Here is a 56,904-nt window from a genome sequence, read left to right as displayed (position 1 = left end):
CCGGGTGGCCTGCCCGTTCGGGTACGCCGACATGGACAGCGCGGTGCGCGGGCTGCTGTCGACCGGGCTCTTCGACGCGGCGGAGCGGGCCACGGACCCGACCCAGGTGCGCAAGGAGATCGCGGAAGCGCTCCATCCGTACCGGCGTGCGGACGGCACGGTGTGGATGGAGAACGTACTGCGCTATCTGATCGCGCGGGTGTGAGGGGCCCGCGGGCGTAACTCGTTCGCACGCGCGCTCGTTGATACCTGGGCCCGGTGGTCACATCGGGTTGCTCTCCGCCATCGCGGAGGTGATCCGGGCAATCAGCGATGCGGTAACCCGATGAAGCTGTTGCTCCCCGCCGCTTTGCGGGGTTTTCGGGGTGGGGTGCCCGCGGGCACCCCACCCCTGGCGTCACTTGGGGGGCAGGAAGTTCTTGAACTCCTGCGGCAGTTCGAAGTCCGCCGCGTCCTGACCGCCTCCGGGCAGCCCGAACGCGCCTCCTTGCTGGGCCGCCGCCCTGCGCTCAGCCGCCTGCTGCTCCTCCTGCGCCCGCTTGAGCGGGTTGCCGGAGCGCTGCCGCCCCTTGGCCTTCTTCTGCTGCTTGCCCTTGCGCTTGGCGGCGCCACCGCCCATGCCGGGCATCCCCGGCATGCCCGGCATGCCGCCCTGGGCCATCTTCGACATCATCTTGCGCGCGTCGAAGAACCGCTCCACCAGGTTCTTCACGGCGCTCACCTCGACCCCCGAGCCGCGGGCGATACGGGCGCGGCGCGAGCCGTTGATGATGGTCGGGTCCTGGCGCTCGGCCGGGGTCATCGACTTGATGATCGCGGCGGTGCGGTCCACGTCCCGCTCGTCGAGGTTGTTGATCTGCTCCTTGATCTGACCCATGCCCGGGAGCATGCCGAGCAGCTTGGAGATGGAGCCCATCTTGCGGACCTGCTCCATCTGGGCCAGGAAGTCGTCGAGCGTGAACTCCTTGGGGCCCTTCGCCAGCTTGGCCGCCATCTTCTCGGCCTCTTGCTGGCTGAAGGTCTGCTCGGCCTTCTCGATCAGGCTGAGCATGTCGCCCATGCCGAGGATGCGGGACGCCATGCGGTCCGGGTGGAACGCGTCGAAGTCGTCCAGCTTCTCGCCGTTGGAGGCGAACATGATCTGGCGGCCGGTGACATGCGCGATGGACAGCGCGGCACCGCCGCGCGCGTCGCCGTCGAGCTTGGAGAGCACCACGCCGTCGAAGCCCACGCCGTCGCGGAAGGCCTCGGCGGTGTTCACCGCGTCCTGGCCGATCATCGCGTCGACGACGAAGAGGACCTCGTCCGGGCTGACCGCGTCGCGGATGTCCGCGGCCTGCTGCATCAGCTCCTGGTCGATGCCCAGGCGGCCGGCGGTGTCGACGATCACGACGTCGTGCTGCTTGGTCCTGGCGAACTCGATCGAGTCCTGGGCCACCTTCACCGGGTCGCCCACGCCGTTGCCCGGCTCCGGGGCGAAGACCGCGACACCGGCCCGCTCGGCGACCACCGAGAGCTGGTTGACGGCGTTGGGGCGCTGCAGGTCACAGGCGACCAGCAGCGGCGCGTGGCCCTGTCCCTTGAGCCAGCGGCCGAGCTTTCCGGCGAGCGTCGTCTTACCGGCACCCTGCAGACCCGCGAGCATGATCACGGTCGGCGGCTGCTTGGCGAAGCGCAGGCGGCGGGTCTCGCCGCCGAGGATGCCGATCAGCTCCTCGTTGACGATCTTGATGACCTGCTGCGCGGGGTTCAGCGCCTGGGAGACCTCCGCCCCCATGGCCCGCTCTTTGACCTGCTTGATGAAGGACCGGACGACCGGAAGCGCGACGTCCGCTTCAAGCAGGGCGATCCGGATCTCACGCGCCGTGGCGTCGATGTCCGCCTCGGAGAGGCGGCCCTTGCCCCGGAGGTTCTTGAAGGTACTCGCCAAGCGGTCGGAAAGGGTATCGAACACGGCGGTCGTAAATCCTCGGGTCGGGGGCGGAGACAATCGCCCTCCAGAGTATCCGCCCGCGAGCCCAAGCGTCCCTGCCTGCCCCGATAGGGGCAAGCAGGGAGAGTCCCCGTATGCCGCGGGGAGCACATCGATGCCCTCTCGGACCGCCTCGCGGCGACCGGACCATCCCCGCTCGGGCGGGGCGAGTCAGGCAGGGCGGGAAGTACAACGTCCACGGTGAGCGCGGGTTACGCGACAGCAATGCTCACCTCAGCGCGCGCTCGACCTCCCGGGCCACCTCCGCCGCGCGGACGGGCCGCAGCGGGGCGCCGGAGGCGTCGGTGACGTAGAAGGCGTCCACCGCGTTGGCGCCGAGCGTGCTGACGTGGGCGCTGCGCACCGTCACCCCCGCGTCCTCCAGCGCGCGGCCGATGCGGTGCAGCAGTCCGGGGGCGTCCTGGGCGCGCACCTCGATCACCGTGGCGAGCCGGGAGCTGCCCGGCGCGACGGTGACCCGCGGGGGCGGGGCGTGGACGCCGCGGCGGCGGGGGTAGCCGCGGTAGGCGGCCTCGCGCTCGGCGAGCCGGGCGACGATGTCGAGCGACCCGTCCAGGGCCCGCAGCAGGTCCTTGCGCAGCCGCGCGGCCTGCGGCAGCGAGCCGTACTCGGCGGCCACCCGCCAGCTCAGCAGCAGCACGCCCGGGCCGGCCCCGGCCCCGGGCGCGGGGCGGGCGGGGTCCGGGGCCGCGGGGCCGGTCAGCTCCTCCGGCAGCCCGACGGCGCGCAGGTCCGCCGCCCGTACGGTCAGCCGGTGCAGTGCCAGCACGCCGGCCGCGGCGGGCAGCACGCCGGGCTGGTCGGGGACGGCGATCAGCAGCTCCACGCCGATGGACTCCGTGCCGGGCTCCGCGCCGGGCTCAGCGTGGGACCGGGTGCCGGGCTGCGCGCCGGTCCGCCTGTCCGGCGCGCCGGAGGCCGGGGCGCCAGAGGCCAGGGCGCCGGAGGCCGGGGCGCCCGCCCGGGCCTCGGCCGGCTCCCCGGAGGGCAGCGCCTCCGAGCGGGCGTGCAGGGCCAGCACGGGGCCGCCGGTGCGCCAGGCCTCGATCGCCAGCCGCTCCTGCTCGGCCGTGGTCTGCTGCGGCGCGGACGGGTCCGCGGCCGGCTCGCCGGCCAGGACCCCCGCGACCCGCTTGACCAGGTCGGCGACGAGCGAGCCGCGCCAGGCGCTCCAGGCGGCGGGACCGGTGGCGAGCGCGTCGGCCTCGGTGAGGGCGTGCAGCAGCTCCAGGGTGGTGGTGGAGCCGACGGCCTCGGCGGCCGAGGCCACGGTGGCGGGGTCGTCCAGGTCCCGGCGGGTGGCGGTCTCGATGAGCAGCAGGTGGTGGCGGACCAGCGTGGCCAGCACGGCGACGTCGGCTCGGTCGAAGCCGATCCGGGTCGCCACGTCCCGGGCGATGGTCTCGCCCGCCACCGAGTGGTCGCCGGGCCAGCCCTTGCCGATGTCGTGCAGCAGCGCGGCGATCAGCAGCAGGTCGGGGCGGCCCACGCGGCGGCTGAGCGCGCTGGCCCGTACGGCGGTCTCGACGAGGTGGCGGTCCACGGTCCAGCGGTGCACGGGGTTGCGCTGCGGGCGGCAGCGCACCCGCTCCCAGTCGGGCAGCAGCCGGGTGATCAGGCCCTCGGCCTCCAGCGCCTCCCAGACCCCCACGGTGGACTCGCCCGCGCCGAGCAGCGTCACCAGCTGCTCCCTGGCCTCGGGTGGCCACGGCACGGGCAGGGGGCGCGCGGCGGCGGCCAGGCGCCGTACGGCGTGCAGGGACAGCGGCAGCCCGGCCTGGGCCGCGGCGGCCGCGGCCCGCAGCGGAAGCACGGGGTCGCGCTCGGGGCGCGCGGCGCGCGCCAGCACCACCTCGCCGTCCTGCTCGACGACGCCCTCGGCGAGCGGGCTGCGCTCCGCCGCGCCCGCGCCGCCCGCCTGGGAGCCGCCGCGCCCGCGGCCGCCGAGGAGGCCGCGCAACCGCGGCCGGGCCGACCGGGCGCGCAGCACCCGCTCGACCTCGCGCCAGGTCACATCGCTCGCGTACGAGATCGTCCGGGCCGACTCGTAGACCTGGCGCAGCAGGGTGTCGGCGTCGAGCAGACCGAGGTCGGCCGCGACCTGGTCCTGCTCCTGCAGCGCGAGCCGGTCGGTGGCCCGTCCGGTGGTCAGGTGCAGCGCGTCGCGGGCGTCCAGCAGCCGACGGCGCGCCTCGGTGAGGCCCTCGCGGGGCGCGTCGGCGAGCCAGGAGGCGGCGACGGCCCGCAGCGCCGTCGCGTCGCGCAGCCCGCCGCGTGCCTCCTTGAGGTCCGGTTCCAGCAGGTACTGCAGCTCGCCGTGGCGCCGGGCGCGCTCCTGGCCCAGCTCCCGCAGTTCGGGCAGGCGCCTGGGCGCCTGGGCGCGCCAGTCGGCGAGGACGGCGGTGCGCAGCCCGGCGGTGAGCGCGGCGTCGCCCGCGATGTGCCGCGCGTCCAGCAGGCCGAGCTGTGCCTTCAGGTCCTCGCCCGCGGTCTTGCGGGCCTGGTCGGGGGTGCGTACGGAGTGGTCGAGGGCGAGGCCCAGGTCCCACACCGGGTACCAGACGTGGTCGGCGAGCGCGGCGATGGCCGGGGCGTCGGCGGAGCCGTCGTGGAGCAGCAGCACGTCCAGGTCGCTGCGGGGGGACAGCTCGCCGCGCCCGTAGCCGCCGACCGCGACGAGGGCGACGCCCTGCGCGTGGCCGTCCCGCTCGGCGATGCCCGCCTCCCGTGCGCCGCCGGTCAGCAGCGCGGCCAGCCACTGGTCGGTGAGCTCGGCGAGGGCGGTACGGCGCGGCGGCCCGGACCGCGACTCCTCCTGGAGGAGTCGCAGCCGGGCCGCCGCGTAGCCGCCGGGCACCGAGTCGGCCGCCGTCCCGGACGCCGTCCCGGACGCCGCCTCCGTCTTCGCCTCGACGCTTTCCGTCAACTCGGCTCCTCGGTCACAGTCCTCGGTCACAGGGAGGAACGTCCGGGTGGTGGGGTTTCTCAGAGCGCGTCCGGGCCGCGCTCGCCGGTGCGCACCCGTACCGCCGTCTCGACGGGGACGCTCCAGACCTTGCCGTCGCCGATCTTGCCGGTGCGGGCCGCCTTGACCACGACCTCGATCAGGTCGTCGGCGTCGTCGTCCTCGACCAGCACCTCGACGCGGACCTTGGGCACCAGGTCGACGGTGTACTCGGCGCCCCGGTAGACCTCGGTGTGGCCGCGCTGGCGGCCGTAGCCGCTGGCCTCGGTGACGGTCAGGCCGTGGACCCCGAAGGCCTGCAGGGCCTCCTTGATCTCGTCCAGCCGGTGAGGCTTGACGACCGCGGTGATGAGCTTCACGCGTCCACCTTCTTGTTCTGCGGCGCGCCCGCGCCGACCTGGTCCTGGATGGTGGCCACCGTACGGCGCGCCACGTGGGAGCTGCCGACGGCGCTGAAGTCGTAGGCCGTCTCGGCGTGGTAGGCCTGGTCGAGGCCGCCGACCTCCTCGTCCTCACTGGCCCGGAAGCCGATGGTGACGTCGATCGCCTTGGCGAGGATCCAGGAGACGGCGAACGAGTAGGCCAGGACCGTGAAGGCGCCGAGCGCCTGCTTGCCGAGCTGGTTCAGGCCGCCGACGCCGTCGGTGGCGAGCAGGCCGACCAGGAGGGTGCCCAGAATGCCGCCGACCAGGTGCACGCCGACCACGTCGAGCGAGTCGTCGAAGCCCAGCTTGTACTTGAGGCTGACCGCCCAGGAGCAGACGACGCCGGCGACGAGGCCGATGATGATCGCGCCCCAGGCGTTGACGGCCGCGCCGGAGGGGGTGATGGCGACGAGGCCCGCGACGGCGCCGGAGGCCGCGCCGAGGGTGGTGAAGGCGCCGTGCCGGACGCGCTCGTAGGCCAGCCAGCCGAGCATGGCCACGCCGGTGGCGATCTGGGTGTTGAACGCCATGTTGGCGGCGGTGCCGTTGGCGGCGAGCGCGGAGCCGGCGTTGAAGCCGAACCAGCCGAACCACAGCAGGCCGGAGCCCAGCATCACCAGGGGGAGGTTGTGCGGCCGCATCGGGTCCTTCTTGAAGCCGATGCGCTTGCCGAGGACCAGCGCGCAGGCGAGGCCGGCCGCGCCCGCGTTGATGTGGACCGCCGTGCCGCCCGCGAAGTCGATCACTTCCTTCTTGAACAGCCAGCCGTCCGCCTGCCAGACCCAGTGGGCGACCGGGAAGTAGACCACGCTGACCCACACGGTGATGAACAGCGTCCAGGCCCCGAACTTGACCCGGTCGGCGACCGCGCCGCTGATCAGGGCGGGGGTGATGACCGCGAACATCAGCTGGAAGAAGGCGAAGGCGAAGACCGGGATCGCGTCGGGCTTGGCGCCCCAGAGCGTGTCGGGGTGGATGCCCTGGAAGCCGATGTGGTCGAGGTTGCCGAGCAGCCCGCCGCCGATGTCGTCACCGAAGGTGAGGGAGTAGCCGAACAGCACCCACAGGAGGCTGACGATCCCCAGCGCGATGAAGGACATCATCAGCATGTTCAGGGCGCTCTTCACGCGGACCATGCCGCCGTAGAAGAAGGCCAGGCCGGGCGTCATCAGCATCACGAGCGCGGCGCTGATCAATACAAACGCGGTATTTGCGCCATTCAATGTGGACGTCTCCTCGAAATGACGGCCCGTGCGGGCAGGACTGGCGGTGGGCCGGTTTTCGCCACGAGGTTGACGCAGCGCCGTTTCAGTCGATGCCGCTCGATGTTTCACGGCAGTGACGAAGGGCGCGGGAGTGTTACGCACTGATGAACCGGCACTGGACGGCCGAAAGCCCCGTTACCGTGGCGCGACCACGGAACGGGGCCGGGACCCGGGGGTCAGACCGCCCGGACGGACTCCCCCGTGTCCGGGGAGTCGCGCAGGTGGTCGGCGGCCAGCTCGCCGAGCCGGATCACCTCGGGGACGGTCCCGTAGTCGCGGACCGCGGTGTCCACGGTCTTGCGCAGCCGGTTGCCGACCCGCTCGGAGCGCACCCGCCGGGCGAGCGGCAGCACCTTCTCGGCGACCGCCGCGCACTGCTCGGGCTCCTTCTGGAGGAGGTGGACGGTGGCCAGGCCGATCAGGTTGAGCGCATACGAACGCTGGTGCCCGCCCTCCTGGTCCGCCTCCTGGCCGAAGAGCTCGACGGCGCGGTGCATCACGGGGTCGGCCAGCTTGGCGTAGGTGGGGCTGCGGCCTGCCACATAGGCGAGGTCGCGGTACGAGTGCGCGTTCTCCGCGTTGAGCTCGGCCTCGGAGAAGAAGCGGATCCAGTCCGGGTCCCCGTCGCCCGGGGCGCACTCGGCGAAGGCGTCCTCGGCCATCTTCACGGCGCGGTGGCACTTGCTGGGCTGGCCCATGTTGGCGTACGCCCGGGCCTCCATCGCATACAGCATCGCCTGGGTCCTGGGCGTCGCGCTCTCCCGGCTGCCGTACTGGGCGAGGTGGATCAGCTCCAGCGCGTCCTCGGGCCGCCCGACATGGATCATCTGGCGGCTCATGCTGGAGAGGATGTACGAGCCCAGGGGCCGGTCGCCGGACTCCTTGGCCGCGTGCAGGGCGAGGACGAAGTACTTCTGCGCGGTGGGCTGGAGCCCGATGTCGTAGCTCATCCATCCGGCGAGCTCGGCCAGCTCGCCCGCGACCTTGAACAGCCGCCGGGAGACCGGTTCGGGATGCGACTCCTGGAGCAGGTCCGTCACCTCGTGGAGCTGGCCCACCACGGCCTTGCGGCGCAGCCCGCCGCCGCACTGGGCGTCCCACTTGCGGAACATCACGATGGTGGACTCCAGCAGCTCCAGCTCCGGCCCGGAGAGCCGGGAGACCCGCCGGGAGCGGCCCGCCTCCTGCTGGGTCCGGCCACCGGCCCGGCCGGAGGGCGAGGGCACCAGCCAGCGCTGCATCGGCTCGATGAGCGCCGGGCCCGCCGAGAGCGCCAGGGAGGTGCCGAGGAAGCCCCGCCGGGCGAGCATCAGGTCGCTGCGCGAGAACTCGCCGATCAGCGTGACCGTCTCCGGACCGGCCCAGGGCAGGTCCACTCCGGACACGGACGGTGACCGGTGGGCCGTGCGCAGCCCGAGGTCCTCGATGCCGACCACACAGCCGAAGCGCTCGGAGAACAGCTCGGAGAGGATCTGCGGGATCGGCTCGCGCGGCTGCTCGCCGTCGAGCCAGCGGCGCACCCGGGAGGTGTCGGTGCTGATGTGGTGGGCGCCCAACTGGCGTGCTCTGCGGTTCACTTGGCGCGCGAGCTCGCCCTTGGACCAGCCGCTGCGCACGAACCACGAACCCAACTGCGCGTTGGGACGCTTGTCAGCACCGCCGCCGTTGTCGCCCACTGGAACGCCCCCATCCCACGATTCCGCTCGCACCGCGACCAGAATGCCCTCTGTCACGGTCAGTTGTCCCCGCGATCCACCGCATCAATCGCGGGAGACGGGGGGTTCATGCACTGAAAGTAATCTTACGATCACGCCTCCGGCGAGGAAGTTCGCGAAAACGCCACCATTCGCCACCCCTTCGAATGAACGCCACTGGCGATTCACGCGATTCACTTGACACAGGACGACCGGAAAACAGGTGGAGGGGTGCGCCCAGGGGCGCATGCGTGACGGCTCACCACCCACCGCGCCACGCCACACCGCCGCACGCGCATCCCCCGGGCCACGCATGGCTACGGAGCGCCATGACACGGCTCCACGCCGTAGCCGGACGCGGGTTTCGGCGCGGTTCGGTTCGTAACCATCGGCAGGGCGACCCGTTGGAGGGGGCATGGGCTTCACGATCGGCGGCATCCGGGACATGCGGCCGGGCTCACGGCGCCGCGGCCGCACGTCCGAGTGCACGACGGTGGCGGAGTACACCGGCCTGTGGGGATGGGACGTGGTGCCGGGCGCCCGCGCGGCCCGCGGCTCCGGCGGCAGCAGAAACGAATGTTCATGCGGCGCGGCCGACTGCGCCGCCCCCGGCGCCCACCCCCTCCCCCACGCGACCGCCGTCCCCGCGGGCGCCACCCTCGACGACGCGGCGGCGGCCTGGGAGCAGGTCCCGGGCGCCGCGGTGTTACTGCCCGTGGGCGCCTCGTTCGACGTCCTGGAGGTCGCCGAGCAGGCGGGCCGCTGCGCCCTGGTCCGGCTGGAGCGGATGGGGCTGCCGCTGGGCCCAGTGATCGCCACCCCGCGCGGGCGCGCCCAGTTCTTCGTCGCCCCGGGCGCCGCCGCGCGGCTGCCGCAGCTGCTCTACCGCATGGGCTGGGACGACGCCGACCTGGATCTGCGCTGTCTGGGGCCCGGCGACCACCTCACCGCCCCGCCCAGCGACCTCGGCGGCCTCGGCCCGGTCCGCTGGCTGCGCCCGCCCACGCTGGACACGGCGGGTCACCCGCCGCACGCCCGGCTGCTGCTGGGCACGCTCGCGTACGCCGCCCATCGCGCGCGCGGCTGAGACCCCGCCGTAGCCGGAAGACGCCCGCAGACGCCCGAAACGCCTCGGGCGCCCGGGGGGTCCCGGGCGCCCGAGGCGGATCAGAAAGGCGGGGCAGTCGCGGTCGGCCGCGGTGCGTGCGGGTGCGTCGCGGTCAGTCGCCGATCAGCGCGTCGACGAAGGCCTCCGGCTCGAACGGCGCGAGGTCGTCCGCGCCCTCCCCCAGGCCCACCAGCTTCACCGGCACGCCCAGCTCCCGCTGCACCGCCACCACGATGCCGCCCTTGGCGGTGCCGTCCAGCTTGGTGAGCACGATGCCGGTGATGTCCACGACCTCCGCGAAGACCCGCGCCTGCACCAGGCCGTTCTGCCCCGTGGTGGCGTCGAGCACCAGCAGCACCTCGTCCACCGCGCCGTGCTTCTCCACGACCCGCTTGACCTTGCCCAGCTCGTCCATGAGACCGGTCTTGGTGTGCAGCCGTCCGGCCGTGTCGACGAGCACGACGTCCGCGCCCTCGGCGATGCCCTCCTTGACCGCGTCGAAGGCCACCGACGCCGGGTCGCCGCCCTCCGGTCCCCGGACGGTGCGGGCGCCGACCCGCTCGCCCCAGGTCTGGAGCTGGTCGGCGGCCGCGGCGCGGAAGGTGTCGGCCGCGCCGAGGACCACCGACTTGCCGTCGGCGACCAGCACCCGCGCGAGCTTGCCGGTGGTGGTGGTCTTGCCGGTGCCGTTGACCCCGACGACCATGACGACGCCCGGCTTCTCCTCGCCGTTCACGCCCACGCCGCTCTCGGTGTGGACGGTGCGGTCGGCCTCGGTGCCGATCAGCTGGAGCAGCTCCGCGCGCAGCAGGCCGCGCAGCTCCTCGGGGCTGCGGGTGCCGAGCACCCTGACCCGATCGCGCAGCCGCTCCACCAGCTCCTGCGTCGGCGCGACGCCGACGTCGGCGGTCAGCAGGGTGTCCTCGATCTCCTCCCAGGTCTCCTCGTCCAGATGCTCACGGGACAGCAGGGTCAGCAGCCCCTTGCCCAGCGTGGTCTGGGAGCGGGCCAGCCGGGCGCGCAGCCGCACCAGCCGGCCGGCGGTCGGCTCGGGCACCTCGATCGCGGGTGCCTCCGGCTGCGCGGGCACGGTGGGCGCGGGGGGCGCCTCGGTGACCGGCAGATCCACTTCCTCGATGGTTCTGCGCGGCTCTTCGAGCGTCGGTTCCGCCTCCTCGCCGACGTGGGGCTCGGCGGGCGGCGCGGTGACGGACGGGCTGCTCGGCGGGGCCGGGGGCAGCCGCTTCTTCTTACGGCTGCCGATCACGAGCCCGCTGACCGCGGCGAGCGCGATCACAGCGATGACTACGGCAAGGATGACTTGTTCCATAACGCCCCCAGTATCAGCCAACGCGGCGCGGGCAGTCATTCACCTCCGAGCCCGGCCTCACGGGCCCGGACGATCGCCTGGGCGCGGTCGCGGACCTGGAGCTTGGCGAAGATGGAGCCGACGTGGTTGCGCACGGTCTTGTCCGTGACCACCAGCCGCTGGGCGATCTGGCGGTAGCCGAGCCCGGCCGCGAGCAGCTCCAGGACCTCGCGCTCCCGGGCGGTGAGGGTGGGGAACGCCTCCTTGGCCGAGGCGGTGCCGAAGGAGCCGAGCAGGGCGCCGAGCCGCTCGGCCATGCGCGGGCTGAAGACCGCGCCGCCGCGGGCCACGGTGTGCAGGGCGCGCAGGATCTCGTCGCGGCCCGCGCCCTTGAGGAGGTAGCCGCGGGCGCCGGCGCGCATGGCCGCCAGCAGGCTGTCGTCGTCCTCGGACATCGTCATGACCACCACCCGCGCCTCGGGGCGGGCGCACAGGATGCGCCGGGTGGCCTCCGTGCCGGACCGGCCGGGCAGGCCGAGGTCCATCACCACCAGGTCGGGCTCGGTGCGCTCGGCCTCGGCGACCGCCTCCTCGGCGGAGGCGGCCTGGCCGACCACGGTGAAGGCGTCGTCCAGGTTGACGGCGGCCGCCAGGCCCTCGCGGAAGAGCGGGTGGTCGTCCACCAGCAGGACGCGCCACTGCGGTCCTCCCGCGGCCGCGGTCACCGGTCCAGCACCTCTTCCCCGTGCCCCTCCCGGTCCGCGCCGCCCTCCCGGTCCGCGAGGTCCGCGCGGTCCGCGGGGTCCGCGCGGTCCTCCTGGTCGTCAGCGGTGAGCGGCAGGACCGCGTGCACCACCGTGCCCGTCGCGGATCCCGTCACCGAGCAGGTGCCGCCGATCTCCTCCGCGCGCTCGGTCACCGAGGCCAGCCCCACCCCGGGCACGGCCCCGCGCCGCAGCCCGCTCCCGTCGTCGGTGACCGTGACCTGGAGCGTGTCGGGGCCCGCGGTGAGCTGGATCCGCACCTGCCGGGCCCGGGCGTGCCGCACCGCGTTGGTCAGCGACTCGGCCGCGATCCGGTACGCGGCCGTCTCCACACCGGGCGACAGCGGCGGCAGCACGCTGGGCCGGGTGGCCACGGTCACCCGGGGTCCGGCGCCGCCCAGCCGCCGCGCCAGGTCCCGTACGGCCTTGGCCAGGCCGCGCTCGGCCAGGGCGGCGGGGGCCAGGCCCGAGGTGATCCGGCGGACCTCGACCAGGGCCTCGGCGAGGGTTTCGGCGGCCTCGCGGAGCTGGTGGCGGGCGGGGTGGTCGGGCGGGCAGGTGGTCTGCGCGATGTCCAGGCGCAGCCGTACGGCGGCGAGCTGGGGGCCGAGGCCGTCGTGGATCTCGCGCCGCAGCCGGCGGCGCTCCTGCTCGCGGGCGAGCACCAGCCGCTCCCGGGCCGCCTGGGCCTCCTCGGCCAGGCGCAGGGCCGCGAGCGCCGGGGCGGCCTGGTCGGCGAGCAGCGACAGCAGGCCACTGTCCCGCTCGGCGGGGGTGCCGGAGCCATCGCGGGCCACTTCCAGGCGGCCGACCGTACGGCCGTGGTGGCGCAGTACGAACGTCTGGACCGGGCCGGTGAGCGGCGCCCCTGCGGCGGCCAGCCGGCGGGGCCCGGCGCGGGTGTCGACGCTGACGGCGGCGCCCGAGACGCCGAGGTCCTCGACGGCGCTGCGGCAGATCTGCTGGGGCACCTCGCCGGGGTGGGGCGCCTGCTGGAGGCGTACGGCCAGGGCGCCGGCGGCCTCGTGGGGGCGGGCGCGGGGGCCGTAGAAGGCGCGCTCGACGCGCAGGGTCAGCCAGCGGGCGGTGGGCCGCAGGGCCCAGCCGAGGAGCAGCGCGCAGCCGACGGCGGTGGTGATCGCGCCGCCGCGCAGGGAGGGCAGTCCGGCCTGGACGGCGACGGCGGCGCAGACGACCACGGCGGCCAGCGAGGTCAGGACGAAGGCGCGGGCGAGGCGGTGGCTGGTGACGCGGTCCAGCCGCCATATGCCGGTGCGGGCGACGCCCAGGCAGATGGCGGCGGCCCACACGGCGCTGCCGACGGTGCGCGCCACGAGGGTGGGCGTGCCCTCGGCCCACTCCGCGAGCAGCAGGAAGACGCAGGACGGGTAGGCGGCGGCCAGCAGCGCCCAGTTGCGCCGCTCGGCGCCGTGGGCGACGGCGGCGCGGCAGCACAGCGCGCCCGTCACGACGGCGGCGACGGCGCGCAGGACCCATGGCTCCGCCGCGGCGTAGGTCTCGAGGTGGTCGAAGGCCCACTGTCCCCAGGCGGTGGCGAAGAGGGGGTTGGGCGCGGGGCCGGCCATCGGCTCGCTGATGAGCCAGAGCGCGGCGTAGCCCAGCCAGTAGGCGGAGGCGCCGGCGCTCATGGCCCACCACTGGCGGCGCCGCTGCGAGCCGCGCGGGAACAGCCACAGCGGCAGCAGCAGGACGGTCAGCGGGCGGCAGGCGATCCCGGCGGCCGCGATCAGCAGTTGGACCATCGCGCCCGCCGGTCCGAGGTCGGCCAGGCCCAGCAGGTCGGCGGCGGCGGAGGGCAGCAGCCACAGCGCGCCGGCCACGAGGAGGACGCTGCCGTAGCGGCGGGCGGAGCGCTCGGCGAGCAGGAGCACCCCGACGCCGACGACGGGGAAGCCCACGGCCACGCGGGTCAGCACGGCGGTGCCGCGGGGCTGCGGGCAGGACAGGGCCGGCCAGGGGTCGTTGATCCGCAGCAGGCCGGCCAGCCAGCCCGCGAGGACCACCACGAACAGGGCCGACACCCCGCCCGCGGCCTGCACGGCGCGGTCCTTGGGCTGGGCCTCGCGCCTCATCCCGTCCCGGAGAGCCGGGCGAGCCGGGCGGGGGCGGCGGCCTGGGCGGGCGTGGTGGTGCGGGCGCTGCCCCGGCCCCTGACCCACAGCGTGATGTAGGTGCCGCTGTGACCCGGCCGGCACTTGTACTCGTTCCACTTGTGGGCGTCCACGCCCTCCCGGCCGGCCTTGCGGCAGGCGCCGGTGGTGTGGAAGTGGCCGGCCTGCCGCCAGGCCGCGCTCTGCGTGGCGGCGGCGGGTGCCGCCGGGGCGGTCCCCAGGACGGCGCCGGTGAGCAGGACGAGCGCGGTCATGGCGTGGGCCCGGCGGGTGCGGGATGGGCTCATCTGCAGACCTCCTTGTTCTCCGGTCCGAGCACTACCCGCGGCGGGGCGGGTGAAGTGCGGCACGGGCCCGGGCCCACCCGAACCGGTGACCGGCCCGCACCCGCGTCCCGTTCCGGTTCCCGTCCGCGGGGTGCGGCGGTCACCACACCAGCAGCAGAATGGCGAAGGCGATCGACTCGGCTTCGATGTAGGGCACGCCGGACCGCATCAGGCTGAGCATGATCGGCTTGGCCGACCAGATCTCGAGGCCCTCCAGGAAGTGGGCGAGCCGGTGGGCGTGGCGGCGGACCACGGCGATCTCGCGGGGTCCGAGCCGGGTGAGCAGTTTGGTCAGCAGGTCGCCGCCGTGGCGCAGGGCGACGGTCAGCAGCCGCTGCCGTACGAGCCGTGCGTCGGCGGGGGCGGGGTCGGCCGGGCCGAAGAGCGCGGCCTTGGCCGCTTCGAGTTCCGTGGTGTCGCCGGCGGCCCGCCGCACCCGGGTGACGAGGTCGTCGATGTCGGATCCGGTGATGACCGGTGCCCGCGTCATGGTGGTCACGTGCCCCTCCGCTTCTGGTTGCCCCTTGGTGGGCCGTCCGCGTGATCGGCGGTGGCCGGCCCGAGCGGCGGGCCCGCCTGCCCCTACCGTCAGCCGCCCCGTGTCCCAGGCGCATGAGTCATCCGCCCCGCCCGCGCCCGGCGCCGGGCGGGCGCCGCTCCCTGTTTATTTGACGTACGGTCAGTTACCGTGCCCTGGCCCGCTCACCGCGAAGGGGGACGTCCGCCATGCCGGTCACGGTCGTACGGCTCAATCTCGTCGATCCGAACGCCACGCCCAAGGCGCTGTCCCGGCGCTACCGGGCGGCCGTCGAGATGGCCGCCTTCGCCGACGAGCGGGGCATCGACACCGTGCAGACGGAGGAGCACCACGGCGTGGCCGATGGCTGGCTGCCGTCCCCGCTGACCTTCGCGGGCGCGGTGCTGGGCGCCACCCGGCGGATCACGGTCACCGTCTCGGCGCTGATCACGCCGCTCTACGATCCGCTGCGGCTGGCCGAGGACATCGCCGTGCTCGACCTGGTGAGCGGCGGCCGTCTGATCACGGTGGCGGGCATCGGCTACCGGCCGGAGGAGTACGCGGGGCTCGGCAGGGACTGGGAGCGGCGGGGTCCGCTCCAGGACGAGGCGCTGGAGACGCTGCTCGCGGCCTGGACCGGCGAGCCCTTCGGCTACCGGGGCCGCATGGTGCGGGTCACGCCGCGCCCGTACTCCCGGCCGCATCCGGCGCTGCTGGTCGGCGGCAGCTCCAAGGCCGCCGCGCGCCGCGCCGCCCGGCTGGGCCTGCCGTTCTTCCCCAGCGCGCATCTGCCGGAGCTGGAGGCGTACTACCACGCGCGGCGCCTGCAGTACGGGACGGACGGCTGGTGTGTGATGCCACCCGCGCGGACCTCGCTGTTGCATGTGGCCGAGGACCCGGAGCGGGCGTGGGCGGTGGTCGGCCCGTATCTGCTGCACGAGGCGCGGACGTACGACTCGTGGCAGTCGGGCGGGGGCGTGCGGTCGGCCGTGCGCTCCCGGGCCGGGGACGTCGGGGCGCTGCGACGCGAGGGGGTCTACCGCGTGGTCACGCCGGAGGAGTGCGTGGCGCTGGCGGGAGAGGGGGGTGGCGCGGGGAGTCTGGTGCTGCATCCGCTGTGCGGCGGGATGCCCGTGGAGGAGGGCTGGCGCTCGCTGGGGCTGTTCGCGGAACGGGTTCTGCCCCGCCTCGGGGGGTGAGGCGGGGCAGAACCCCTGAAGGGTGAGGAGTGGGCGGCGGAAGGGTGCGGAACTGCTTCTGCTGAAGTGTGCTCAGGCGTGCTCTGGTGAGTGGGAGTGAATGCAAGCGGTCTTTGGTGTGACGCGTGTGGATGCTGGAACGCTTCGTGAGGCGAATGGAAATGTTGATGTCGAATGCGTGACCTCTTCGGTCGGGCTTCGTTGGGTCTGGGGAGGGGACGTCGGGACGGAGCCGGGCGGGGGTGTGTGGGATGAGCGGGCTGCGTGAGGTGGCCGAGCCGTTCGTTGTGTCCGACCCGGCCGGAGTGGCGATCCGTGCCCGGCTCAAGCGTCTCGCCGCGCAGGATGAGAAGGTTCTTGTGCTGGTGGGTGCGCATCTGGGTGCGCTCGCGTCGCGGGATCTTAAGGCGCGCTGCGCGGACGGTCTGGAGCACTGCGCAGATCGGTGGGCGGCGCGCAAGCGGGAGCTGACGCCGGTCTCGTCGGCGCGCTGGGCCGGAGCCATCACCAAGGCGTCGCACGACCAGTGGGCGCTGGCCCGCCGTTGCCAGCTCGCCCACATCCAGACTCTGGAGGCCGGGATTGCTGCGATCGCGCAGCGGCTGGCGCGGCCGGTCGGGGCGAAGGGGTCGAAGAAGGCTGCAGGCGGCTATCGCTCCCGTCAGGAGTGGTTCGCCAAGTCCCGCCGCCTCCAGGTGCTCCAGGACCGGCTGGAGCGGGAACGGGCCGACCATGCGGCCGGGACCGTGCACGTGGTCCGGGGCGGCAGGCGCCTGGCCCGCGCCCGCCACCACCTGGAGGCAACTGGGCTGACCGAGGCCCAGTGGCGTGAGCGGTGGGAGGCCGAGCGCTGGTTCCTGCAGGCGGACGGGGAGTCCGGGAAGCGGTACGGGAACGAGACCATCCGTATCACCCCCGACGGTGGGCTGAGTATCAAGCTGCCCGCTTTGCTGAAGGATCTGGCGAACGCCCCGCATGGCCGGTATGTCTTCACCGCGCCCGTGCGTTTCGTCCACCGGGGCACCGAGTGGGCCGACCGCGTCGAAGCGAACCGGGCCGTCGCCTACCGCATCCACTATGACACCGGCCGGAACCGCTGGTATGTGACCGCCTCGTGGCAGATTCCGCCCCGGGCGACGATCCCCCTGAAGACGGCCCTAGCCCACGGGCTGATCGGAGTGGACGCCAACGCCGACCACCTGGCCGCATGGCGCCTGGACGTACACGGCAACCCGATCGGCAACCCCCGGCGGTTCTTCTACGACCTGTCCGGCACCGCAGGCCACCGCGACGCCCAGGTTCGGCATACCCTGACCCGGCTGCTGCACTGGGCGCAGTCTTGTGGCGTGGCCGCGATCGCCATCGAAGACCTGGACTTCGCGGCGGAGAAGACCCGCGAGAAACACGGCCGCCGCAAGCGGTTCCGACAGCTTATCTCCGGAATGCCCACCGGCAGGCTCCGCGCCCGGCTGTCGGCGATGGCCGACGCCACCGGCATCGCGATCATCGCGGTCGACCCCGCGTACACCTCGAAGTGGGGTGCCCAGCACTGGCAAAAGCCCCTCACCACGAGAACCAGGAAAACCACTCGCCACGACGCGGCCGCCGTGGCGATCGGACGGCGCGCCCAGGGATGGCCGATCCGGCGACGGACGGCACCGCCCCCGCACGACCAGAGCGATCGTGCGGGGCATCGGACCGCCCAGGCCAGACCGGCCATCCCTGGGCGTGAGGGACCCCGCCCTCACGTACCCGGACTACGGACACGATCCGTGCGCGCCGGACGCGGAGCGAACGCGGGCAACCAGAACGCTCAGCACCGTTCGGAGCGTTCGGCTGAGCATGAGCCCTGGCATCAGGACTCACTCCCCTCAGTCCGTAGGAACGGTCAGCCCATCTCCTCCAACGCCTTGCCCTTGGTCTCCGGCACCCACTTGAGGATGAAGGGGATCGAGAGCGCGGCGAAAACGGTGTAGATGACGTACGTCGCCGACAGGTTCCAGTCGGACAGGCTCGGGAAGCTCGCGGTGATGGCCCAGTTGGCGATCCACTGCGCGGAGGCGGCGACGCCCAGCGCGGCGGCGCGGATCTTGTTCGGGAACATCTCGCCGAGCAGCACCCAGACCACCACACCCCAGGAGAGGGCGAAGAAGAGGACGAAGGCGTGGGCCGCGACCAGGGCCAGGACGCCCTGGGTGTGCGGGAGCTTGCCGTCGACCAGGTGCGCCGAGAAGGCCCAGGCCACCAGGGCGAGGGAGACGGCCATGCCGGCCGAGCCGATCAGCGCCAGCGGCTTGCGGCCGATCCTGTCGACGAAGATCATCGCGATGACGGTGCCGAGGATGTTGATGATCGACGTGGTGAAGGAGTAGAAGAACGAGCCGCTCGGGTCGACGCCGACGGACTGCCACAGCGTCGAGGAGTAGTAGAAGGCGACGTTGATGCCGACCAGCTGCTGGAAGACCGAGAGGCCGATGCCGATCCAGACCACCGGCAGCAGGCCGAACCGGCCGCCGAGCAGGTCCTTGAAGGTGGACTTGTGCTCGCTGCGCATGGCCTGCTCGATCTCGGCGACGCGCGTGTCGAGGTGGACGCCGTGGCCCTCGACCTCGGCCAGGACCTGCTTGGCGCGGTCGATCTTGCCGACGGAGATCAGGAAGCGGGGAGACTCGGGGATGGCGAAGGACAGCAGGCCGTAGAGCACGGCCGGGACGACCATCACGCCGAGCATCCACTGCCAGGCCTCGATGCCGGCGATGTGGCCGCGCTGGTCGCCGTCGGCGGCGTTGAGGATGCCCCAGTTGACGAGCTGGGACAGGGCGATGCCGATGACGATCGCGGCCTGCTGGAAGGAGGCCAGGCGGCCGCGGTACGCGGGCGGGGCGACCTCGGCTATGTAGGCCGGGCCGATCACGGAGGCCATGCCGATGCCGATGCCGCCGAGCACCCGCCATACGGCCAGGTCCCACAGGGCGAAGGGCAGGGCGGAGCCGACCGCGCTGACGGTGAACAGCACGGCGGCGATCTGCATGACGCGGATCCGGCCGATGCGGTCGGCCAGGCGGCCCGCGATGGCCGCGCCGATGGCCGAGCCGATCAGGGCGATGGCCACGACCTGGGCGAGGGCGGCGGAGCCGATGTCGTACCGGCCGCGGATGGCCTCGACCGCCCCGTTGATCACCGAGCTGTCGTAGCCGAAGAGGAAGCCGCCCATCGCGGCGGCGGCGGTGATGAAGATGACACGGCCGAGGTGTTCCGGCTGGGCGCCGCGGCCCTCGGATCCCCGCACCTGCACGGTGGTGGTCAACGTGAACTCCTGTGGCCCGCCCGGCAACGCTGCCGGGGTGGGGGGTGGCCTTCCAGCGGAGGCGCAGCCGAGGGGGGGGGTCGGCCACCACTTGAAGGTAAAAACGACGTTGCCGAGACTATTCCTTCAAGTTTCGAAGTCAATAGGGTGTGACCAACCAGTCGCCACAGGCCGCCTGGCCGTGCTTGATCGAATGACTTCAAGTATTGAAGCGCTTACCGCAGCCGCTGACTGATGACCTTCGACACCCCGTCGCCCTGCATCGACACCCCGTACAGCGCGTCGGCGACCTCCATCGTCCGCTTCTGGTGCGTGATCACGATCAGCTGGGAGCTCTCCTGCAGCTCCTCCATGATCCGGATCAGCCGCTGCAGATTGGTGTCGTCCAGCGCCGCCTCGACCTCGTCCATGACGTAGAACGGGCTCGGCCGCGCCTTGAAGATCGACACCAGCAGCGCCACGGCGGTCAGCGACCGCTCCCCTCCGGAGAGCAGCGACAGCCGCTTGACCTTCTTCCCCGGCGGCCTGGCCTCCACGTCCACGCCCGTGGTCAGCATGTTCTCCGGGTCGGTGAGCACCAGCCGGCCCTCGCCGCCCGGGAACAGCCGGGAGAAGACGCCCTCGAACTCGCGCGCCGTGTCCCGGTAGGCCTCCGTGAACACCTGCTCGACGCGCTCGTCCACCTCCTTGACCACCTGCAGCAGATCGGCCCGCGTCTTCTTCAGGTCCTCGAGCTGCTCGCTCAGGAACTTGTGCCGCTCCTCCAGCGCCGCGAACTCCTCGAGCGCCAGCGGGTTGACCTTCCCCAGCTGCTGGTACGCCCGCTCGGCGGCCTTCAGCCGCTTCTCCTGCTGCGCCCTGACGTAGCGCACCGGCTGGTTGCGCGGGTGGTCCGGGTCTTCTGGCAGCACCTCGCCCTCGGCCGGCGGGGACGGCGGCACCGGCTGGTCCGGTCCGTACTCGGCGATCAGCCCGGCCGGCTCGACGCCCAGCTCCTCCAGCGCCTTGGTCTCCAGCTGCTCGATCCGCAGCCGCTTCTCGGCGCCCAGCACCTCGCCCCGGTGCACCGAGTCGGTCAGCTTGTCCAACTCGCTCTTGAGCTCACGCCCGTGGTTGCGCTCGGCGACCAGCTCGCGCTCCCGCTCCGCCTTCGCCCGCTCGGCGGCGTCCCGCTCCTCCTCGGCCCGCACCAGCGAGACCTCCACATGCGCCAGCAGCTGCCGGGCGCCCGAGGCCACCGCCGAGGCCACCGCCGCCTCGTGGCGCAGCCGCGCCCGCCGCTGCTCGGCGCGCGCCCGCGCCTCGCGCTCGGCGCGCGCGCCCCGGTCGAGCGCGTCCGCCCGTCCCGCGAGCCCCTTGACCCGCTCCTCGTGCGTACGGACCTGGAGCCGCGCCTCCATCTCCGTCTGCCGGGCGTTCGCCCCGTCCGCCGCCAGCCGGTCCCGTACGGAGGTGTCCGGCTCCTCCTCACCGGGCTGCTCCTCCGCCACCGCCAGCCGCTCGGCCAGCTCCTCGGCCTCCTCGGTGGCCCTGGCCAGCGCCTCCTCCGCCTTGGCCACGGCCGCGGCCATCCGCTCGGCCTCGCCCGCCGCGGCCCGCGCCTGACCGCCCAGCCGCCCCAGCGACTGGGCGACCTGCGACTTCTCCCGGTCGGCCGCGCTGCGCCGGGCCGCCAGCTCCTCGACCCGCGCCGCGCACTCCGTCCGCCGCTCCGCCGCCGCCCGCTGCGCGCCGGTCAGCTCCTCGCACCGCACGGCGAGCTCCTCCAGCTCCGCCGCCGCCTCGTCGACCGAGGCCTGCACCTCCAGCAGGCTGGGCGCCCCGGCGGAGCCGCCCTGAGCGAAGTGCGCCCCCAGCAGATCCCCCTCGGCGGTCACGGCCGTCAACTCCGGCCTCTGCCCGACCAGTTCCTCGGCGTCCTCCAGCGTGGTGACCACCACCACGTCCCGCAGCAGCCACCGCACGGCCGACACCAGCCCCGGGGGCCCGCTCACCAGGTCCGCCGCGCGCGGCGCCGGGACACCACCGTCCGGCCCGGCCGCCCCGGCCCCGGCCCCGGCCCCGTCCGCGCCCGGGCCGCCGGCCGCCGCCGGGGCGCCGAGCAGGAGGGCCGCGCGGCCCGCGTCCTGTTTGCGGAGGAGGCGGATGGCGTCGGCCGCGGTCCGGGGGTCCGCGACGGCGATCGCGTCGGCCGCGGCGCCCAGGGCCGCGGCCACGGGGACCTCGAAGCCGGGGGTGACCGTCAGGATTTCGGCGGCCGGGCCGAGGAGGCCGGTCAGGCGGTCGGCGGCGCCCAGGAGGGCGCCCGTGCCGTCCTTCCGGCGCAGGCCGAGGGCCAGCGCGTCATGGCGGGCGGCGGTCGCGGCGCGCTCGCGCTCGGCGGCGGTCAGGGCCTCGCGGGCCGCCCGGTGGGCGGTCTCCGCCTCGGCCAGCTCCCGCTTGGCGGCCTCGTGGCGGTCGGCCAATTCCGCGTCGCCCGCGTCCAGTCCGTCGACCTCGGCGCGCAGCGCTTCGTACTCCTCCTGGGCGGCGGCCGCCCGCTGCCGGGCCTCGTCGCGGGCGGAGGCCAGCCGGTCGATCTCGGCCCGCGCCGAACCCGCCCGGCCCCGGGCGGCGTTCACCTGCCCCTGCAACCGGGCCAGCCCCTCGCGGCGGTCGGCGATGGCGCGGGCGGCGTCCTTCAGCCGGCGCTCCTCCATCGCCAGCTCGCGCTCCAGTTCGGCACGGTGCGCGACGGTGTCGTCCAGCGCCCGGCTCGCCGCCTCCAGCGCGGCCTCCAGCTCCGCCTCCTGTTCGCGGATCCGGGCCGCCTCGCGCTCCATGTCCTCCGGGTCGCGTCCGCGCCGCTCCTCACCGGGCGCGGAGGTGGCGCTCTTGACCCGGGCGTCGGCGAGGCTGATCGTGCCGCGCACCCGCTCGGCGAGCTGGGAGAGCTCGTACCAGGTCTGCTGGGCGTCCCGCAGCCGGGGCGCGAGCTGCCGGACCTGCTCCTCCAGGGCCGCCTCCCGCTGCTGCGCGGCGCGCAGCTCGGCCTCGGCCGCCTCCTTGCGCTGCTTGAGCGCGGCCTCGTCGGCGATCTCGGCACGCAGCGCCTCGCGCAGGGTCACCAGGTCGTCGGCGAGCAGCCGCAGCCGGGCGTCGCGCAGGTCGGCCTGGATGACCGCGGCCCGCCGGGCGACGGCGGCCTGCCGGCCGAGCGGTTTGAGCTGGCGTCGCAGCTCGTCGGTGAGGTCCTGGACGCGGGCCAGGTTGGCCTGCATGGCGTCGAGCTTCCGCAGCGCCTTCTCCTTGCGCTTGCGGTGCTTGAGCACCCCCGCGGCCTCCTCGATGAAGGCGCGGCGCCCGGTCGGGTCGGCGTGCAGGACGGAGTCGAGCTGGCCCTGGCCGACGATGACGTGCATCTCGCGGCCGATGCCGGAGTCGGAGAGGAGCTCCTGGATGTCCAGGAGCCGGCAGGTGTCGCCGTTGATCTGGTATTCGCTGCCGCCGTTGCGGAACATGATCCGCGTAATGGTCACTTCGGCGTATTCGATGGGCAGCGCGCCGTCGGAGTTGTCGATGGTGAGGGAGACCTCGGCGCGGCCGAGCGGGGGGCGGCCGGTGGTCCCGGCGAAGATGACGTCCTCCATCTTCCCGCCGCGCAGCGACTTGGCACCCTGCTCCCCCATGACCCAGGAAAGCGCGTCCACCACATTGGACTTGCCCGAACCATTGGGGCCGACGACGCAGGTGATACCCGGCTCGAAGCGCAGCGTCGTGGCGGAGGCGAAGGATTTGAAGCCTCGGAGGGTCAGGCTCTTGAGATGCACGCCTTTGGACTTTACCTCCCGTGTCTCACCCGGCACCCTCGTTCGGCCGTGGCGCCGCGCGGCGGTCCCCTCCGTGTTCTCCCCGGTAGTTCCCCCGGCGATCTCCCCGGGTTCTCCCCGGCGATCTTCCCGGATTGCTTTCCTCGGTTTCACCGGTGAGGGGGAGGGGCACATCAGACGGTAAGGAAGCGCGGCCGGCCGCCGCGGAAACGACGAAGGGACGCCATCGGGCGTCCCTTGCAGATTCTCAAGCGGCTGACGGTGCAGCCCGACCGGCCCGGGGGCCGGGTCAGGCGAGCGCAGGCTCCGCCTGGGATACGTCGATGCTTTCGAGCAGCGAGTCGCCGTGGTGCGCGGCGGCGGACAGAGCGTCGTTCTCGGCCTGAATCCGGATGATCTCGGATTCGAGGTCCTGGACGCGCTGCTGAAGCCGTCGCATCTCGGCGAGGACTCGGGGGTCGGAACCGCCGACGTAACCGAGAAGCGCCTTTGCCATGATGGATGGTCCTCCACATTGAGTGACCGACCGAAGCGGTGGTGGGTCGTGAGGGATTTTCGCACCCGCGATGCCTGCCGTTACTACCGTGCTGAGTGGCAAACAGTTAAGGTGCGCGGGGCTTCCAGCGTCTCACCAAATGGTTTGACGGTCAACACGATCACAGGCCGACGGGGCCCTGCGGCCGGGGGCTTACCGAGTGGCGAAAGGCGCCGAGCCCGCACAGATGAGGCCGCCGAGGCGAAGGGATCATCCCTTACGCCGCAGCCTTCCACGGACCGGCCGCATTGGCAACCATCAGCTTGTTTTCGCTCACGGGCGGTGCGAGAGGCGCGCCCGGCGAGGGTCCGGCGGGGCGGGTGCGGCGGGGTGCCTCAGCGGATCTCGAAGGTCTCGTAACCGCCCCGGGGTGTGTCCCAGATCTCGGTGACACCGTCGACGCGGCCGGGCGTGTCGTCGCCCCGCAGCCAGTCGAGCAGTTGTTCGCAGTTCGTACGTTCGCCTTCGGCGACGACCTGGACCCGGCCGTCGGACAGGTTGGAGGCGAACCCGGCCAGCCCTCCGATGCGCAGCGCGTTTGCCCTGGTGAACCAGCGAAAACCGACACCTTGGACTCGACCGCGGACCCACGCGGTGAGGCGCACTCTCTCGTTCATGGGTGGCACGCTAGCCGAGCAATTTGCCCGCCGGACACCTCGGCCGCCCCGTCATGGCGTACAGTCCCGGCTCAACGCACTACTCACCCGTACGAGTGACGCACGTGACCCCGATCTTGCAAGGAAGGCAGGAGATGGGCCGCCATCGACGATCCGCCCCCGGATCCGCGCCGACACCCCCCGCCCCCGGCGCCGGACGCCACCGGGGAGCCCGCCGAAGCCCTCTGGCTCCGGTGCGGACCGGGCTGCTGAGCGTGTCCGCCGCCGTCGCGGTGGGCGCGGTGGCCATGGCCACCGGGCTGCTGCCGGGAGGCCCGACCCTTAGCGGAAGCAACGACCCGGCCGGAGGGGTGCGCGCCGACGCCCCGTCGGGCTCGGCCCTGGAGACACAGGGCACCCCCTCGGCGTCACCGGTGGACCGCGGCACGCCCCCCGCCGACCGGGGCGATGACCGTCCGCACGCGCCGTCCACCACCCCCTCGAAGACCCCGGGCGAGTCCTCCGCCACCCCCTCCACCACTCCCCCGAAGCAACCGGGCTCCTCCGGATCCGGCCACGGGAACGGGAACGAAGGCGGCAGCGGGAACGGGAAGGGCGACGGCCGGGGCGACGGGAACGGAGGCTCCTCCTCCGCCCACCGGCCCACCACGCCGCCGGGCCGGAGCACGGACCCCACGACCACCCCGGGGAACTCCGAGAGCGCCGCCGAGCGGCAGGTCCTGGCGCTGGTCAACCAGGAGCGGTCCAAGGCCGGCTGCGAGCCCGTGACCGCCGACCCGAAACTGGGACAGCTGGCCCAGGACTTCAGCGACGACATGGCCCTGCGGGGCTTCTTCGACCACCTCGACCCGGACGGCGACACCCCCTGGGAGCGTGCGGAGCAGGCCGGCATCCTGAACCTGGGCGGAGAGAACATCGCGCGCGGCCAGGAGGACGCGCGGGCCGTGATGGACTCCTGGATGGACAGCCCCGGCCACCGCGCCAACATCCTCAACTGCGGATACAAGACCCTGGGCGTCGGCGCGCACTTCGGCGAGGGCGGCCCCTGGTGGACCCAGGACTTCGGCTACTGAGCCGGCCCTGAGCCCCGGGTCAGGCCCCTGAACCGCGGGCCAGGGTCCTGAGCCCGGGCCCGCCGCCCCTGGCCGTCAGCCGCGCCCCGCCGCCGCCCCGCCGCACCCCTGCCGTCAGGCGGCGAGGGCGGCGCGGCCCGCCACGGCCACCTTGGCGCTCTCCGCGACCCGGCGGCCGAGGTGCTCGGCGGTGGCGATGTCGGCCTTGTGCACGCCCTCCGGGCCCTGGTCGTTGTTCGACTGGGCGGCGGCACCGAGGAAGAAGCCGAGGCGGTTGAGGTCGTTCTCGGAGGCCTCGGAGCTGTTCCAGCCCGGGTGCAGCCCCAGGCTCACCCAGCTCATGCCGTGCTGGGCCGCGAGCACCGTGAAGAACTGGAGCGTGTGCAGCTTGTCGCCGCTCTTGGACCCCGAGTTGGTGAAGCCGGCCGCGAGCTTGTCCTTCCACGCCTGGGTGAACCAGCGCTTGGAGGACTCCTCGGCGAAGGCGTGGAAGGCGCCGGACGCGGTGCCCATGTAGGTGGGCGAGCCGAAGACGATCGCGTCCGAGGCGTCGAGCAGGGCCCACTGCTCGTCGGTGATCTCATCGACCTTGATCAGGTGGACGGTGGCGCCCTCGGCGTCCGCGCCGTCGCGGACGGCCTCGGCGAGGACGGAGGTGTGGCCGAAGCCGGAGTGGTAGGCGATGGCGATGACGGGGGTGGTCACGGTGGGCGCTCCTGAGGCGTCGTACACGGCGAAATGACTCCCTCAGCGAAGCACTAACTTCCAGAAAGCGCAACCCGAGAGTTAGCGCTGCATGGGGGTATGCTCATGTCATGGAGAGTGACTGCGTCGCGCCGACGAGCGCCGGAACGGCAGCGGACGACCTGGCCTTCGACGTGTTCGCCCGCGCCTGCCCCTCACGGGACACGCTGGAGCACATCACCGGCAAATGGGGCGGACTGACCCTGGGGGCCCTCAAGGAGGGCAGCCTCCGCTTCAACGAGCTGCGCCGCCGGGTCGACGGTGTCAGCGAGAAGATGCTGTCCCAGACGCTGCACGCGCTGGAGCGCGACGGCCTGGTGCACCGCGAGGCACAGCCGGTCAACCCCCCGCGCGTGGACTACGAGCTGACCCCGCTGGGCCAGGCCGTCGCCGAGCGGCTGCTGGCCCTGATCGACCTCGTCGAGGACCGCATGCCGGAGGTGCTGACCGCCCGGGCGCGCTACGACGAGGAGCGCGACGCCACGGCGCGGGGCGCGGCCACCACCGGGCGCGGCGGGCGCTGACAGCGCGGGCAGAAGTAGCTGGAGCGGTTCATCCACGGGCGGCGCCGCAGCGGCGTGGCGCAGCGGCGGCAGGGCTCGTTCTCCCGGCCGTACGCGTCCAGGGAGCGCTCGAAGTAGCCCGACTCGCCGTTCACGTTCACGTACAGGGAGTCGAAGCTGGTGCCGCCGACCGCCAGGGCGGCGCTCATGACCTCGCGCACATGGTCGAGGAGTTCGGCGCTGCGCGAGGGGGTGAGGGTGGCCGTCGGCCGGTCGTAGTGCAGCCGGGCGCGCCACAGCGCCTCGTCGGCGTAGATGTTCCCGACCCCGCTGATCAGCGACTGGTCGAGCAGCGCCCGCTTGAGGGTGGTGCGGCGGCGGCGCAGCGCGGCGTGGAAGGCGGCCTCGTCGAAGGCCGGGTCCAGCGGGTCGCGGGCGATGTGCGCGATGGCGGCCGGCAGCCCGTCGGCCGCGCCGGGGACGGCCTCGTGCAGCGAGAGGCCGCCGAAGGTGCGCTGGTCGACGAAGCGCAGCTCGGTGCCGACGGAGTCGGCGAAGCGCACCCGGATGCGCAGGTGCTTCTCGTCCGGGGCGTCGTGCGGCTGGACCAGCAGCTGGCCGCTCATCCCAAGGTGCGCCAGCACCGACTCCTCGCCGTCCTCCAGCGGCAGCCACAGGTACTTGCCGCGGCGGCGGGCCACCCCGGGGCGGCGGCCGCCCAGGCGGGCGGCGAAGTCCTCGCCGCCGCCGAGGTGGCGGCGCACCGCACGCGGGTGCAGCACCTGCACCTCGGCGATCGTCCGGCCGCTGATCCAGCGCTCCAGACCGCGGCGGACCACCTCGACCTCGGGCAGCTCGGGCAACGGGGGCCTCCCTGTACGACGAAGACCTCGCCCTCCCCGCGGCCGTCGCGGCCGGGGCCGCGCTCGGTCACGGGGAGGGCGAGGAGGGTTGGTTCAGTGTGCCGCGCCGGCCGGGTCGGCGGCCTCGCCGTCCGAGGCCACGCCGGTGCCCTCGGCCGCGGCCGCCTCGGCCTTGGCCTTCGCCTCGTCCGCCGCGGCGCGGATCGCGCGCCAGGCGGCCTCGGCCGCCTGCTGCTCGGCTTCCTTCTTGCTGCGGCCGGTGCCGGTGCCGTACGCGACACCACCGACGCGGGCGGCAGCCGTGAAGGTCTTCTCGTGATCGGGTCCGGTCTCGGAGACCAGGTACTCGGGGACTCCGAGCCCCTCGGTGGCGGTCAGCTCCTGGAGGCTGGTCTTCCAGTCCAGGCCCGCGCCCAGGTTGGAGGACTTCTCGATCAGCGGGTCGAAGAGCCGGTGCACCAGCTCGGCGGCGGCGTCGAGCCCCTTGTCGAGGTAGACGGCGCCGATCACCGCCTCGAGGGTGTCCGCGAGGATGGATGCCTTGTCCCGGCCCCCGGTGCCCTCCTCACCCCGGCCGAGCCGGATGAAGGCGCCGAGGTCGAGGCCACGGCCCACCTCCGCCAGCGCGCGCGAGTTGACCACGGCCGCCCGCAGCTTGGCCAGCTGGCCTTCCGGCAGGTCGGGGTGGATGCGGTACAGCGTGTCGGTAACCACCAGGCCGAGCACGGAGTCCCCGAGGAACTCCAGGCGCTCGTTGGTGGGCAGCCCGCCGTTCTCGTACGCGAAGGAGCGGTGGGTGAGCGCACGCACCAGAAGGGCGGACTCGAGCTGGTACCCGAGCCGCCCTTCCAGAATCGTGTGGGACGAGGCCGTGTCCGCCTTGGCCGGTTCTCCCGCGCGCTTGCGGGGAGTCGTGTGGGCGTCCGACATAGAGCCTGTCACCCGCCGATCAGACCTCGAGGACCTGGCGGCGGTTGTAGGTGCCGCAGCTCGGGCACGCGATGTGCTGCAGCTTCGGCTCGTGGCAGCGCTCGCACGCCACCAGGGTGGGGACCGCAGCCTTCCACTGCGACCGGCGGTGGCGCGTGTTGCTGCGCGACATCTTCCGCTTCGGAACAGCCACGGCTACTTCTCCTGTGAGTCATCCCCGCGCTCGCGGGGTGCGTTGTCCTTCTCGCCGTCCGAAACGGACTCGGCGAGTCCCTGCAGTGCCGCCCAACGGATGTCGACGGCGTCGTGATGGTGGTCGGGGTCCTCCTCGAGCCGCGCGCCACACTCGGCGCACAGCCCGGGGCAGTCCTCCCGGCACACCGGCTGCAGCGGCAGTGCCAGCACCACCGCGTCGCGCAGCACGGGTTCGAGGTCGAACAGGTCGCCCTCGAGAAAGAGCGTGTCCTCCTCCTCGGCGTCGTCGCCGGTGTCCGCGAAGCGGCTCCGGTCATCGGCGTCGGGGTAGGAGTACATCTCCTGGAAGTCCGCTTCGAGCTCCCGCTCCAGCGGCTCCAGACACCTTACGCACTCCCCTGTCAGCGGCGCACGGGCGGTGCCTGTGACAAGCACCCCCTCCATGACCGACTCCAGGCGGAGGTCGAGCTCGACGGTCGCGCCCTCCCGCACCCCGATGACCTCGATGCCGAGATCCTTGGGGGCCGGGACCGAGCGGGAGAGCCTTTTGAGCGCACCGGGACGACGGCCCAGCTCGCGTGTGTCGAACACGAGAGGGGCGCGGTGGTCGAGGCGGGCGTTCAGGGCTTCCTGCTTTCTACGGCTGTGGCGGGCCACCCGATGCTGGTACGAAGCGGGCAGCCGAGATCGCGGACGTAGCGCGACCGAACAGCCAGGATACTGGACCGGCCGCCGTAGACCCAATCCGCCTCCGGAGCGAGGGATCTCCGGGGCGGGGATCTCCGGGGCGGGCGGGGGTCAGCGGCCCTGCTCGTACTGACGCAGCTGATCGAGGTCGATCATGCTGGTGTCGAACAGGCTGGTCTCGTCGAGGGCCGCGGCCGGCTGCTGGTGCTGCTGCTGATGCGGCTCGTGGTGCTGCTGGTGCTGGTGCTGGGGCTCGTGGTGCTGCTGCGGCTCGTGGTGCTGCGGCTCGGGGGCGTAGCCGCTCGGGTCGTACTGGGGCTGCTGCTGCCAGCCGTACGCGTCCTGCTGCTGATAGCCGCCCTGGGCCGCGTACGGGTCCTGCTGCTGCGCATAGCCCTGCTGCTGGTAGCCGTACGCCTCCTGCTGCTGGTATCCGGCCGTGGCCGCGTAGTACGAGGCGTCTGGCGCCGCCTCGGGGCGCGCCACGGGCACCTGCGTCTGGGACTGGGCCAGGTCCGCGAGGTAGTCGTCGTCGCTGGTGCGGTGGCCGAGCGGGGCGGAGGCATCCTGGGCGGCCAGGTGCGCGCCCAGCTCGTCGATCGCCCGCGCCCCGAGCAGCTTCTGCCGGCCCCTGCCGACCGCCTCCAGCGTCTTGCTGAGCACCGCCGAGACCGCGCCGAGCTTGGCGTCCACGTACTCGTCGGCGCGCTGCCGCAGCGTCTGGGGGTCGGCACTGCGCTCCGGCCCGTCCTCCAGGCTCTGGGCCCCGTCCTGCTCCCCGCCCGGGGCGGCGTGGCCCAGCAGCTTCTCGCGGCCCCGGTCGACCGAGCCGATGGTCTTGGTCAGCACGACCTCGAAGTTGGCGAGCTTGCTGTCGACGTAGTCGTCGGCCTCGGCGCGGATCTCCTCGGCCTCCCGGCGGGCCTCCTCCAGGATCCGGTCGGCCTCCTCCTGGGACTTCCTGGCCACCTCGGTGTCCGAGACCAGCGAGCCGCGCTGGGCGTGCGCGGACTCGATGATCCGCTGCGCCTCCTGGTGGGCCTCCTCGACCATCCGGTCCCGGCCGCCGATCAACTCCTGGGCCTGGGCCAGGGAGTCCGGAAGAGCGGCGCGCACCTCTTCGAGCATGGCGAGCAGCTCGGCGCGGTTGATCACGCACGAGGCCGACATGGGCATGGACCGGGCGTTGCCGACGGTCTCGACGATCTCGTCGAGCTTCTTCTGCACGTCCACCTTGGTGCTCGCCACTCTCTCTTGACGGAACTTGCCGGGCTTGACGGAACTTGCCGGGGGGCCTGGCGGAACTCGCCGCCGGACCCGAGGGAACTCGCCGGGGCCGGACGGAACTTGCCGGCGCTTGACGGAACGAACGGGAACGGACGGGAACGACCGGGGACGACTGTACGGCCAGCGGGCCCCGCCCGACACCCGCCGGCCCGGCCGTCAGCCGATCAGCGCCGGCCCAGCCGCTCGGTCAGGGCCTGGAGCACCACCGGGGGCACCAGGTGGGAGACGTCGCCGCCCCAGGCCGCGACCTCCTTGACCAGGCTGGAGGAGAGGAAGCTGTAGGTGGGGTTGGTGGGCACGAACAGCGTCTCCACCCCCGACAGACCGTTGTTCATCTGGGCCATCTGAAGCTCGTAGTCGAAGTCGCTGACCGCCCGCAGGCCCTTGACGATGGCGGGGATCTCACGCTCCTTGCAGAAGTCGACGAGAAGGCCGTGGAAGGACTCCACCTGGACGTTCCCGTACTCGGCGGTGACCTGGCGGAGCAGGTCCATCCGCTCGTCGACCGTGAACAGGCCCTGCTTGGACTTGTTGATCATCACGGCGACGTGGACGACGTCGTACAGCTTGGACGCTCGGGCGATGATGTCGAGGTGCCCATTGGTGACGGGGTCGAAGGACCCCGGACAGACTGCGCGGCGCACTGGTGGTTCCTCGCTCTCGGGTCCGGTCATGACGCGTTGTCGCACGTCGAGGCGGCGCGACCGTACCAAAGCGTGCCCTCGCCGTACCGACGGGCCCGCAAGCCCTCGAAACCGGCAGGCCACCCGAATTCCCCGCCTCGTGTGCTCCGCTCCACCGTGGCCAGCGCGTCGGGCGCGAGCCACCCGTTACCGGCGAGTGTGAGGAGTATCTCGCGGAGTTCCTCGTCGGTGACGGCGTACGGCGGGTCGAGGAACACCACGTCGTACGGGCCCGTCCCGGGGGCCGGGCCGGCGATCGCCTGCTCGGCCCGGCCGGTGCGCAGCTCGGCGCCAGGCAGGCCGAGCGCCCGGATGTTCGCGCGGATCGTGCGGGCGGCGCGCGGGTCGGACTCCACCAGCAGCACATGCTCGGCGCCGCGCGAGAGCGCCTCCAGGCCGACCGCGCCGGAGCCGCCGTACAGGTCGAGCACCCGGGCGCCGCGCAGCGAGCCGAGCAGCGACTCCCAGGTGGAGAAGAGGCCTTCGCGCGCCCGGTCCGAGGTCGGTCGGGTGCCGTTTCCCGGCGGCACTGCCAGGCGGCGGCCGCCGGCGGCTCCGGCGATCACGCGGGTCATCGGTGACGCAGTCCTTCGCGGTGGGAGGGCAGCGGCGGGCCGTGTGGTGGCCGCCGCCCCTCCACGATATGGCGTCCCGGGCACTGGTCACGGCTGCCGGGTCCGGCTCCCGGTCGCGGCTCCCGGCGCCGGCCGGGCGGTCAGCCCTTGTCCAGGTACTCCTCGCGCTCCTCGTCCAGGAACGCGTCAAGCGCGGTGCGCAGCTCCGGATACCCGGTCAGCTCGGGGTCGGCGGCGACGAGGGCCGTGGCCTCCTCCCGGGCGGCGGCGATGACCTCCTCGTCGTCGATGACCGCGAGCACCCGCAGCGAGGAGCGCGCCCCGGACTGGGCCTGTCCCAGCACATCGCCCTCGCGTCGCTGCTCCAGGTCGATCCGCGACAGCTCGAAGCCGTCCAGCGTGGCCGCGACCGCGCCGAGCCGGGCCCGGGCCGGGCTCCCCTCCGGCATCTCGGTCACCAGCAGGCACAGCCCGGGGGCGGAGCCGCGGCCGACGCGGCCGCGCAGCTGGTGCAGTTGCGAGACGCCGAAGCGGTCCGCGTCCATGATCACCATCGCGGTGGCGTTGGGGACGTTGACGCCGACCTCGATGACGGTCGTGGCGACCAGCACGTCCACCTCGCCCGCGGCGAAGCGGCGCATCACGTCGTCCTTGGCCTCGGGCTGCATCCGGCCGTGCAGCACCTCCACGCGCAGGTCGCGCAGCGGGCCCCTGGCGAGCTGCTCGGCGACGTCGAGGACCGCGAGCGGCGGCCGCTTCTCGGCCTCGTCCTCGGGGGACTTGGCGGCGGACTCGGCGGAGGTCTTGGCGGCGGACTTGGCGGAGGCCCTGCCCGAGGACGGGGCCGACGCGCGGGCCGCGCCCTTGGGTTCGTCCGCCTCCTCGCCCATCTCGTCGCCGATCCGCGGGCACACCACGTACGCCTGGTGGCCGGCCGCCACCTCCTCGCGCACCCGCTCCCAGGCCCGCGCCAGGAAGTGCGGCTTGTCCTTCGCGGGGACCACATGGGAGGCGATCGGGGAGCGCCCGGCCGGCAGCTGGTCCAGTACGGAGGTCTCCAGGTCGCCGAAGACGGTCATGGCGACGGTCCGCGGGATGGGGGTGGCCGTCATCACCAGCAGGTGCGGGGGCTGCTTGCCCTTGGAGCGCAGGGCGTCCCGCTGCTCGACGCCGAAGCGGTGCTGCTCGTCGACCACGACCAGGCCCAGGTCGTGGAACTGGACCTTGTCCTCGATCAGCGCATGGGTCCCGACCACGATCCCGGCCTCGCCGGTGACCAGGTCGAGCAGCGCCTGGCGGCGGGCCGCGGCGCCCATGGAGCCGGTCAGCAGCACGACCTTGGTGCCCAGCTCGGCGCCGCCCAGCATGCCGCCCTCGGCCAGGTCGCCCATCATCTCGGTGATCGAGCGGTGGTGCTGCTGGGCGAGCACCTCGGTGGGCGCGAGCATCGCGGCCTGTCCCCCGCTGTCCACGACGCCCAGCATCGCGCGCAGCGCCACCATTGTCTTGCCCGAGCCGACCTCGCCCTGCAGCAGCCGGTGCATGGGGTGCTCGGTGGCCAGGTCGGCGAAGATCTCACGGCTGACGCCGCGCTGGCCGTCGGTGAGGGTGAACGGCAGCCGGGCGTCGAAGGCGTCCAGCAGGCCGCCCTCGGCGGGCGCGCGCGGCACCGCGGGCAGCTGGGCGTCGGTGTGGCGGCGGCGGGCGAGGGCCACCTGGAGCACGAAGGCCTCGTCCCACTTCAGGCGGTCCCGGGCGGCGGCGATGTCCGCCTTGGTGCGCGGCCGGTGGATCTTCAGCAGCGCCTCGGGGAGCTCGGCCAGCCCGCGGCCCAGGCGCAGGCTCTCGGGCAGCGGATCGACCAGGCCCTCCCAGCCGGTGGCCTCCAGGGTGTCGAGCAGCGCCCCGACGGCCTTCTCGATCTTCCAGGACTCGAGCTGGGCGCAGGCGGGATACAGCGGCCGCAGCTGGTTGGCCCACGCCTCGACGGCCGCCGCGCCGTCCTCCTTGCCGAGCATCTCGTACGCCGGGTGGGCCAGCTGGCGCACATTGCGGAAGACGCCGACCTTGCCCGCGAACATGCCGCGGCGGCCGGGGAGCAGCTCCTTCTGCGCCCCGTAGACCCCGCGGCCGAAGAAGACCAGCCGCAGCCGGCCGCTGCCGTCGGTGAGGGTGACCTCCAGGCGCTGTTTGGTGCCGCGGTCGAACTTGTGCACGCGGGCGTCGGCGACCTGCGCGACGACCGTCACATGCTCGTCCAGGGGGAGGTCGGCCAGCCGGGTCAGCTCGCCGCGCTCGGCGTAGCGGCGCGGGTAGTGGTGCAGCAGGTCGCCGACCGTGTGCAGGTCGAGGTGGTCGGCCATCACCTTCGCGGTGTTGCCGCCGAGCACTTTCTTCAGAGGTTCATCCAGCGCGGGCACGCAGTCCATTGCACACCACGGCACCGACAAGCGGGGCCGTGGAGCGAGGCTGTTGCCACGCCGCTGGGCTATTCGATGCCTATGATCAGCGGCACGCCCGGCTGGCCGCCGCGGTAGACGACCGTGTCGACCGCGAAGTGGCCCTCCCGTACGTGGCGCTCCAGCAGCTCGGCGACATCGCCGGGCACGTCCGCGCCGAGCACCAGGGTGACCAGCTCGCCGCCCGCGGCGAGCATCCGGTCCAGCACGGTCTGCGCGGTGCCCGCGAGGCCGTCGCCGATCACCGCGACGTCCCCGTCGATGAGCCCCAGCATGTCCCCCGCCTGGCACACCCCGGCCATGGTCCAGGCCTGGCGCTCGGCGACGGCCAGCTCGGCGTAGCGGGTGGCGCCGGCGGCGGAGGTCATGGCCACGACGTCCTCGTCGAAGCTGCGACCCGGTTCGTGCACGGCGAGCGCGGCCAGGCCCTGGACCGGGGAGCGGGTGGGGATGACCGCCACCCGTACGCCCTCGGCGCGGGCCTGGGCGGCTGCGGCCGCGGCCGTGTGGCGCAGGTCGGCGTCGTTGGGCAGCAGGACGACCTCCGGGGCGCGGGCCCGCCGTACGGCCTGGGCCAGCTCCCCGGCGGCCGGCGGCTCCCCGGGGCGCGCGGTGACCACGGTCGCGCCGGCCTCGGCGCACAGGGCGGCCAGGCCCTCGCCGGGGACGACCGCGACCACGGCGCGCGGCGCGCGGTCCGCCCGGCCGGCGGGGGACTCGGGGGCGCCGGGGGCGTCCGTCCGCCGCCCGGTGTCGTCCGCCCGGGGGTGCGGGTGGGGCTGGTCGGCGTGGGCGCGGCGGGCGGCGGCCGTGCCGAAGTGGGTGATGCGGACGCGGTACGGGCGGCCCGCCTCGATGCCCGCCTCGACGGCCGCGCCCGCGTCGTCCACGTGGACATGCACGTTCCACAGCCCGTCGCCGCCGACGACCACCAGGGAGTCGCCGAGCGCGTCCAGCCGCTCCCGCAGCCGGGCGACGGCCGTCTCCTCCGCCTCCAGCAGATAGATCACCTCGAAGGCGGGCCCGCCTTCGGGCCCGTCGCCGGAGGCGCCGTCGGCCAAGGCGCCGTCGGTCCGCGCCGGCCCGGCGGCCGGGCAGCCTCCCCGGGCGGCGACCGGGCCGGCGGCCGGGGCCCGGCCGGACACGGCCTGGGCGAGCGCGCCGAGGAACACCACCAGCCCGTAGCCGCCCGCGTCCACCACGCCCGCGCGGGCGAGCGCGCCGAGCTGGGCGGGGGTGGCCTCCAGGGCGACGCGGGCGCCCTCGTAGGCGGCGCGGGCCACCGCGGCCGGGTCGCCCTCGGCGCGCTCGGCGGCGTCGGCCGCGGCCCGCGCCACGGTCAGCACGGTGCCCTCGACGGGGTGGGCCACGCCCCGGTACGCCAGCTCGACCGCGCGCCGCAGCGCCCGCCGCAGACCGTCCGCGCCATCGCCCCGCCGGCCGTCCCCCTCGTCCCCCTGGTGGTCCCGGTAGCCGCCGTCGCCGTCCGGGGCGCCCTCGCCCTCCGCGAGGACGTCCGCCATCCCGCGCAGCAGCTGCGCCAGGATGGTGCCGGAGTTGCCGCGCGCGCCGATCAGGGCGCCGTGGGCCATGGCGCGCACCGCCTCGGACAGGCTGGGGCGGAGGGCGGTCCCGGGGGCGGCCGCGTGGCCGTCGAAGGCGGCGGCGACGGCCTGGGCGGCGGACTCGACGGTCAGATAGAGGTTGGTGCCGGTGTCCGCGTCCGCGACCGGATAGACGTTGATCGCGTCGATCTCCTCGCGGGCCCGGCCGAGCGCGTCCAGCGCCAGGGCGCACCAGCTGCGTACCGCATCGGCGTCGAGCGTGTGCGGCACGTACGTCCTCCTCGGGAGGGCAGGAGCGGGGGCGGTCATCGCAGGGTAGTCGGCACCCCGGGCATCGGTGCGGGGGGTCATGGTAATTTCGGGGTAGCGGATCGGCCGTTGTATGCTGCTCCGGTTGCCCGATGCGAATCGGGCCATTCCCCCGGCACCGCCGATCGTTTCACCGATCAGGTCGCGCCGGGCCCACCGTAAGTGTCTGTCTCCTCGCGCAAGCGGGGTTGACCCGTCTTTGGAGTAACCCGTGGCTGCCAACTGCGACGTCTGCGGCAAGGGGCCGGGCTTCGGCAACAACATCTCGCACTCGCACCGCCGCACCCGCCGTCGTTGGAACCCCAACATCCAGACGGTGCGCGCTGTGGTCGGTCGGACCCCGAAGCGGCTCAACGTCTGCACCTCGTGCATCAAGGCCGGCAAGGTCTCGCGCTGACTTCCCGCGCGGCCGGGGGCGACCCCGTTCGCGTGTCGAGTGCGACCCTTCCGGTTGCCGAGCCGGTCCACCTCGTGTGGACCGGCTTTTCGCATGCCCTTGGGTTCAGCGCCACCTGAGTTCAGCGCCACCGCCAGCCGTGGTCGACCGGGCCGATGCCCCCGCCCAGCGGGAAGCCGGCCGCGATCGCGCCCGTGACGTACTCCTTGGCCGCCGCGACGGCCCCCGGCACCTCGGCTCCCAGGGCCAGGTACGAGGCGATGGCGGCGGCCAGCGTGCAGCCCGTGCCGTGCGTATGGCGGTTGGGGTGCCTGGCGGCCCGCAGCCAGTGCTCCTCGGTGCCGTCCGTGAGCAGGTCCACCGCGTCGCCGTCGAGGTGACCGCCCTTGATCAGCGCCCAGCGCGGGCCGAAGGCCAGGATCGCGTCGGCGGCCCGCCGCAGGTCCCGCTCCGCCGCCACCTTCACGCCCGTCAGCTGGGCGACCTCGTCCAGGTTGGGCGTGGCCACGGTCGCGACCGGCAGCAGCCGGGTGCGGACCGAGTCGAGGGCCTCCGCCGCCAGCAGGGCGTCACCGTGCTTGGAGACGCCGACCGGGTCGACCACGACCGGGGCCGGGAGGCCAGCGAGCAGCCCGGCGACGGTCTCGACCAGTTCGGCGGAGGCCAGCATCCCGGTCTTGACCGCCCCCACCCCGATGTCGTCGACGACATCGCGGAACTGGGCCCGTACGGCCTCGGCGGGCAGCTCCCACGCCCCGCTGACGCCCAGCGAGTTCTGTGCCGTCACGGCGGTGATCACGCTCATGCCGTGCACGCCGAGGGCCAGCATGGTCTTCAGGTCGGCCTGGATGCCGGCACCGCCGCCGGAGTCGGATCCGGCGACGGTGAGCACGCGGGGCGGGGCCGCGCGGGTACCGGGCGGGGGTGCGGGGGAAGTCGCCATGGCGCCGAATCTACTCGGCGCTCTTGTCCTTCCCGAAGTGGTCCCAGCCCGCGTGCGGCCAGGGCGCGCCGTCCACGGTGACCTGCGGCAGCGCCGAGGGGTTGAGCACCTCGCCGATCACCTTCCAGCGCGCGGGCAGCTTGGCGTCGGGCGGGAAGGTGGCCACGATCGCGTGGTCCTCGCCCCCGTTGAGCACCCACTGCAGGGGGTCGACGCCCACCGCCTGCCCGATGTCGGACATCTGGGAGGGGATGTCGATGTCCCCGGACCGCAGGTCGATACGGACCTTGCTGGCCTCCGCGATGTGACCGAGGTCGGCGACCAGCCCGTCGCTGACGTCGGTCATGGCGGTGGCGCCGAGCCCGGCGGCCGCCGGGCCCGCGTGGTAGGGCGGCTCAGGGCGCCGGTGCGCCTCGACGAAGGCGCGCGGCGAGCGGAAGCCGCGGGAGAGCACCGCGTGTCCGGCGGCCGACCAGCCGAGCCAGCCGGTGACCGCGACCACGTCGCCCGGCTGGGCACCGGATCGGGTGACCGGTTCGTGGTTGCGCAGGTCGCCCAGAGCGGTGATCGCCACGGTGATGGTCTCGCCACCCACCACATCGCCGCCCACCACGGCCGCGCCCGCCACCTGGCACTCGTCGCGGATGCCGTCCATCAGCTCGGTGGGCCAGGTCACCGGCAGTTCGGCGGGCACCACCAGACCCAGCAGGAGCGCGGTCGGCACCGCGCCCATGGCCGCGATGTCCGCGAGGTTCTGGGCAGCGGCCTTGCGGCCCACGTCATAGGCGGTGGACCAGTCGCGGCGGAAATGCCGGCCTTCCAGCAGTAGATCCGTACTGGCCACGACCCGCCGGTCCGGCGCGGCGACGACCGCGGCGTCATCGCCGGGCCCGAGCCGCACGGCCGGGGTGGTGGTGAGCCGGGAGGTGAGCTCTCTGATGAGCCCGAACTCCCCCAACTCGCCCACGGTGCCCTTCATCCCATTGCCCCTTCGCACTTGTCGCTCTCTGCCCGTCGCGCGCCGCGCACGCCGCGCGGGTCTCCCCGCGCCGCTCGGCGACGCGGTACCGTGGCGTCCCTTCTCCCCACATGATCCTCGTAGCCGCCCTGGAGGTTCCGTGGTACAGGCGTACATCCTGATCCAAACCGAGGTCGGAAAGGCGTCGACCGTGGCCGACGTCATCGCCAAGATCCCCGGAGTGATACAGGCCGAGGACGTCACCGGCCCCTACGACGTCATCGTGCGGGCTCAGGCCGAGACCGTCGATGAACTCGGCCGCATGGTGGTCGCCAAAGTCCAGCAAGTGGACGGCATCACCCGCACCCTGACCTGTCCGGTCGTCCATCTGTGACCCCCCGTATGCTCAAACCGTGAATTCCGCACACCGTAGCCGCCTCCGCCGCGGGGTCACCACGTCCGCGGCCGTGGCGCTGCTCGTGCTGTCGGCGGCGGGGTGCTCCCTCCTGGGCGGCTCCGACGGCTCGCTGTCCCTCGCGGTTCCCAAGCCGTCGGCGAGGACGGCGGCGCTGTGCCGGGCGCTGCACAGGGAACTGCCCAAGACCGTGAACGGGCTGGAGCGGCGCGTCCCCGAGCCCGCCTCGGAGCTCACCGCCGCCTGGGGCGACCCCGCGGTGAAGCTGCGCTGCGGGGTCGACAAGCCCGCCGCTCTCACGGTCGGCACCGAGCGCTACGACCCGTACGCCGCGTCGGCCGAGATCGACGGCGTGCAGTGGCTTCCGGAGCGGCTGGACGACGGCTACCGCTTCACGACCGTGCTGCGGCAGGCGTACGTGGAGGTGACGGTGCCCGGCAAGTACGCGCCGGAGGTCAACCCGCTTGTCGATCTGGCGAAAGCCGTCAAGAAGACCGTGCCCCCCGGCGTGGTCTGAGCGCCCCCCCTTTTTTTGCGGCTCGGTTCGCCTCCGGGGCGCCTCAGCCCCTGTCGACGGTCGACCACGCGGCGGTAGCCGCATATCGATGGCAGCCTCGGCCCCTCGCGCGGCGGAGCCGCAAATCGACTGCAGCCTCGGGGCCTCCGCGCGCTCTCCCTTTCACGGTGACAACAGCGCCTCCGGCGCGGGCGGCGCGCCCCTTCGGTTCGCCCCCAGCTACCGCTGGGAGGTACCCCCGGCCGTGGCCCCGGGCTCGCCGCCCGGGGCCCTTCCCATGGGTCAGCGCAGCCCCGTCGAGCGGCGCAGCGCGGCCTGGATGAGCCGGTCCACCAGCTCGGGGTAGCTCACCCCGCTCGCCTCCCACATCCGCGGGTACATCGAGATGGGCGTGAAGCCGGGCATGGTGTTGATCTCGTTGATCACGAATTCGCCGCTGTCGAGCAGGAAGAAGTCGGCGCGGACCAGGCCCTCGCAGGACACCGCCTCGAACGCCCGCACCGCCAGCTCCCGCACCCGCGCGGTCTGCTCCTCGGTGAGCGGCGCGGGCACCACGCCGTCCGCCGCGTCGATGTACTTCGCCTCGAAGTCGTAGAAGTCGTGGGTGGAGACCGGCGGGATCTCGGCGGGCACGCTGGCCCGCGGGCCGTCCTCGAACTCCAGCACCCCGCATTCGATCTCGCGGCCGCGCAGCAGCGCCTCGACGAGGATCTTCGGGTCGTGGCGCCGCGCCTCCTCGATCGCCTCGTCGAGGCCGGCCAGGTCCTCGACCTTGGAGATGCCGATGGAGGAGCCCGCGCGCGCCGGCTTCACGAAGACCGGCCAGCCGTGGTCACCGGCGAAGTCGACGATCTTCTTGCGCGCGGCGGCGGGATCCTGCTCCCACTCGCGGGGGCGGATCACCTCGTACGGGCCGACCGGCAGCCCGAAGGAGGCGAACACCCGCTTCATGTACTCCTTGTCCATGCCGACGGCGGAGGCGAGCACCCCCGCGCCCACATAGGGCACGCCGGAGAGTTCGAGCAGCCCCTGGAGGGTGCCGTCCTCGCCGTAGGGGCCGTGCAGCATGGGGAAGACCACGTCGACCTCGCCGAGCGCCTTGGGCACCGCGCCCGGCTCGGCGTAGACGACCTCGCGGTTCCCCTGCTCGACCGGGAGCAGCACGGAGCCCTCCGCGGTCTCGGCGAGGCCCTCGACGCTGGGCAGCACCCGGTCGGCGATGGCCATCCGCTCGGGCTCGTCGGCGGTCAGGGCCCAACGCCCGTCGCTCGTGATCCCGATCGGCAGCACGTCGTACTTGTCGCGGTCGATGGCGCGCAGCACCGCGCCGGCGGTGACCACCGAGATGGTGTGCTCGGAGCTGCGGCCGCCGAAGACGACGGCCACGCGCGGCTTCCGCGGCTCCCCTCCGGAGGAGGGCGGGACAGGGCTGGGGGCGGGGCTCTGGCTGCTCATAACGCGTTGAGGTTACCTTGCGGTCCCGGGCGCGTCAGTGCCGCTCGGGCTTGGCGCTGCGGGACATCAACTCTTTCAGCGCCACCAACGGTGGTTTGCCGTCGTGCACGACGCTCACCACGGTTTCGGTGATCGGCATGTCGACGTCGTGCCGCCGGGCGAGGTCGAGCACCGACTCGCAGGACTTGACACCCTCGGCGGTCTGCTTGGTGACCGCGATGGTCTGCTCCAGGGTCATGCCCCGGCCGAGGTTGGTACCGAAGGTGTGGTTGCGGGACAGCGGCGAGGAGCAGGTGGCGACCAGGTCGCCCATGCCCGCCAGGCCCGCGAAGGTGTGGGCGTCGGCGCCCATGGCCAGTCCCAGCCGGGTCGTTTCGGCCAGGCCCCGGGTGATCAGCGACGCCTTGGCGTTGTCGCCGAGCCCCATGCCGTCAGCGATGCCCACGGCGAGCGCGATGACGTTCTTGACCGCGCCGCCGAGCTCGCAGCCGACCACGTCGGTGTTGGTGTATGGGCGGAAGTACGGGGTGTGGCAGGCGGCCTGGAGGCGGCGCGCCACGGCCTCGTCACGGCAGGCGACGACCGAGGCGGCGGGCTGGCGGGCGGCGATCTCCTTGGCCAGGTTGGGGCCGGTGAGCACGGCGACCCGCTCCGGGGACGCCTTGGCGACCTCCTCGACGACCTCGCTCATCCGCTTGGCGGTGCCCAGTTCCACGCCCTTCATCAGGGAGACGAGCACCGTGTCGGCGGGCAGCAGCGGCGCCCATGCGGCGAGGTTCCCGCGCAGCGTCTGGGAGGGCACGGCGAGGACGGTGAACTCGGCGCCGCGGGCCGCCAGGGCCGGGTCGGTGGTGGCCCGCACCGACCGCGGGAGTTCGGTGCCCGGCAGGTAGTCGGGGTTGGTGCGGGTGGTGTTGATGGCCTCCACCGGGCCGGGCCGGCGGCCCCACAGCGTCACCTCGCAGCCCGCGTCGGCGAGCACCATCGCGAAGGCGGTGCCCCAGGAGCCGGTGCCGTAGACGGCGCAGCGCGTCACTTGCTCTCCTCATCGGCCACGGGGGGTTTCTCCGCGGCGCGGGGCTTGCCGGGGCGGTTCTCCGCGGCGCGGGACTTGCCGGGGCGGTAGTCGTAGCGCTCGGCGGGGGCGGGCTCCCCGCGCACCTCCGAGAGGAGTTCGGCGACCGCCGCCATGATGTCGTCGGTGGCCGCCCGCAGCACCTCGGCGGTGGGCTCCTTGCCGTAGTACGCGGACAGGTCCACGGGCGGGCCCGCGTGCACGGTCAGCGTCTTGCGGGGAAAGAACCGCGGCCGCTTGGCGTAGGGCGGCAGCGCCTCGTTGGCCCCCCACTGCGCGACGGGGATCACGGGTGCCTTGGTGAGCAGCGCGACGCGCGCGGCGCCCGTCTTGCCGCGCATGGGCCACAGGTCGGGGTCGCGGGTGAGGGTGCCCTCGGGGTAGAAGGCCACGCACTCGCCCTTGTTGACCGCGTCCACGGCGGCCCGGAACGCGTTGGCCGCGTTGGTGGACTCCCGGTAGACGGGGATCTGCGCGGTGCCGCGCAGGAAGGCGCCCACGAACCCGCCCTTGAAGACGCCGGCCTTGATGAGGAAGCGCGGCACCCGCCCGGTGTTGTACTGGAAGTGGGCGTACGAGAAGGGATCGAGATGTGAGTTGTGGTTGATCGCGGTGATAAATCCGCCCTCGGCGGGAATGTGCTCCATTCCACGCCAGTCCCGCTTGAAGAGGACCACCAGGGGCGGTTTCACCAGGACTGCCGCCATGCGGTACCAGAAGCCGATTCTGCGGCCGGACACTCGGAACATCCTCCTCTTGGACCCTGCTGACCTGCTGGCTTTGCTGCCGTCCGGGCAGCCGCACAAGTGTCGCCCCAGGTACCCGGTCTGTCGAGGACACCGTAACCCCGTCCGTCCCCGGTAGCCCCGGCAGCAGGCGAGAATGACGTTCGTGGGAAGCGATGGAGCCCGTGTGGCGTGGACGCTGGTGGTGCCGCTCAAGCCCCTGTCCCGGGCCAAGAGCAGGCTGGCCGACGCCGCGGCGGACCATGTGCGGCCGGGGCTCGCGCTCGCGTTCGCGCAGGACACGGTGGGTGCGGCGCTGGCGTGCCGGGCGGTGCGCGGGGTGACGGTCGTCACGGACGACCCGCTCGCGGCGCGGGAGCTGTCGGCCCTCGGTGCCCGCGTCCTCCCCGACCCGCCGGGCGGCGGTCTGAACGCGGCACTGGCGCAGGGCGCCCTCGCCGTGCGCCGGCAGTCCCCCGCGGCCGCTGTGGCGGCTCTGAACGCCGATCTCCCCGCCCTGCGGCCGGCGGAACTCGAGCAGGTACTCGAGGCCGCCTCCGCGTTTCCACGGGCCTTTCTGGCGGACGCGGCGGGGGTGGGCACGACGCTGCTCGCGGCGGCGCCGGGGGTGGAGCTGTCCCCCGCGTTCGGGGGGGCGTCCCGGGCCAGGCACCGGGCGTCGGGGGCGCGGGAGATAGGGCTGCGGGGGGTCGACTCGGTGCGGCGCGACGTGGACACCGCCGAGGACCTGCGCGCCGCCCTGGCCCTGGGCGTGGGCCCCCACACGGCTCAGCACGCCCGCTTTTTCAGGGCTCGGTTCTCCTCCGGGGCGCCTTAGCCCCTGTCGACGGTCGACCACGCGGCGGTAGCCGCATATGGATCGCCGCCTCCGCGCGCTCTCCCTTTCACGGTGACATGAGCGCCTCCGGCGCGGGCGGCGCGCCCCTTCGGCTCACTCGCCAAGGCGGACCCGAGTCCCAGCAAAGAGTGCCGCAGCAAGCCATAGGCTGGCCCCATGCAGGCGACCGCGTACACGTACGACCCCGAGACCCGCGCCGGCAGCGTGCTGCTGGACGACGGCACCCTGTTGCCCTTCGACGCGGCGGCCTTCGACGCCGGGGGCCTGCGGCTGCTGCGGCCCGGGCAGCGGGTGCGGATCGAGGTGGAGCCCGCCGAAGGGGCTCCCGAGGGACGGCGGGTCGTCCTGGTGACCCTGCAGACCTTCTGAACGCACCGCGGGCCGGGCTCCCCACAGGAGCCCGGCCCGGCGCGTGACGCCCGTCCTGGATGCCGCCGACCGGCGGATCAGCGCTTCCGGGCGGTGGTCTTCTTGGCGGTGGTCTTGCGCGCCGGAGCCTTCTTCGCCGGAGCCTTCTTGGCCGTCGCCTTCTTGGCGGGGGCGGCCTTCTTGGCCGTGGCCTTCTTCGCCGCCGCCTTCGCGGGCGCCTTCTTCGCCGTCGGGGCCGCCTTCGCCGGGGCCTTCTTGGCGGGCGCCGCCTTCTTGCCGGCGGGGGCGGCGGCCTTCTTCGCCGTGGCCTTCTTGGCGGCCGCCTTCTTCGCCGCGGCCTGGAGGCTGCCCTTGGGGGCCTTCTTCACGGCCACCTCGCCGCCCCGCGGGAGCTTCTTCGAGCCGCTCACCAGGTCCTTGAACCCCTGGCCCGCGCGGAAGCGGGGCACCGAGGTCTTCTTGACCCGGACGCGCTCCCCGGTCTGCGGGTTGCGGGCGTAACGAGCCGGACGCTCGACCTTCTCGAACGAGCCGAATCCGGTGACCGAAACTCGCTCCCCGGCGACGACCGCACGGACCATCGCGTCCAGTACCGCGTCGACCGCGTCGGCGGCCTGCTGCCGGCCGCCGAGCTTGTCGGCAATCGCTTCTACGAGCTGCGCCTTGTTCACGTCTTCCCCTTCGGAGACATTGCCGGAACGAATGTGTTCAAGCTTTTTCGCACGTTAGGCAGATATATACCGCAAATCAAACACGAAACGGGCTTATCACCCTTGTGCCGCAACGCACTCGGATGTCATGGACTTCCGCCGGAGTCGGGATCTTGGGGGAAACGTCCCTCGTCGAGGTCGCGCATCAACCGCTCCAGACGCCTTGCCGCGTCCGCGAGATCGTGTTTCGCCGCGGCCGTGATGACCAGCAGCTTCCGGGACAGCGCCATCCGTACGCCCTCCGGGACTTGCAGCGAGCGCACCCTTGTGTGCGCTTCCTTGAGCCGGTCCGCGACAAGCCCGTAGAGCTCGAGTTGGGCGTCGCGTTCCATGCACTGATTGTGCCATCTGCGGCGAGTTGTCGCTTCAGGGGGCCTCAACATGCCGATGCGCCGCCGGTCCGGGGACTGGCGACGCATCGTGTCAAACATGCTCTGTACAGGGAAGACCCGGGGGTCTCAGACCTCAACCGTGGTGGGCTTGAAGGTCGGCCGCCGCGCCTCGTACGCGGCGATGTCGGCCTCCTGCCGGAGGGTGAGACTGATGTCGTCCAGCCCCTCCAAGAGCCTCCACCGAGCGTTCTCGTCAAGCTCAAAATCAGCCGTGATTCCCTCGGCTCGAACCTGGCGGTCGACCAGGTCCACGGTGATCTCGGCCGACGGGTCAGACTCGATCAGCTTCCACAGCCGGTCCACGGTCTCCTGCGGCAGCACCACCGTCAGCAGGCCGTTCTTGAGGGAGTTGCCGCGGAAGATGTCGGCGAAGCGCGAGGAGATGACGGCCTTGAAGCCGTAGTTCTGCAGCGCCCACACCGCGTGCTCGCGCGAGGAGCCGGTGCCGAAGTCGGGGCCGGCCACCAGCACGGTCGCGCCCTTGTACTCGGGCCGGTTGAGCACGAAGTCCGCGTCCTTGCGCCAGGCCTCGAAGAGTCCGTCCTCGAAGCCGTCGCGGGTGACCTTCTTGAGCCAGTGCGCGGGAATGATCTGGTCGGTGTCCACATTGCTGCGGCGCAGCGGGACGGCCCGGCCGGTGTGCGTGGTGAATGCTTCCATGTCTGCTCAGGCCCCCACGGGAACGGTTGCGTCGGCGTCGGACAGGTCGGCGGGCGAGGCCAGATGGCCGAGGACCGCGGTGGCGGCGGCCACCTGCGGGGAGACCAGGTGGGTACGGCCGCCCTTGCCCTGCCGGCCCTCGAAGTTGCGGTTGGAGGTGGACGCCGACCGCTCGCCGGGGGCGAGCTGGTCGGGGTTCATCCCCAGGCACATCGAGCAGCCCGCGTGCCGCCACTCGGCGCCGGCCGCGGTGAACACCTTGTCCAGCCCCTCCTCGACGGCCTGGAGAGCGACCCGTACGGAGCCGGGGACGACCAGCATCCGCACCCCGTCGGCGACCGAACGGCCGGACAGGACCGAGGCGGCGGAGCGCAGGTCCTCGATGCGGCCGTTGGTGCAGGAGCCGACGAAGACGGTGTCGACGTTGATGTCCCGCAGCGCCTGACCGGCCGTCAGACCCATGTACTCCAGGGCCTTCTCGGCGGCGAGCTTCTCGCTGGCGTCCTCGAAGGAGGCGGGGTCGGGGACGCTGGCCGACAGCGGCGCGCCCTGGCCCGGGTTGGTGCCCCAGGTGACGAACGGCGCGAGCCCGGCGGCGTCGATGACCACCTCGCGGTCGAAGACCGCGTCGTCGTCGGTGCGCAGCGTGCGCCAGTACTCCACGGCGGCGTCCCAGTCGGCGCCGCGGGGGGCGTGGGGGCGGCCCTCGAGGTACGCGAAGGTGGTCTCGTCCGGGGCGATCATGCCCGCCCGGGCGCCGGCCTCGATGGACATGTTGCAGACGGTCATCCGGGCCTCCATCGAGAGCTTCTCGATGGCCGGGCCCCGGTACTCGATGACATAGCCCTGGCCGCCGCCGGTGCCGATCCTGGCGATGATCGCCAGGATCAGGTCCTTGGCCGTGACGTCCTCCGGCAGCTCGCCCTCGACCGTGATCGCCATGGTCTTGAAGGGCGCGAGCGGCAGCGTCTGGGTGGCCAGCACGTGCTCGACCTGGCTGGTGCCGATGCCGAACGCGAGCGCGCCGAAGGCGCCGTGGGTGGAGGTGTGGCTGTCACCGCAGACGACGGTGGTGCCGGGCTGGGTCAGTCCCAGCTGGGGGCCCACGACATGGACGACGCCCTGCTCGACGTCGCCGAGCGGATGCAGCCGTACGCCGAACTCGGCGCAGTTCTTGCGCAGCGTCTCCAACTGGGCCCGGGAGACGGGGTCGGCGATCGGCTTGTCGATGTCCAGGGTCGGGGTGTTGTGGTCCTCGGTCGCGATGGTGAGGTCGGTGCGACGGACCCGGCGACCTGCCTTGCGGAGGCCGTCGAAGGCCTGGGGGCTGGTCACCTCGTGCAGCAGGTGCAGATCGATGAAGAGGAGGTCGGGCTCGCCTTCGGCGCGCCGGACGACATGGTCGTCCCAGACCTTCTCCGCGAGTGTCCGTCCCATCGCTTTCCCTCCGGCCGGCAACGTCGCCGGCCCTGCTCGTGTGTACTGCGGGCCCTGGTCTGCGGGCCCGCCATTACAGAGTGGCGCGTCGCCTCGTAAATTGAACTTGCGTTTCACAGTGTGAGACGCGAATATCGTTTCATGGACAACTCTAGTGGCGTCGGCGTTCTCGACAAGGCGGCTCTGGTACTGAGCGCTCTGGAGTCCGGTCCGGCCACCCTCGCCGGGCTGGTCGGGGCCACCGGGCTCGCGCGCCCCACGGCGCACCGGCTCGCGGTAGCGCTCGAGCACCACCGCATGGTGGCGCGTGACATGCAAGGACGCTTCATCCTCGGCCCGCGCCTGGCCGAGCTGGCCGCATCGGCGGGTGAGGACCGCCTGCTGGCCACCGCGGGCCCGGTGCTCACCCACCTGCGGGACGTGACCGGGGAGAGCGCGCAGCTCTACCGGCGCCAGGGCGACATGCGCATCTGCGTGGCGGCGGCCGAGCGGCTGTCCGGACTGCGGGACACCGTGCCGGTGGGCTCGACGCTGCCCATGAAGGCCGGCTCGGCCGCCCAGGTCCTGATGGCCTGGGAGGAGCCGGAGCGGCTGCACCGCGGGCTCCAGGGGGCCCGCTTCACGGCCACCGCGCTGTCGGGCGTGCGGCGGCGCGGCTGGGCCCAGTCGATCGGCGAGCGCGAGCCGGGCGTCGCCTCGGTCTCCGCGCCCGTACGGGGCCCGTCCAACCGCGTGGTCGCGGCCGTCTCGGTGTCCGGACCGATCGAGCGGCTGACACGCCACCCGGGCCGTATGCACGCCCAGGCCGTCATCGACGCCGCCGCCCGCCTGACGGACGCCCTCCGCCGGGGGAACTGAGCGGCGGGCGGCCCCCTCAGGCGCTCTTCAGGGCGAGCCGGTCGGCCGCCCCCTCGCCGCGGCGGCCGACCGGGACGACGGCCGTCGCCTTGGCCAGGCCGAACTCCGGCATGTTGATGTAGACGGACTCGTGCGCGCCGGCCGGGACGACGTATGTCTCGTGCCAGAAGCCGACCTTGCCCCGGCCCTCCCGCAGCCGCCGGTTGAACGCGGCCCAGGCCGGGCGGTGCTCCTTGTCCCGGTCCGTGGCGTACGCCAGCAGCTTCTCGTGGGAGTCCCAGTACTGGACGACGTAGATCAGCCGGGGCGAGCCGAACAGCAGCTGATAGCCGAGCATGCCGCTGCCCTTGTCCCGCGACAGCTCGCGCAGCATCCGCGGCATCGCCCGGAACACCGGCAGCCAGCTGCGCAGCGCGCGGAAGCGGTTGATCCGCATACCGATCATGAAGACGGTGACCCCGCCCTCGGCGTCGGCGGTCATGCGTCCGGTGATCGGCTTGGCACCCATGGTGATCCCCTCGTTCCTCGCGTCCACGCTAGGCTTGGATAGCGGCACTACCCAACACTTGGATAGTGTCACTCTCCAACGAGGAAGGCAAGTGGATGCGTCTCAGGGAGCTGAGCGAGCGCAGCGGGGTGCCCACCGCGACGATCAAGTACTACCTGCGCGAGCGGCTGCTGCCGCCGGGCGAGCGCGTCAGCGCCACCCAGGCCGAGTACGGCGAGGAGCATCTGCGCAGGCTGCGGCTGGTGCGGGCGCTGATCCAGGTGGGGCGGGTGCCGGTGGCCACGGCCCGGGAGGTGCTGGAGACCGCAGAGGACGAGTCGCTGTCCCAGAACACCCGGATGGGAGCCGCGGTCTGGGCGCTGCCGCACGGCCCCGAGCCAGCCGAGGACGACCCCGAGACCGCGGAGGCGACCCGCCAGGTCGACGCCCTGCTGGAGCGGCTCGGCTGGACGTACGGCCGGCAGCTCGGCGCCACCTCCCCCGCGTACCGGATGCTGGTGGCGGCCATCGCCTCGCTGGAGCGACTCGGCTATCCGCACGACACCGACCATCTGGCGCTGCACGCCCGTCTGGCCGCCGAACTGGCCGTCGCGGACCTGGATCTGGTCGAGAAGTACGGCGGCTCCCCGACCGAGCGGATCGAGGCGGTCGTCGCGCTGACGGTGCTGTACGAGCCCGTCCTGCTGGCCCTGCGGCGGCTGGCGGAGACCGAGGAGTCCGGCCGGCGTTTCACGGACTCCCGGGACGATTCCCGAGACGGCTCATGACGCGGAAAAGCCCTCCGCGAGACGCGGAGGGCTTTTCCGTGAGGTACCCCCGACCGGATTCGAACCGGCGCTACCGCCTTGAGAGGGCGGCGTGCTAGGCCGCTACACAACGGGGGCCTGGGTACTGCGCTGGGCTACCAGGACTCGAACCTAGACTAAATGAACCAGAATCACTCGTGCTGCCAATTACACCATAGCCCATGGTATAGACCAGTACCCCCGACCGGATTCGAACCGGCGCTACCGCCTTGAGAGGGCGGCGTGCTAGGCCGCTACACAACGGGGGCCCTAGCGATCTCCGTCTCCGTGAAGAAGAGATCCGTACCCCCGACCGGATTCGAACCGGCGCTACTGCCTTGAGAGGGCAGCGTGCTAGGCCGCTACACAACGGGGGCTTGGTCCTGCTGGTCAAGGAATTTCCGGAAGAATTCCAGAGAAATCCCTTGCTGGGGTACCAGGACTCGAACCTAGACTAAGTGAACCAGAATCACTCGTGCTGCCAATTACACCATACCCCACCAAAACGCCGCCCCCTGGGGGGCTTTGTCTGGTTGTGCGCCCCGGTCCGGCCTCTCGGCCCGCCCGGGCGGCGCAGGAAGAACATTACCCGATGGTGGACGGGCCACCAAAACGAGTATCGACGCGCCACGGACGGCGAGAGCGGCCACCGGAGCCCGGTGGCCGCGTCCTCGCCTCGCGAGCAGCGCTTACGCCGTCAGCTTCGCCAGGGCCGCGTCGATCCGGGCCAGCGTGCGCTCGCGCCCCAGGACCTCCAGGGACTCGAACAGCGGCAGGCCGACCGTACGGCCGGTGACGGCGACGCGCACCGGAGCCTGGGCCTTGCCCAGCTTGAGGCCGTGCTCCTCGCCGGCCGCGAGGACCGCGGCCTTCAGGGTCTCGGCGTCCCAGTCGGCCTCGGCGAGCCGGGGGCGGACCGAGGCCAGCAGCGCGTCCGCGCCCGGCTTCATCGCCTTCGCCCAGGACGCCTCGTCCTCCACCGGCTCGTCGAGGAAGAGGAAGTCCACGTTCGCGGTGATGTCGGACAGCACCGTCAGCCGGGTCTGCGCCAGCGGGGCCAGCGCCGCGAAGGCGGCCGCGTCGAAGGACTCCGGGGCCCAGGGCGCGTGCGGCGCCTTCAGCCAGGGCTCGCAGGCCTCGATGAAGGCCTTCAGGTCCAGCCGCCGGATGTGGTCCGCGTTGATCGCCTCGGCCTTCTTGAGGTCGAAGCGCGCCGGGTTGGCGTTCACATCGCCGATCTCGAACGCGGCGACCATCTCGTCCAGCGTGAAGACGTCCCGGTCGGGCGCCAGCGACCAGCCCAGCAGGGAGAGGTAGTTGAGCAGGCCCTCGCGCAGGAAGCCGCGCTCCCGGTAGAGGTTCAGCGAGGACTGCGGGTCGCGCTTGGAGAGCTTCTTGTTGCCCTCGCCCATCACATACGGCAGGTGGCCGAAGGCGGGCACGGTGCCGTTTCCGACGCCGATCTCGGCGAGCGCGCGGTAGAGCGCGATCTGCCGGGGGGTGGAGGACAGCAGGTCCTCGCCGCGCAGCACGTGGGTGATCTCCATCAGCGCGTCGTCGACGGGGTTGACGAGCGTGTAGAGGGGGGCGCCGTTGGCCCGCACGATCCCGTAGTCGGTCACGTTTTCCGGCGTGAAGGTCAGCTCGCCGCGCACCAGGTCGGTGAAGGTGATCGGCTCGTCGGGCATCCGGAACCGCACGATCGAGGAGCGGCCCTCGGCCTCGTAGGCGGCGCGCTGCTCTTCGGTCAGGGTGCGGCACTTGCCGTCGTAGCCGGAGGGCCGGCCGGCCGCCCGGGCCTCCTCGCGGCGCTGCTCCAGCTCCTCGGCGGTGCAGTAGCAGCGGTAGGCGTGGCCGCCCGCCAGGAGTCGGTCCGCGACGTCCCGGTAGAGGTCCATGCGCTGCGACTGGCGGTAGGGCGCGTGCGGGCCGCCGACCTCGGGGCCCTCGTCCCAGTCGAGGCCCAGCCAGCGCATCGCGTCCAGGAGCTGCCGGTAGGACTCCTCGGAGTCGCGGGCGGCGTCCGTGTCCTCGATACGGAAGACCAGGGTCCCGCCGTGGTGGCGGGCGAAGGCCCAGTTGAACAGGGCGGTACGGACCAGGCCGACATGGGGGTTGCCGGTCGGCGAGGGACAGAAACGTACCCGCACGGGAGCGGAGGGGGTTGCGCTAGCCACGCTTGATCACCTTGTTGGTGAGAGTGCCGATGCCTTCGATGGTGACGGCGACCTCGTCGCCGACGCTGAGCGGTCCGACGCCCGCCGGGGTGCCGGTGAGGACGACGTCGCCGGGGAGCAGCGTCATCGCCTCCGTGATGTGCACGATCAGGTCCTCGATCGGGCGGACCATCTCACTCGTGCGGCCGAGCTGGCGCTGTTGCCCGTTGACGGTGCAGCCGATGCCCAGGCCCTCGGTGATCTCGGCGGGGTCGATGCCGGTCTCCACCCAGGGGCCCAGCGGGCAGGAGGTGTCGAAGCCCTTGGCCCGCGCCCACTGCTTCTCGCGCTTCTGGACATCGCGCGCGGTGACGTCGTTGGCGCAGGTGTAGCCGAGGATCACGTCCTTGACGCGCTCCCGGGGCACCTCCTTGCACATCCGGCCGATGACCACGGCCAGCTCGGCCTCGTGGTGCACCTCCTGGGAGAAGGAGGGGTAGACGATGGGGTCGCCGGGGCCGATCACGGAGGTGGACGGCTTGAAGAAGGCGACCGGGACGTCGGGGACCTCGTTGCCCAGCTCGGCGGCGTGCTCCGCGTAGTTGCGGCCGATCGCGACGATCTTGTTGGGCAGGACGGGCGGCAGCAGCCGGACCTCGCTCAGCGGGATTTTCCGGCCCGAACGCTCGAACTCGGCGAAGGGGTGGCCCTTGATGATGTCGATCACGGGACCGTCCTGGGCGGACGGTCCGTCCTCGACCACGCCGAAGGCGACGCTGCCGTCGATGGAGAACCTGGCGATGCGCACGGGAAGCTGCTGCCTCTTCACTGGACTCGCTGGAGACTGACGCTCCAGGCTATCGCTCCGCGTCCCGCGCGCCCCCGAGGTGCCTTGCCCGGCGCCCGGCTCAGCTGTTGGGAGCCTTGGTCAGGATGGTGCGCTTGGGGTTCGCCGTCTGCGTCGGGAGGTCGACGGGGTGTTCCGGACGCTCCTCGGCCCCGGTCCGCAGCTCGCCGGCGTCCTTCAGATGCGCCAGGGTGGTGCGACGCGGGTTGGCTATGGTGCGGAACATCATCGTCGTCTTCACGTGAGTCATGCCTCGTGTTGTTGTCGTTTTGACCGGCTGTGTAAAGCGTCAGGCTAGAGGCCCCTTTGCCCATGGATCCGGCGAAGAAGTCGCGATCTGCTTGTGAGTTTCCTCACGAGCCACCGGGCAAATGCCGCATTAAAGGCACCCGCCCGGACTTCCCGAAAGCGACATAGCAACACCGAAGCTGACGTTCCGATGTTGATCATCGCCACCCGGACACTCGCCGTTTGCGGGCAACTCATGGAAAAAAGTCCGTTATCGCCGAGATGACTTTCTACGTCCCGTAATAAAACCCGTACTGAGCGTCACGCGCGTCACAGCCTTTTCCGTTGCCCTTGTTGCAGCATCCGGCACTGTGCTGGAATTCCCGGGACCGCCGCGGACACAGCCGGCGCGCAGGGGGCGCAAGGAGAGGGAGGCGCCGAGCGGCGGTGGCTCCTCTTCTCGACAACGGAAGGAAGCGCGCCGGTCGCTCACGACCACCCGGGGGGCCCGACCGTCCCCCACAACTCGACACCGCTTCACCGCACTACCGGTGAAGCGCCTGGTCCAGAGGTTGCGACACTAGTGCAGGGACGTTTCAAGAGGGAAGGTAAGGGGTCTCCCCAGGCCCACCAGGGCCGAGGGGAAGCTTCGGCGGACCCGGAGCCGCGTGGTGAGACCGACCACGGCTCCTCCCCCCAGCGTGCCCAGGGCACCGGACGGGCCCCGACGACCGACCCGAGCCCGGAGTCCGGGGCGCAGACCGGCGCCCCGAGTGGCGTGGCTCCCGCCGACCGGCCCAGGGCGAAGGGCCCCAGCGGGCCGGGGGCCCGCCTGGCCCTGCGCAACTGGCGCATCAGCACCCGTCTGGTCTCCCTGCTGGCCCTCCCCGTGGTCGCCGCGACGACCCTGGGCGCGCTGCGCATCAACAGCTCGCTGGACAACATCGAGCAGCTCGACCGGATGAAGCTGCTGACCGAGATGACGCAGCAGGCGACCCAGCTGGCCAGCGCCCTCCAGGAGGAGCGCGACAAGTCGGCGGCGCCGCTGGCGGGCAAGGGCAACGCCAAGGACGACCGCGTCGTCGCGACCCGCGAGAAGACCGACCGCGAGATCACCGCCTTCAACGCGGCCACCCAGGACCTCGACCCGGGCGACACCGCGCTGGCGGGTGTGCAGTCCACGCTCGTCGACATCAGCAAACAGCTCGGCAAGATCGGTGAGATCCGGGACGCCGCCTACCGGGACCACCAGTACTACTCGCTGACCGTCCAGGACTACAACGAGCTGATCAACTCCCTGCTGCTGCTGTCTCAGGACATGGCCCAGGCCACCAGCAACAGCGACATGATCAACAATACTCGTGCGCTGGCCACCTTCGCCTCGGCCAAGGAGTACGCCTCGATCCAGCGCGCGCTGATCAGCGCCGCGCTCGCCGACCCCAAGAGCCCCGACTTCTCCGCGAACGACCGCCGCTACGCCAAGACCGCGGTCGACAAGGAGGAGGAGGCGCTGCGACGGTTCAACCAGATCCGCGACAGCGACTCCTCCGACGACCTGCTGGAGCCGCTGGACAGCCGGGCGGACATCAAGGCGGCGACCCTGTACGCCGACCGCGCGGTGCGCGACCCCAACGGGCTCCAGGCCGAGAAGCGCACCGCCATCGACTGGTACGACCAGGACACCATCAAGATCGATGAGATGTCCCGGATCGAGCAGACGCTGCTCGGCGAGATGCAGGAGAAGGCCCGCGATCTACGCGCGGAAGCCCAGCAGGAGGCGATCCTCAACGGCGCCCTGATCCTGCTGGTCCTCGGCGTCACGCTGGTCGGCGCGTTCGTCGTCGCCCGCTCCATGGTCCGCTCGCTGCGCCGGCTCCAGGACACCGCCCAGGACGTGGCCCAGAAGCGGCTGCCGGAGCTGGTCAAGCAGCTGTCGGAGTCCGACCCGCAGGACGTGGACACCTCCGTCGAGTCCGTCGGTGTGCACAGCCGGGACGAGATCGGCAAGGTGGCCGCGGCCTTCGACGACGTGCACCGCGAGGCGGTCCGGCTGGCCGCCGAGCAGGCCCTGCTGCGGGGCAACGTCAACGCGATGTTCACCAACCTCTCGCGCCGCAGCCAGGGCCTCATCCAGCGCCAGCTGTCGCTGATCTCCGAGCTGGAGAGCCGCGAGGCCGACCCGGACCAGCTGTCCTCGCTGTTCAAGCTCGACCACCTCGCGACCCGCATGCGCCGCAACGGCGAGAACCTGCTGGTCCTCGCGGGCGAGGAGCCCGGCCGCCGGTGGACCCGGCCGGTCCCGCTGGTCGACGTGTTGCGCGCGGCGGCGTCCGAGGTGGAGCAGTACGAGCGCATCGAGCTCAGCTCCGTCCCCACCAACGAGGTGGCCGGCCGGGTCGTCAACGACCTGGTGCACCTCCTCGCCGAGCTGCTGGAGAACGCCACCTCCTTCTCCTCGCCGCAGACCAAGGTCAAGGTCACCGGTCACGCCCTGCCCGACGGCCGGGTGCTGGTCGAGATCCACGACACCGGCATCGGGCTGTCGCCCGAGGACCTGGCGGCGATCAACGAGCGTCTGGCCAGCCCGCCCACCGTCGATGTGTCGGTCTCCCGGCGCATGGGTCTGTTCGTGGTCGGCCGGCTGTCGCTGCGCCACGGCATCCGCATCCAGCTGCGCCCGTCCGACTCGGGCGGCACCACGGCGCTGGTCATGCTGCCGGTGGACGTCGCCCAGGGCGGGCGCAAGCCGGGCGCTCCGACGCCCGGCGCCGCGGGTCAGGGCGGTCCCGGCGGGTCCGGCGGCTCCGGCGCCCCCGAGGGCGGCTCGGCCGGGATGCTCGGCTCGCTGCCCTCCCGGCGGCAGGTCCCCGGCTCCGGCTCCCGGGCCGCGCTGCCCGGCAGCGGGCTGCCGAACCGTCCGGCGGGCGCGGGCGCGGGTGCCCCGGGCGGCGCCCCCTCCACTCCCAACTTCTTCGCGGGCGGCAACCGGCCCCCGAGCCACAGGGGCGCACCGGCGGGCCCGTCCGGCGACTTCGCCGGCCGTCCCCCGCTGCCCACGCGCGGCGACGCCCGCCCCGACGGGCGGGGCGAGAGCCCGACCGTGGCCCCGCCGACCGGCGCCCCGGCGCGCGGGGACTCCCCCGGCGACCAGGGCGGACGCCCGCAACTTCCGACGCGCGGCGCCGCGCCCGAGCTCCCCGGACCGCAGCAGCCCGGCACCAGCTGGGGCGCGCGCCGGGCGGGCGACGACGACTGGCCGACCGGGCGCGAGGCGCTGGACGCGCCGCGCGGTCACGAGGAGGCCGACTCCACCGGCTCGTTCACCCGGCCCCAGCCGGGCCGGGACCAGGGCCGGGGCATGTTCGAGCCGCGGCGCGGCCCCGGGGACACGGGCGAGTTCGCGCTGCCCGGCCAGGGCGGTGGCCGTACGCCGTCGTCCGACCGCGGCCCGGCGGACACGGGACAGTTCACCCGCCCCGAGTTCGGCCAGGGCCCCGGCGACACCGGCCAGTTCGCCCGCCCCGAGCTGGGCCAGAGCCCGGCGGACACGGGCCAGTTCCCCGGCCCGGACTTCGGCCAGGGCCCCGGCGACACCGGCCAGTTCGCCCGCCCCGAGCTGGGCCAGAGCCCCGGCGACACCGGCGAGTACCCGCGGCCCCGGTTCGGCGAGCCCGCCGGGCAGGGTGGCCGTGGGCCCGGCGACACCGCCGAGTTCTCCCGGCCGGACTTCGACGCCCCGCGTCCTGAGGCCGGCGCCGGCTCGTACGGCCAGGCCGGACCGGGCGCCGGGCGCGACCAGAACTCCGGCACCGGGGAGTTCCCGCTGCCGCAGGGCCCGGGCGACCGTGGCCTCGACGAGGCCGGCCTGCTCCCGCCCGCGGGGCCCGGCGACGGCCGTACGCCGATCTTCGACACGATCGAGTCCGACTGGTTCCGCTCCCAGGGCGGAAATCAGGGCGGCTCCCAGGACGAGGCGCCGGGCGGGACATCGGGCGGGGGGACCCTCGGCAGCGGCCGGCGGCTCACCACCGAGCCTCCGGGCGCGGGCCGTCCCGCGTCCGCCGTGCCCCCCATCCCGCGCCGCGAGCCGCAGCGGGAGTCCCGGGGCGCCGGGGACGACCTCGGCATCGGTGGCGGAGCGAACGGCTCCGGACCCGGGGCCGTCGGTTTCGGGCAGGGCGCGAACGGCAGCGGCCCGGCGTCCAACTGGCGTACGTCGCCGAACGACGAGCGCTGGCGCCGCGCCGAACAGCTCCGCGAGCCCGCGGCGGGCGGTGTGACGTCTTCCGGGTTGCCACGCCGCGTGCCCCGCGCGAATCTCGTGGAAGGCGCCGCGCAGCAACAGCAGACCCGGCCGGCCGGACCGCAGGTGTCACGCGCGCCCGACGATGTGCGCGGGAGACTGACCAACCTTCGCCGAGGGATCCAGCAGGGCCGACGGGCCGGAACCGGCCCGGACGGCAACCAGGATCGCGGCGTAGGCCCGACTTACCAGCAGGAGCGTTAGTTGAGCCCGATGAGCCAGGCGGCGCAGAATCTGAACTGGTTGATCACGAATTTCGTGGACAACACCCCCGGGGTGTCGCACACGGTGGTGGTCTCCGCCGACGGACTCCTTCTGGCGATGTCCGAAGGCTTCCCCCGCGACCGAGCCGACCAGCTGGCGGCGGTCGCCTCCGGCCTGACCTCGCTGACCGCCGGAGCCTCCCGCATCTTCGAAGGCGGCCCGGTGAACCAGACGGTCGTGGAGATGGAACGGGGCGTTCATCATG

Annotated in this window: 52 protein-coding genes and 5 tRNA genes (1 of these 57 only partly in view); 15 read left to right on the top strand and 42 right to left on the bottom strand. The window is 72.9% G+C overall.

The window, feature by feature from the left end; genetic code table 11:
• Positions 1–205, top strand: the end of a protein-coding gene (locus BBH68_RS22045) for a methyltransferase domain-containing protein (protein ID WP_076970715.1). The gene continues 767 nt to the left of window position 1, outside the view; 205 of the gene's 972 nt are visible here — the last part of the coding sequence; its start codon lies off the left edge, out of view; it ends in the stop codon at positions 203–205.
• A 192-nt stretch (positions 206–397) separates the two neighbouring features.
• Here BBH68_RS22045 and ffh read toward each other — a convergent pair whose 3' ends face one another.
• From ffh to nsdA, 5 genes are all read right to left on the bottom strand, one after another.
• Complete coding sequence (gene ffh, locus BBH68_RS22040; protein ID WP_065965169.1) at positions 398–1,954, bottom strand: signal recognition particle protein; 1,557 nt, start codon at positions 1,952–1,954, stop codon at positions 398–400.
• A 247-nt stretch (positions 1,955–2,201) separates the two neighbouring features.
• Positions 2,202–4,919, bottom strand: a complete 2,718-nt coding sequence (locus tag BBH68_RS22035; RefSeq protein ID WP_425428832.1) for a [protein-PII] uridylyltransferase — start codon at positions 4,917–4,919, stop codon at positions 2,202–2,204.
• A 59-nt stretch (positions 4,920–4,978) separates the two neighbouring features.
• The gene (locus BBH68_RS22030; RefSeq protein WP_065965167.1) at positions 4,979–5,317 is read right to left on the bottom strand and encodes a P-II family nitrogen regulator; all 339 of its coding nucleotides are present in this window, start codon (positions 5,315–5,317) and stop codon (positions 4,979–4,981) included.
• Entirely contained in the window at positions 5,314–6,606 is a 1,293-nt protein-coding gene (locus BBH68_RS22025; protein WP_065965165.1) for an ammonium transporter, read from the bottom strand. The genes BBH68_RS22030 and BBH68_RS22025 overlap by 4 nt, the downstream gene beginning before the upstream one ends.
• A gap of 218 nt (positions 6,607–6,824) precedes the next feature.
• Entirely contained in the window at positions 6,825–8,324 is a 1,500-nt protein-coding gene (nsdA, locus tag BBH68_RS22020; RefSeq protein ID WP_076970716.1) for a transcriptional repressor NsdA, read from the bottom strand.
• A gap of 433 nt (positions 8,325–8,757) precedes the next feature.
• On the opposite strand from nsdA, the gene BBH68_RS22015 reads away from it, so the two are divergent.
• Complete coding sequence (locus BBH68_RS22015) at positions 8,758–9,429, top strand: bifunctional DNA primase/polymerase (protein ID WP_065965162.1); 672 nt, start codon at positions 8,758–8,760, stop codon at positions 9,427–9,429.
• A gap of 133 nt (positions 9,430–9,562) precedes the next feature.
• On the opposite strand, the gene ftsY is transcribed toward BBH68_RS22015, so the two are convergent.
• From ftsY to BBH68_RS21990, 5 genes are all read right to left on the bottom strand, one after another.
• Complete coding sequence (gene ftsY, locus BBH68_RS22010; protein WP_065965160.1) at positions 9,563–10,780, bottom strand: signal recognition particle-docking protein FtsY; 1,218 nt, start codon at positions 10,778–10,780, stop codon at positions 9,563–9,565.
• A 35-nt stretch (positions 10,781–10,815) separates the two neighbouring features.
• Positions 10,816–11,484 (bottom strand): response regulator, encoded by a 669-nt coding sequence (locus BBH68_RS22005; protein ID WP_065965158.1) that lies wholly within the window; start codon positions 11,482–11,484, stop codon positions 10,816–10,818.
• Positions 11,481–13,616: a histidine kinase gene (locus tag BBH68_RS22000; RefSeq protein ID WP_245738212.1), complete on the bottom strand. Its 2,136-nt coding sequence runs from the start codon at positions 13,614–13,616 to the stop codon at positions 11,481–11,483. Before BBH68_RS22000 ends, BBH68_RS22005 begins: the two co-directional genes overlap by 4 nt.
• Entirely contained in the window at positions 13,613–13,942 is a 330-nt protein-coding gene (locus BBH68_RS21995; protein ID WP_065965156.1) for a hypothetical protein, read from the bottom strand. Before BBH68_RS21995 ends, BBH68_RS22000 begins: the two co-directional genes overlap by 4 nt.
• A gap of 139 nt (positions 13,943–14,081) precedes the next feature.
• On the bottom strand, positions 14,082–14,471 hold the full coding sequence (locus BBH68_RS21990) for a hypothetical protein (RefSeq protein WP_104531371.1): 390 nt from the start codon (positions 14,469–14,471) through the stop codon (positions 14,082–14,084).
• A gap of 236 nt (positions 14,472–14,707) precedes the next feature.
• Between BBH68_RS21990 and BBH68_RS21985 the strand changes: the two genes are divergently transcribed.
• Together BBH68_RS21985 and BBH68_RS21980 are read left to right on the top strand one after the other, a co-directional pair.
• Positions 14,708–15,697, top strand: coding sequence for an LLM class flavin-dependent oxidoreductase (locus tag BBH68_RS21985; protein WP_065965153.1), 990 nt, complete (start codon positions 14,708–14,710; stop codon positions 15,695–15,697).
• Between the two features lie 251 nt (positions 15,698–15,948).
• Positions 15,949–17,673 carry a transposase gene (locus tag BBH68_RS21980; protein WP_245738211.1) on the top strand — a complete coding sequence of 575 codons (1,725 nt, stop codon included), beginning with the start codon at positions 15,949–15,951 and terminating at the stop codon, positions 17,671–17,673.
• On the opposite strand, the gene BBH68_RS21975 is transcribed toward BBH68_RS21980, so the two are convergent.
• The 4 genes from BBH68_RS21975 to BBH68_RS21960 all read right to left on the bottom strand — a co-directional run bounded on the left by BBH68_RS21975 (position 17,586) and on the right by BBH68_RS21960 (position 23,965).
• Positions 17,586–19,004: a sugar porter family MFS transporter gene (locus BBH68_RS21975; protein WP_065965152.1), complete on the bottom strand. Its 1,419-nt coding sequence runs from the start codon at positions 19,002–19,004 to the stop codon at positions 17,586–17,588. The genes BBH68_RS21980 and BBH68_RS21975 overlap by 88 nt on opposite strands.
• A 215-nt stretch (positions 19,005–19,219) precedes the next feature.
• A complete protein-coding gene (gene smc / locus BBH68_RS21970; protein WP_065965151.1) occupies positions 19,220–22,813 on the bottom strand; it encodes a chromosome segregation protein SMC in 3,594 nt (1,197 codons plus the stop codon).
• Between the two features lie 289 nt (positions 22,814–23,102).
• Entirely contained in the window at positions 23,103–23,309 is a 207-nt protein-coding gene (locus tag BBH68_RS21965) for a hypothetical protein (protein WP_065965149.1), read from the bottom strand.
• 374 nt (positions 23,310–23,683) lie between these two features.
• Positions 23,684–23,965 (bottom strand): acylphosphatase, encoded by a 282-nt coding sequence (locus BBH68_RS21960; protein WP_065965147.1) that lies wholly within the window; start codon positions 23,963–23,965, stop codon positions 23,684–23,686.
• 233 nt (positions 23,966–24,198) lie between these two features.
• Here BBH68_RS21960 and BBH68_RS21955 point away from each other — a divergent pair, with 233 nt between their 5' ends.
• Positions 24,199–25,038 (top strand): CAP domain-containing protein, encoded by an 840-nt coding sequence (locus tag BBH68_RS21955; RefSeq protein WP_065965145.1) that lies wholly within the window; start codon positions 24,199–24,201, stop codon positions 25,036–25,038.
• A 114-nt stretch (positions 25,039–25,152) separates the two neighbouring features.
• On the opposite strand, the gene BBH68_RS21950 is transcribed toward BBH68_RS21955, so the two are convergent.
• Positions 25,153–25,743, bottom strand: a complete 591-nt coding sequence (locus BBH68_RS21950; RefSeq protein ID WP_065965144.1) for a flavodoxin family protein — start codon at positions 25,741–25,743, stop codon at positions 25,153–25,155.
• Between the two features lie 110 nt (positions 25,744–25,853).
• Here BBH68_RS21950 and BBH68_RS21945 point away from each other — a divergent pair, with 110 nt between their 5' ends.
• Positions 25,854–26,306, top strand: a complete 453-nt coding sequence (locus BBH68_RS21945; RefSeq protein WP_065965142.1) for a winged helix-turn-helix transcriptional regulator — start codon at positions 25,854–25,856, stop codon at positions 26,304–26,306.
• On the opposite strand, the gene mutM is transcribed toward BBH68_RS21945, so the two are convergent.
• The 9 genes from mutM to BBH68_RS21900 form a co-directional block, all read right to left on the bottom strand.
• Positions 26,243–27,148 carry a bifunctional DNA-formamidopyrimidine glycosylase/DNA-(apurinic or apyrimidinic site) lyase gene (mutM, locus tag BBH68_RS21940; protein ID WP_065965140.1) on the bottom strand — a complete coding sequence of 302 codons (906 nt, stop codon included), beginning with the start codon at positions 27,146–27,148 and terminating at the stop codon, positions 26,243–26,245. The two genes, BBH68_RS21945 and mutM, sit on opposite strands and share 64 nt — an antisense overlap.
• 93 nt (positions 27,149–27,241) lie before the next feature.
• On the bottom strand, positions 27,242–28,078 hold the full coding sequence (rnc, locus tag BBH68_RS21935; RefSeq protein WP_065965137.1) for a ribonuclease III: 837 nt from the start codon (positions 28,076–28,078) through the stop codon (positions 27,242–27,244).
• A gap of 19 nt (positions 28,079–28,097) precedes the next feature.
• Positions 28,098–28,271, bottom strand: coding sequence for a 50S ribosomal protein L32 (rpmF, locus tag BBH68_RS21930; protein ID WP_065965136.1), 174 nt, complete (start codon positions 28,269–28,271; stop codon positions 28,098–28,100).
• A 2-nt stretch (positions 28,272–28,273) separates the two neighbouring features.
• A complete protein-coding gene (locus BBH68_RS21925) occupies positions 28,274–28,897 on the bottom strand; it encodes a YceD family protein (protein WP_174589068.1) in 624 nt (207 codons plus the stop codon).
• Between the two features lie 174 nt (positions 28,898–29,071).
• A complete protein-coding gene (locus tag BBH68_RS21920) occupies positions 29,072–30,193 on the bottom strand; it encodes a F0F1 ATP synthase subunit B family protein (protein WP_065965228.1) in 1,122 nt (373 codons plus the stop codon).
• Between the two features lie 218 nt (positions 30,194–30,411).
• Entirely contained in the window at positions 30,412–30,891 is a 480-nt protein-coding gene (coaD, locus tag BBH68_RS21915; protein ID WP_065965134.1) for a pantetheine-phosphate adenylyltransferase, read from the bottom strand.
• A gap of 26 nt (positions 30,892–30,917) precedes the next feature.
• Positions 30,918–31,505, bottom strand: coding sequence for a 16S rRNA (guanine(966)-N(2))-methyltransferase RsmD (gene rsmD, locus BBH68_RS21910; protein ID WP_065965132.1), 588 nt, complete (start codon positions 31,503–31,505; stop codon positions 30,918–30,920).
• Between the two features lie 140 nt (positions 31,506–31,645).
• Positions 31,646–33,934 carry an ATP-dependent DNA helicase RecG gene (recG, locus tag BBH68_RS21905; protein WP_065965131.1) on the bottom strand — a complete coding sequence of 763 codons (2,289 nt, stop codon included), beginning with the start codon at positions 33,932–33,934 and terminating at the stop codon, positions 31,646–31,648.
• A 59-nt stretch (positions 33,935–33,993) separates the two neighbouring features.
• Entirely contained in the window at positions 33,994–35,799 is a 1,806-nt protein-coding gene (locus tag BBH68_RS21900; RefSeq protein ID WP_065965129.1) for a DAK2 domain-containing protein, read from the bottom strand.
• Positions 35,800–36,049: 250 nt separating this feature from the next.
• Between BBH68_RS21900 and rpmB the strand changes: the two genes are divergently transcribed.
• A complete protein-coding gene (gene rpmB, locus BBH68_RS21895; RefSeq protein ID WP_009714771.1) occupies positions 36,050–36,235 on the top strand; it encodes a 50S ribosomal protein L28 in 186 nt (61 codons plus the stop codon).
• Between the two features lie 121 nt (positions 36,236–36,356).
• On the opposite strand, the gene thiD is transcribed toward rpmB, so the two are convergent.
• Positions 36,357–37,178 carry a bifunctional hydroxymethylpyrimidine kinase/phosphomethylpyrimidine kinase gene (gene thiD, locus BBH68_RS21890; protein ID WP_065965127.1) on the bottom strand — a complete coding sequence of 274 codons (822 nt, stop codon included), beginning with the start codon at positions 37,176–37,178 and terminating at the stop codon, positions 36,357–36,359.
• Between the two features lie 10 nt (positions 37,179–37,188).
• Positions 37,189–38,157 (bottom strand): thiamine-phosphate kinase, encoded by a 969-nt coding sequence (locus BBH68_RS21885; RefSeq protein WP_065965125.1) that lies wholly within the window; start codon positions 38,155–38,157, stop codon positions 37,189–37,191.
• Positions 38,158–38,296: 139 nt separating this feature from the next.
• Between BBH68_RS21885 and BBH68_RS21880 the strand changes: the two genes are divergently transcribed.
• Positions 38,297–38,530 (top strand): Lrp/AsnC family transcriptional regulator, encoded by a 234-nt coding sequence (locus BBH68_RS21880; protein ID WP_014176096.1) that lies wholly within the window; start codon positions 38,297–38,299, stop codon positions 38,528–38,530.
• A 19-nt stretch (positions 38,531–38,549) separates the two neighbouring features.
• The gene (locus BBH68_RS21875) at positions 38,550–39,068 is read left to right on the top strand and encodes a DUF3515 domain-containing protein (protein ID WP_065965123.1); all 519 of its coding nucleotides are present in this window, start codon (positions 38,550–38,552) and stop codon (positions 39,066–39,068) included.
• Between the two features lie 282 nt (positions 39,069–39,350).
• Here the strand turns inward: BBH68_RS21875 and BBH68_RS21870 are convergent, their stop codons facing one another.
• The 3 genes from BBH68_RS21870 to BBH68_RS21860 are packed head-to-tail and all read right to left on the bottom strand — an operon-like array spanning position 39,351 to position 42,338.
• The gene (locus BBH68_RS21870) at positions 39,351–40,523 is read right to left on the bottom strand and encodes a D-alanine--D-alanine ligase family protein (RefSeq protein ID WP_065965122.1); all 1,173 of its coding nucleotides are present in this window, start codon (positions 40,521–40,523) and stop codon (positions 39,351–39,353) included.
• Positions 40,524–40,557: 34 nt separating this feature from the next.
• Complete coding sequence (locus BBH68_RS21865; RefSeq protein ID WP_065965117.1) at positions 40,558–41,559, bottom strand: NAD(P)H-dependent glycerol-3-phosphate dehydrogenase; 1,002 nt, start codon at positions 41,557–41,559, stop codon at positions 40,558–40,560.
• Positions 41,556–42,338 carry a lysophospholipid acyltransferase family protein gene (locus BBH68_RS21860; protein ID WP_065965115.1) on the bottom strand — a complete coding sequence of 261 codons (783 nt, stop codon included), beginning with the start codon at positions 42,336–42,338 and terminating at the stop codon, positions 41,556–41,558. The genes BBH68_RS21865 and BBH68_RS21860 overlap by 4 nt, the downstream gene beginning before the upstream one ends.
• 172 nt (positions 42,339–42,510) lie before the next feature.
• Between BBH68_RS21860 and cofC the strand changes: the two genes are divergently transcribed.
• The gene (cofC, locus tag BBH68_RS21855; protein WP_065965113.1) at positions 42,511–43,161 is read left to right on the top strand and encodes a 2-phospho-L-lactate guanylyltransferase; all 651 of its coding nucleotides are present in this window, start codon (positions 42,511–42,513) and stop codon (positions 43,159–43,161) included.
• Positions 43,162–43,338: 177 nt separating this feature from the next.
• Positions 43,339–43,551: a hypothetical protein gene (locus BBH68_RS21850; protein ID WP_065965112.1), complete on the top strand. Its 213-nt coding sequence runs from the start codon at positions 43,339–43,341 to the stop codon at positions 43,549–43,551.
• Between the two features lie 77 nt (positions 43,552–43,628).
• Here BBH68_RS21850 and BBH68_RS21845 read toward each other — a convergent pair whose 3' ends face one another.
• The 4 genes from BBH68_RS21845 to leuC form a co-directional block, all read right to left on the bottom strand.
• Positions 43,629–44,222 carry an HU family DNA-binding protein gene (locus tag BBH68_RS21845; RefSeq protein ID WP_065965111.1) on the bottom strand — a complete coding sequence of 198 codons (594 nt, stop codon included), beginning with the start codon at positions 44,220–44,222 and terminating at the stop codon, positions 43,629–43,631.
• 125 nt (positions 44,223–44,347) lie between these two features.
• Positions 44,348–44,593 (bottom strand): SCO5555 family protein, encoded by a 246-nt coding sequence (locus tag BBH68_RS21840; RefSeq protein ID WP_065965109.1) that lies wholly within the window; start codon positions 44,591–44,593, stop codon positions 44,348–44,350.
• A 126-nt stretch (positions 44,594–44,719) separates the two neighbouring features.
• A complete protein-coding gene (gene leuD / locus BBH68_RS21835) occupies positions 44,720–45,313 on the bottom strand; it encodes a 3-isopropylmalate dehydratase small subunit (RefSeq protein WP_065965107.1) in 594 nt (197 codons plus the stop codon).
• A gap of 6 nt (positions 45,314–45,319) precedes the next feature.
• Positions 45,320–46,750: a 3-isopropylmalate dehydratase large subunit gene (gene leuC, locus BBH68_RS21830; RefSeq protein WP_065965105.1), complete on the bottom strand. Its 1,431-nt coding sequence runs from the start codon at positions 46,748–46,750 to the stop codon at positions 45,320–45,322.
• Between the two features lie 141 nt (positions 46,751–46,891).
• On the opposite strand from leuC, the gene ndgR reads away from it, so the two are divergent.
• Positions 46,892–47,608, top strand: a complete 717-nt coding sequence (gene ndgR / locus BBH68_RS21825) for an IclR family transcriptional regulator NdgR (RefSeq protein WP_065965103.1) — start codon at positions 46,892–46,894, stop codon at positions 47,606–47,608.
• A gap of 16 nt (positions 47,609–47,624) precedes the next feature.
• Here ndgR and BBH68_RS21820 read toward each other — a convergent pair whose 3' ends face one another.
• Complete coding sequence (locus BBH68_RS21820) at positions 47,625–48,116, bottom strand: DUF4188 domain-containing protein (protein ID WP_174589067.1); 492 nt, start codon at positions 48,114–48,116, stop codon at positions 47,625–47,627.
• Between the two features lie 95 nt (positions 48,117–48,211).
• Between BBH68_RS21820 and BBH68_RS21815 the strand changes: the two genes are divergently transcribed.
• Positions 48,212–48,883 carry a MerR family transcriptional regulator gene (locus BBH68_RS21815; protein ID WP_065965101.1) on the top strand — a complete coding sequence of 224 codons (672 nt, stop codon included), beginning with the start codon at positions 48,212–48,214 and terminating at the stop codon, positions 48,881–48,883.
• Positions 48,884–48,927: 44 nt separating this feature from the next.
• On the opposite strand, the gene BBH68_RS21810 is transcribed toward BBH68_RS21815, so the two are convergent.
• From BBH68_RS21810 to BBH68_RS21775, 8 genes are all read right to left on the bottom strand, one after another.
• Positions 48,928–49,000 (bottom strand) — tRNA-Glu (locus tag BBH68_RS21810).
• 12 nt (positions 49,001–49,012) lie between these two features.
• Positions 49,013–49,084: transfer RNA gene (locus BBH68_RS21805), tRNA-Gln, on the bottom strand.
• A gap of 13 nt (positions 49,085–49,097) precedes the next feature.
• A tRNA-Glu gene (locus tag BBH68_RS21800) sits at positions 49,098–49,170 on the bottom strand.
• 35 nt (positions 49,171–49,205) lie between these two features.
• A tRNA-Glu gene (locus BBH68_RS21795) sits at positions 49,206–49,278 on the bottom strand.
• 51 nt (positions 49,279–49,329) lie between these two features.
• A tRNA-Gln gene (locus tag BBH68_RS21790) sits at positions 49,330–49,401 on the bottom strand.
• A gap of 189 nt (positions 49,402–49,590) precedes the next feature.
• On the bottom strand, positions 49,591–51,078 hold the full coding sequence (gltX, locus tag BBH68_RS21785; protein ID WP_065965099.1) for a glutamate--tRNA ligase: 1,488 nt from the start codon (positions 51,076–51,078) through the stop codon (positions 49,591–49,593).
• Positions 51,071–51,865, bottom strand: a complete 795-nt coding sequence (locus BBH68_RS21780; RefSeq protein WP_065965226.1) for a fumarylacetoacetate hydrolase family protein — start codon at positions 51,863–51,865, stop codon at positions 51,071–51,073. The genes gltX and BBH68_RS21780 overlap by 8 nt, the downstream gene beginning before the upstream one ends.
• Before the next feature lie 100 nt (positions 51,866–51,965).
• Positions 51,966–52,145, bottom strand: coding sequence for a hypothetical protein (locus BBH68_RS21775; RefSeq protein ID WP_065965098.1), 180 nt, complete (start codon positions 52,143–52,145; stop codon positions 51,966–51,968).
• Between the two features lie 570 nt (positions 52,146–52,715).
• Between BBH68_RS21775 and BBH68_RS21770 the strand changes: the two genes are divergently transcribed.
• Together BBH68_RS21770 and BBH68_RS21765 are read left to right on the top strand one after the other, a co-directional pair.
• On the top strand, positions 52,716–56,639 hold the full coding sequence (locus tag BBH68_RS21770; protein WP_065965096.1) for a sensor histidine kinase: 3,924 nt from the start codon (positions 52,716–52,718) through the stop codon (positions 56,637–56,639).
• Positions 56,640–56,648: 9 nt separating this feature from the next.
• Positions 56,649–56,904 (top strand): roadblock/LC7 domain-containing protein (locus BBH68_RS21765; protein ID WP_170066586.1); only part of this gene is annotated, 256 nt, incomplete at its 3' end.

It is taken from the genome of Streptomyces sparsogenes (assembly GCF_001704635.1).
In the GTDB taxonomy this organism is placed as follows: Bacteria; Actinomycetota; Actinomycetes; order Streptomycetales; family Streptomycetaceae; genus Streptomyces; species Streptomyces sparsogenes.
Note: the sequence above shows the minus strand (reverse complement) of the source record. Positions and strands in the feature narration are given on the sequence as shown.

Excerpts from the sequence above, each read along its gene's own strand:
- recG (WP_065965131.1), bottom strand. The coding sequence starts at position 33,934 with ATGGACTGCGTGCCCGCGCTGGATGAACCTCTGAAGAAAGTGCTCGGC.
- rnc (WP_065965137.1), bottom strand. The coding sequence starts at position 28,078 with ATGTCGGACGCCCACACGACTCCCCGCAAGCGCGCGGGAGAACCGGCC.
- BBH68_RS21985 (WP_065965153.1), top strand. The coding sequence starts at position 14,708 with ATGCCGGTCACGGTCGTACGGCTCAATCTCGTCGATCCGAACGCCACG.
- BBH68_RS21885 (WP_065965125.1), bottom strand. The coding sequence starts at position 38,157 with ATGAAGGGCACCGTGGGCGAGTTGGGGGAGTTCGGGCTCATCAGAGAG.
- leuD (WP_065965107.1), bottom strand. The coding sequence starts at position 45,313 with ATGGAAGCATTCACCACGCACACCGGCCGGGCCGTCCCGCTGCGCCGC.
- BBH68_RS21965 (WP_065965149.1), bottom strand. The coding sequence starts at position 23,309 with ATGGCAAAGGCGCTTCTCGGTTACGTCGGCGGTTCCGACCCCCGAGTC.
- BBH68_RS21850 (WP_065965112.1), top strand. The coding sequence starts at position 43,339 with ATGCAGGCGACCGCGTACACGTACGACCCCGAGACCCGCGCCGGCAGC.
- BBH68_RS21815 (WP_065965101.1), top strand. The coding sequence starts at position 48,212 with ATGCGTCTCAGGGAGCTGAGCGAGCGCAGCGGGGTGCCCACCGCGACG.
- ndgR (WP_065965103.1), top strand. The coding sequence starts at position 46,892 with ATGGACAACTCTAGTGGCGTCGGCGTTCTCGACAAGGCGGCTCTGGTA.
- BBH68_RS21945 (WP_065965142.1), top strand. The coding sequence starts at position 25,854 with ATGGAGAGTGACTGCGTCGCGCCGACGAGCGCCGGAACGGCAGCGGAC.
- leuC (WP_065965105.1), bottom strand. The coding sequence starts at position 46,750 with ATGGGACGGACACTCGCGGAGAAGGTCTGGGACGACCATGTCGTCCGG.
- BBH68_RS22000 (WP_245738212.1), bottom strand. The coding sequence starts at position 13,616 with ATGAGGCGCGAGGCCCAGCCCAAGGACCGCGCCGTGCAGGCCGCGGGC.
- rsmD (WP_065965132.1), bottom strand. The coding sequence starts at position 31,505 with ATGACCCGCGTGATCGCCGGAGCCGCCGGCGGCCGCCGCCTGGCAGTG.
- thiD (WP_065965127.1), bottom strand. The coding sequence starts at position 37,178 with ATGGCGACTTCCCCCGCACCCCCGCCCGGTACCCGCGCGGCCCCGCCC.
- BBH68_RS21980 (WP_245738211.1), top strand. The coding sequence starts at position 15,949 with ATGAGCGGGCTGCGTGAGGTGGCCGAGCCGTTCGTTGTGTCCGACCCG.
- BBH68_RS21990 (WP_104531371.1), bottom strand. The coding sequence starts at position 14,471 with ATGACGCGGGCACCGGTCATCACCGGATCCGACATCGACGACCTCGTC.
- BBH68_RS22015 (WP_065965162.1), top strand. The coding sequence starts at position 8,758 with ATGGGCTTCACGATCGGCGGCATCCGGGACATGCGGCCGGGCTCACGG.
- BBH68_RS21995 (WP_065965156.1), bottom strand. The coding sequence starts at position 13,942 with ATGAGCCCATCCCGCACCCGCCGGGCCCACGCCATGACCGCGCTCGTC.
- BBH68_RS21870 (WP_065965122.1), bottom strand. The coding sequence starts at position 40,523 with ATGAGCAGCCAGAGCCCCGCCCCCAGCCCTGTCCCGCCCTCCTCCGGA.
- ftsY (WP_065965160.1), bottom strand. The coding sequence starts at position 10,780 with ATGGAACAAGTCATCCTTGCCGTAGTCATCGCTGTGATCGCGCTCGCC.
- BBH68_RS21960 (WP_065965147.1), bottom strand. The coding sequence starts at position 23,965 with ATGAACGAGAGAGTGCGCCTCACCGCGTGGGTCCGCGGTCGAGTCCAA.
- BBH68_RS21840 (WP_065965109.1), bottom strand. The coding sequence starts at position 44,593 with ATGGAACGCGACGCCCAACTCGAGCTCTACGGGCTTGTCGCGGACCGG.
- BBH68_RS21820 (WP_174589067.1), bottom strand. The coding sequence starts at position 48,116 with ATGGGTGCCAAGCCGATCACCGGACGCATGACCGCCGACGCCGAGGGC.